This window comes from Specibacter sp. AOP5-B1-6 (assembly GCF_052376555.1).
Lineage (GTDB): Bacteria > Actinomycetota > Actinomycetes > Actinomycetales > Micrococcaceae > Specibacter.
On the sequence record NZ_JBQSVT010000024.1, the window covers coordinates 1 to 57,453 of the forward strand.

49 protein-coding genes and 1 pseudogene (1 of these 50 only partly in view) are annotated in these 57,453 nt (G+C 63.3%); 16 read left to right on the forward strand and 34 right to left on the reverse strand.

Going from position 1 to position 57,453, the window contains the following annotated elements; translation table 11 throughout:
* Both ACT3TS_RS12785 and ftsY read right to left on the reverse strand, forming a co-directional pair.
* A partial coding sequence (locus ACT3TS_RS12785) for a choice-of-anchor G family protein (RefSeq protein ID WP_444531901.1) occupies positions 1-1,938 on the reverse strand: 1,938 nt, incomplete at its 3' end.
* A gap of 436 nt (positions 1,939-2,374) precedes the next feature.
* Positions 2,375-3,568 carry a signal recognition particle-docking protein FtsY gene (gene ftsY / locus ACT3TS_RS12790; RefSeq protein ID WP_444531902.1) on the reverse strand — a complete coding sequence of 398 codons (1,194 nt, stop codon included), beginning with the start codon at positions 3,566-3,568 and terminating at the stop codon, positions 2,375-2,377.
* 72 nt (positions 3,569-3,640) lie between these two features.
* Here ftsY and ACT3TS_RS12795 point away from each other — a divergent pair, with 72 nt between their 5' ends.
* A complete protein-coding gene (locus ACT3TS_RS12795) occupies positions 3,641-4,858 on the forward strand; it encodes an MFS transporter (RefSeq protein WP_444531903.1) in 1,218 nt (405 codons plus the stop codon).
* A gap of 174 nt (positions 4,859-5,032) precedes the next feature.
* On the opposite strand, the gene smc is transcribed toward ACT3TS_RS12795, so the two are convergent.
* Positions 5,033-8,701: a chromosome segregation protein SMC gene (gene smc / locus ACT3TS_RS12800; RefSeq protein WP_444531904.1), complete on the reverse strand. Its 3,669-nt coding sequence runs from the start codon at positions 8,699-8,701 to the stop codon at positions 5,033-5,035.
* Positions 8,702-8,952: 251 nt separating this feature from the next.
* On the opposite strand from smc, the gene ACT3TS_RS12805 reads away from it, so the two are divergent.
* From ACT3TS_RS12805 to ACT3TS_RS12825, 5 genes are all read left to right on the forward strand, one after another.
* A complete protein-coding gene (locus ACT3TS_RS12805) occupies positions 8,953-9,978 on the forward strand; it encodes a 3-oxoacyl-ACP synthase III (RefSeq protein WP_444531905.1) in 1,026 nt (341 codons plus the stop codon).
* Positions 9,972-12,746, forward strand: coding sequence for an alpha/beta fold hydrolase (locus tag ACT3TS_RS12810; RefSeq protein ID WP_444531906.1), 2,775 nt, complete (start codon positions 9,972-9,974; stop codon positions 12,744-12,746). Before ACT3TS_RS12805 ends, ACT3TS_RS12810 begins: the two co-directional genes overlap by 7 nt.
* Before the next feature lie 83 nt (positions 12,747-12,829).
* Positions 12,830-13,801, forward strand: a complete 972-nt coding sequence (locus ACT3TS_RS12815) for an NAD-dependent epimerase/dehydratase family protein (protein ID WP_444531955.1) — start codon at positions 12,830-12,832, stop codon at positions 13,799-13,801.
* A gap of 177 nt (positions 13,802-13,978) precedes the next feature.
* A complete protein-coding gene (locus ACT3TS_RS12820; RefSeq protein ID WP_444531907.1) occupies positions 13,979-14,560 on the forward strand; it encodes a J-domain-containing protein in 582 nt (193 codons plus the stop codon).
* Between the two features lie 61 nt (positions 14,561-14,621).
* Positions 14,622-15,011: a VOC family protein gene (locus ACT3TS_RS12825; protein WP_444531908.1), complete on the forward strand. Its 390-nt coding sequence runs from the start codon at positions 14,622-14,624 to the stop codon at positions 15,009-15,011.
* Between the two features lie 65 nt (positions 15,012-15,076).
* Here ACT3TS_RS12825 and ACT3TS_RS12830 read toward each other — a convergent pair whose 3' ends face one another.
* Positions 15,077-15,676 carry a class I SAM-dependent methyltransferase gene (locus ACT3TS_RS12830; protein WP_444531909.1) on the reverse strand — a complete coding sequence of 200 codons (600 nt, stop codon included), beginning with the start codon at positions 15,674-15,676 and terminating at the stop codon, positions 15,077-15,079.
* Positions 15,677-15,806: 130 nt separating this feature from the next.
* Between ACT3TS_RS12830 and ACT3TS_RS12835 the strand changes: the two genes are divergently transcribed.
* Positions 15,807-16,622, forward strand: a complete 816-nt coding sequence (locus tag ACT3TS_RS12835; RefSeq protein ID WP_444531910.1) for an alpha/beta fold hydrolase — start codon at positions 15,807-15,809, stop codon at positions 16,620-16,622.
* 50 nt (positions 16,623-16,672) lie between these two features.
* On the opposite strand, the gene mutM is transcribed toward ACT3TS_RS12835, so the two are convergent.
* The 4 genes from mutM to ACT3TS_RS12855 are packed head-to-tail and all read right to left on the reverse strand — an operon-like array spanning position 16,673 to position 19,196.
* The gene (gene mutM, locus ACT3TS_RS12840) at positions 16,673-17,617 is read right to left on the reverse strand and encodes a bifunctional DNA-formamidopyrimidine glycosylase/DNA-(apurinic or apyrimidinic site) lyase (protein ID WP_444531911.1); all 945 of its coding nucleotides are present in this window, start codon (positions 17,615-17,617) and stop codon (positions 16,673-16,675) included.
* On the reverse strand, positions 17,617-18,399 hold the full coding sequence (gene rnc, locus ACT3TS_RS12845) for a ribonuclease III (protein WP_444531912.1): 783 nt from the start codon (positions 18,397-18,399) through the stop codon (positions 17,617-17,619). The genes mutM and rnc overlap by 1 nt, the downstream gene beginning before the upstream one ends.
* 54 nt (positions 18,400-18,453) lie before the next feature.
* On the reverse strand, positions 18,454-18,657 hold the full coding sequence (rpmF, locus tag ACT3TS_RS12850; RefSeq protein ID WP_062007003.1) for a 50S ribosomal protein L32: 204 nt from the start codon (positions 18,655-18,657) through the stop codon (positions 18,454-18,456).
* Positions 18,658-18,716: 59 nt separating this feature from the next.
* Positions 18,717-19,196 (reverse strand): YceD family protein, encoded by a 480-nt coding sequence (locus tag ACT3TS_RS12855; RefSeq protein ID WP_444531956.1) that lies wholly within the window; start codon positions 19,194-19,196, stop codon positions 18,717-18,719.
* Positions 19,197-19,637: 441 nt separating this feature from the next.
* On the opposite strand from ACT3TS_RS12855, the gene ACT3TS_RS12860 reads away from it, so the two are divergent.
* Positions 19,638-19,856 (forward strand): hypothetical protein, encoded by a 219-nt coding sequence (locus ACT3TS_RS12860; protein ID WP_444531913.1) that lies wholly within the window; start codon positions 19,638-19,640, stop codon positions 19,854-19,856.
* A gap of 16 nt (positions 19,857-19,872) precedes the next feature.
* Here ACT3TS_RS12860 and coaD read toward each other — a convergent pair whose 3' ends face one another.
* A complete protein-coding gene (gene coaD, locus ACT3TS_RS12865; RefSeq protein ID WP_444531914.1) occupies positions 19,873-20,388 on the reverse strand; it encodes a pantetheine-phosphate adenylyltransferase in 516 nt (171 codons plus the stop codon).
* Between the two features lie 264 nt (positions 20,389-20,652).
* Between coaD and ACT3TS_RS12870 the strand changes: the two genes are divergently transcribed.
* Both ACT3TS_RS12870 and ACT3TS_RS12875 read left to right on the forward strand, forming a co-directional pair.
* Positions 20,653-21,849: an aminotransferase class I/II-fold pyridoxal phosphate-dependent enzyme gene (locus ACT3TS_RS12870; RefSeq protein ID WP_444531915.1), complete on the forward strand. Its 1,197-nt coding sequence runs from the start codon at positions 20,653-20,655 to the stop codon at positions 21,847-21,849.
* Positions 21,849-22,622 carry a spermidine synthase gene (locus ACT3TS_RS12875; RefSeq protein ID WP_444531916.1) on the forward strand — a complete coding sequence of 258 codons (774 nt, stop codon included), beginning with the start codon at positions 21,849-21,851 and terminating at the stop codon, positions 22,620-22,622. The genes ACT3TS_RS12870 and ACT3TS_RS12875 overlap by 1 nt, the downstream gene beginning before the upstream one ends.
* 135 nt (positions 22,623-22,757) lie before the next feature.
* Here the strand turns inward: ACT3TS_RS12875 and rsmD are convergent, their stop codons facing one another.
* From rsmD to ACT3TS_RS12905, 6 genes are all read right to left on the reverse strand, one after another.
* On the reverse strand, positions 22,758-23,336 hold the full coding sequence (gene rsmD, locus ACT3TS_RS12880; protein WP_444531917.1) for a 16S rRNA (guanine(966)-N(2))-methyltransferase RsmD: 579 nt from the start codon (positions 23,334-23,336) through the stop codon (positions 22,758-22,760).
* A 33-nt stretch (positions 23,337-23,369) separates the two neighbouring features.
* Positions 23,370-25,592, reverse strand: a complete 2,223-nt coding sequence (locus tag ACT3TS_RS12885) for an ATP-dependent DNA helicase RecG (RefSeq protein WP_444531918.1) — start codon at positions 25,590-25,592, stop codon at positions 23,370-23,372.
* Entirely contained in the window at positions 25,579-26,517 is a 939-nt protein-coding gene (locus tag ACT3TS_RS12890; protein WP_444531919.1) for a DAK2 domain-containing protein, read from the reverse strand. The genes ACT3TS_RS12885 and ACT3TS_RS12890 overlap by 14 nt, the downstream gene beginning before the upstream one ends.
* Positions 26,518-26,557: 40 nt before the next feature.
* Complete coding sequence (gene thiL / locus ACT3TS_RS12895; RefSeq protein ID WP_444531920.1) at positions 26,558-27,574, reverse strand: thiamine-phosphate kinase; 1,017 nt, start codon at positions 27,572-27,574, stop codon at positions 26,558-26,560.
* A gap of 98 nt (positions 27,575-27,672) precedes the next feature.
* Complete coding sequence (locus tag ACT3TS_RS12900; RefSeq protein WP_444531921.1) at positions 27,673-28,239, reverse strand: PIN domain-containing protein; 567 nt, start codon at positions 28,237-28,239, stop codon at positions 27,673-27,675.
* Between the two features lie 45 nt (positions 28,240-28,284).
* Complete coding sequence (locus tag ACT3TS_RS12905; protein WP_444531922.1) at positions 28,285-28,728, reverse strand: helix-turn-helix domain-containing protein; 444 nt, start codon at positions 28,726-28,728, stop codon at positions 28,285-28,287.
* Between the two features lie 352 nt (positions 28,729-29,080).
* On the opposite strand from ACT3TS_RS12905, the gene ACT3TS_RS12910 reads away from it, so the two are divergent.
* Positions 29,081-29,260 carry a hypothetical protein gene (locus ACT3TS_RS12910; RefSeq protein ID WP_444531923.1) on the forward strand — a complete coding sequence of 60 codons (180 nt, stop codon included), beginning with the start codon at positions 29,081-29,083 and terminating at the stop codon, positions 29,258-29,260.
* 244 nt (positions 29,261-29,504) lie between these two features.
* Positions 29,505-29,882, forward strand: coding sequence for a hypothetical protein (locus ACT3TS_RS12915; RefSeq protein WP_444531924.1), 378 nt, complete (start codon positions 29,505-29,507; stop codon positions 29,880-29,882).
* A 164-nt stretch (positions 29,883-30,046) separates the two neighbouring features.
* Here ACT3TS_RS12915 and ACT3TS_RS12920 read toward each other — a convergent pair whose 3' ends face one another.
* Positions 30,047-31,417: an FAD-binding oxidoreductase gene (locus tag ACT3TS_RS12920; RefSeq protein ID WP_444531925.1), complete on the reverse strand. Its 1,371-nt coding sequence runs from the start codon at positions 31,415-31,417 to the stop codon at positions 30,047-30,049.
* Positions 31,418-31,579: 162 nt separating this feature from the next.
* Between ACT3TS_RS12920 and ACT3TS_RS12925 the strand changes: the two genes are divergently transcribed.
* Positions 31,580-32,368, forward strand: coding sequence for a GNAT family N-acetyltransferase (locus ACT3TS_RS12925; RefSeq protein ID WP_444531926.1), 789 nt, complete (start codon positions 31,580-31,582; stop codon positions 32,366-32,368).
* A 369-nt stretch (positions 32,369-32,737) separates the two neighbouring features.
* On the opposite strand, the pseudogene ACT3TS_RS12930 reads toward ACT3TS_RS12925, so the two are convergent.
* The 4 genes and pseudogenes from ACT3TS_RS12930 to ACT3TS_RS12945 form a co-directional block, all read right to left on the reverse strand.
* Positions 32,738-33,079: pseudogene (locus ACT3TS_RS12930) on the reverse strand (YciI family protein).
* A gap of 261 nt (positions 33,080-33,340) precedes the next feature.
* Positions 33,341-35,020 carry a urocanate hydratase gene (gene hutU, locus ACT3TS_RS12935; protein WP_444531927.1) on the reverse strand — a complete coding sequence of 560 codons (1,680 nt, stop codon included), beginning with the start codon at positions 35,018-35,020 and terminating at the stop codon, positions 33,341-33,343.
* Between the two features lie 293 nt (positions 35,021-35,313).
* A complete protein-coding gene (gene nhaA, locus ACT3TS_RS12940; RefSeq protein ID WP_444531928.1) occupies positions 35,314-36,654 on the reverse strand; it encodes a Na+/H+ antiporter NhaA in 1,341 nt (446 codons plus the stop codon).
* A 180-nt stretch (positions 36,655-36,834) separates the two neighbouring features.
* Positions 36,835-38,094 (reverse strand): acyl-CoA dehydrogenase family protein, encoded by a 1,260-nt coding sequence (locus ACT3TS_RS12945; RefSeq protein WP_444531929.1) that lies wholly within the window; start codon positions 38,092-38,094, stop codon positions 36,835-36,837.
* 310 nt (positions 38,095-38,404) lie between these two features.
* On the opposite strand from ACT3TS_RS12945, the gene ACT3TS_RS12950 reads away from it, so the two are divergent.
* Together ACT3TS_RS12950 and ACT3TS_RS12955 are read left to right on the forward strand one after the other, a co-directional pair.
* On the forward strand, positions 38,405-39,868 hold the full coding sequence (locus tag ACT3TS_RS12950) for a purine-cytosine permease family protein (protein ID WP_444531930.1): 1,464 nt from the start codon (positions 38,405-38,407) through the stop codon (positions 39,866-39,868).
* Positions 39,869-39,917: 49 nt separating this feature from the next.
* Positions 39,918-41,027 (forward strand): histidinol-phosphate transaminase, encoded by a 1,110-nt coding sequence (locus tag ACT3TS_RS12955; protein WP_444531931.1) that lies wholly within the window; start codon positions 39,918-39,920, stop codon positions 41,025-41,027.
* Between the two features lie 375 nt (positions 41,028-41,402).
* Here the strand turns inward: ACT3TS_RS12955 and ACT3TS_RS12960 are convergent, their stop codons facing one another.
* The 12 genes from ACT3TS_RS12960 to ACT3TS_RS13015 all read right to left on the reverse strand — a co-directional run bounded on the left by ACT3TS_RS12960 (position 41,403) and on the right by ACT3TS_RS13015 (position 54,040).
* Positions 41,403-42,284, reverse strand: a complete 882-nt coding sequence (locus tag ACT3TS_RS12960; RefSeq protein ID WP_444531932.1) for a nucleotidyl transferase AbiEii/AbiGii toxin family protein — start codon at positions 42,282-42,284, stop codon at positions 41,403-41,405.
* A complete protein-coding gene (locus ACT3TS_RS12965; RefSeq protein WP_444531933.1) occupies positions 42,281-42,862 on the reverse strand; it encodes a type IV toxin-antitoxin system AbiEi family antitoxin domain-containing protein in 582 nt (193 codons plus the stop codon). Before ACT3TS_RS12965 ends, ACT3TS_RS12960 begins: the two co-directional genes overlap by 4 nt.
* Before the next feature lie 252 nt (positions 42,863-43,114).
* Positions 43,115-43,315, reverse strand: a complete 201-nt coding sequence (locus ACT3TS_RS12970) for a helix-turn-helix transcriptional regulator (protein WP_444531934.1) — start codon at positions 43,313-43,315, stop codon at positions 43,115-43,117.
* Between the two features lie 167 nt (positions 43,316-43,482).
* A complete protein-coding gene (locus ACT3TS_RS12975; protein ID WP_444531935.1) occupies positions 43,483-43,923 on the reverse strand; it encodes an FAD-binding oxidoreductase in 441 nt (146 codons plus the stop codon).
* A gap of 13 nt (positions 43,924-43,936) precedes the next feature.
* Positions 43,937-45,043: a Gfo/Idh/MocA family protein gene (locus tag ACT3TS_RS12980; protein WP_444531936.1), complete on the reverse strand. Its 1,107-nt coding sequence runs from the start codon at positions 45,041-45,043 to the stop codon at positions 43,937-43,939.
* A 49-nt stretch (positions 45,044-45,092) separates the two neighbouring features.
* The gene (locus ACT3TS_RS12985; RefSeq protein WP_444531937.1) at positions 45,093-46,172 is read right to left on the reverse strand and encodes a Gfo/Idh/MocA family protein; all 1,080 of its coding nucleotides are present in this window, start codon (positions 46,170-46,172) and stop codon (positions 45,093-45,095) included.
* Positions 46,169-47,188, reverse strand: a complete 1,020-nt coding sequence (locus ACT3TS_RS12990) for a Gfo/Idh/MocA family protein (RefSeq protein ID WP_444531938.1) — start codon at positions 47,186-47,188, stop codon at positions 46,169-46,171. Before ACT3TS_RS12990 ends, ACT3TS_RS12985 begins: the two co-directional genes overlap by 4 nt.
* Positions 47,189-47,190: 2 nt before the next feature.
* Positions 47,191-48,300 carry a Gfo/Idh/MocA family protein gene (locus ACT3TS_RS12995; RefSeq protein ID WP_444531939.1) on the reverse strand — a complete coding sequence of 370 codons (1,110 nt, stop codon included), beginning with the start codon at positions 48,298-48,300 and terminating at the stop codon, positions 47,191-47,193.
* Positions 48,301-48,347: 47 nt separating this feature from the next.
* Positions 48,348-49,400 carry an oligopeptide/dipeptide ABC transporter ATP-binding protein gene (locus tag ACT3TS_RS13000; protein WP_444531940.1) on the reverse strand — a complete coding sequence of 351 codons (1,053 nt, stop codon included), beginning with the start codon at positions 49,398-49,400 and terminating at the stop codon, positions 48,348-48,350.
* Positions 49,397-51,367, reverse strand: coding sequence for a dipeptide/oligopeptide/nickel ABC transporter permease/ATP-binding protein (locus ACT3TS_RS13005; protein WP_444531941.1), 1,971 nt, complete (start codon positions 51,365-51,367; stop codon positions 49,397-49,399). The genes ACT3TS_RS13000 and ACT3TS_RS13005 overlap by 4 nt, the downstream gene beginning before the upstream one ends.
* A complete protein-coding gene (locus tag ACT3TS_RS13010) occupies positions 51,364-52,320 on the reverse strand; it encodes an ABC transporter permease (protein ID WP_444531942.1) in 957 nt (318 codons plus the stop codon). The genes ACT3TS_RS13005 and ACT3TS_RS13010 overlap by 4 nt, the downstream gene beginning before the upstream one ends.
* Positions 52,321-52,414: 94 nt before the next feature.
* Positions 52,415-54,040 (reverse strand): ABC transporter substrate-binding protein, encoded by a 1,626-nt coding sequence (locus ACT3TS_RS13015; RefSeq protein WP_444531943.1) that lies wholly within the window; start codon positions 54,038-54,040, stop codon positions 52,415-52,417.
* A gap of 261 nt (positions 54,041-54,301) precedes the next feature.
* On the opposite strand from ACT3TS_RS13015, the gene ACT3TS_RS13020 reads away from it, so the two are divergent.
* Positions 54,302-55,060: a FadR/GntR family transcriptional regulator gene (locus tag ACT3TS_RS13020; protein ID WP_444531944.1), complete on the forward strand. Its 759-nt coding sequence runs from the start codon at positions 54,302-54,304 to the stop codon at positions 55,058-55,060.
* 23 nt (positions 55,061-55,083) lie between these two features.
* On the opposite strand, the gene ACT3TS_RS13025 is transcribed toward ACT3TS_RS13020, so the two are convergent.
* Both ACT3TS_RS13025 and ACT3TS_RS13030 read right to left on the reverse strand, forming a co-directional pair.
* On the reverse strand, positions 55,084-56,472 hold the full coding sequence (locus tag ACT3TS_RS13025) for an FAD-binding oxidoreductase (protein WP_444531945.1): 1,389 nt from the start codon (positions 56,470-56,472) through the stop codon (positions 55,084-55,086).
* Positions 56,473-56,640: 168 nt separating this feature from the next.
* Positions 56,641-57,453 carry the 3' portion of an IclR family transcriptional regulator gene (locus ACT3TS_RS13030; RefSeq protein WP_444531946.1) on the reverse strand. The gene runs 27 nt beyond the window's last position, so only the last 813 of its 840 coding nucleotides appear in the window; its start codon lies beyond the right edge, outside the window — the gene reads right to left on this strand; its stop codon occupies positions 56,641-56,643.

A 57,453-nucleotide genomic window follows, 5' to 3' on the forward strand; every position in this document is an offset into this window, starting at 1 on the left:
CTCAGCCGTGTTCACAGCAGTGTTCTCGGCACCATTCTCAGCCGTGTTCACAGCAGTGTTCTCAGTTGTGTTGTCTGCGGTGTTGTCATCATTCGTAACTGCCAACGGGGTTGTCGCCTCGTCGCCACCTGCTGTAGTTGCCTCTACCTGGAAGTCAGTGCCTGCAGCAGTTTCTGCGGGAACCGTCAGCGTCGCGGTGATTTCACCGGCGGCGTTTGACAGCACGGTAACAGGTGCACCAATCGGGTTGCCTGATCCGTCAACAATCTGAACAGTGACGTCCGTGTTGGCCGGGAAGTTCTCGCCGGTAACAACTGTGGTGTCACCGTCCGGAACGGTGCTGGGTGTTGCAATGATTGTCGGTTCGACAACCACCGGAGTGTCCAGAGCCCTCACAGTAGACGTAGCCAAGCTAACCTTGGCTGCATCCAGCGAGGGCAGCAGGGTCAAGGTCAGCGCGCTGACGGTGAATGACTCTGCACCCAAGAGACCCGGAGTGGGCTGCTCGTTGATCGTGATCTGGACCAGGCTTGCAAGGATTCCATCAATGACCGGGGTAAGACCGATTACCAAGGGTGCCACCGCGCCGGAGACCAGCGTGCCAACTCCGTCCAGTACCGGGTTCAAGACAGTACCAACAGCACCCTTGATCAGGGGAAGTGCCACTGTGTTGAGCGCCACCGTCAAGGTAGTCTCAATGAGGCCCGCACCAAGACCGGTCAGGTTCACATCGACAATCGGGTCCGTTGCATCGGTTCCGAGAAGCTGACCAAGTGATGCATCAATTGTCGCCGTACCTCCGACGATACCGGCTTCAACAGTTGCCGTAGTTACAAGGCGAATCGAGTTGATAGCATTCTTGATTTCCTGGGTAACGGTTGCTGTCAGGTCATCAATTGCCAGCCCAAGAGCCGTAGTAACGGCTGCAAGAGTTGCAGCATTGATTACTTCAGTGTTGGGTGCCTGGCCATTCAATCCGTTGACTGAGTCAAAGGCCTTGGCGAGGTCAAGCGAAACAACGCCTGTGCCGAGATTAATATTGACGATGCCGTTGGGATCGGAAGCATTCTTGGTGATGAGGTTCGTTTTGACACCGTTCAGCGCCGTATCAACACCATCCAAGCCAATAACTACGTCACTCAGACCGATTCCAGCCAGATTCAGGCTTCCCAGAATCCCTGTGATCGTTCCAAGCAGTGGGCTGTCTGTACCTGCAACATCGTTGAGCGTGACGCCGAGGCCATCAACAACTTCGCCAACAGCCGTAGTCAAATTACCAACGGCAGGGCTTTCGATGTTGACCTTGGCATCGGCAACCAGGTACTCGGAGCTGACAGCTCCAGCATTCTCGGTTGCCGTCGATGCGAGGGCACCGATCTCGAGGCTGAGTTCACGAACGATAGGGTCCGTCGCCGGGTCAAGTCCAAGCTGCGCAAGCAGACTGGTCAGGTCGACCTTGGCGTTGCCGGTCTTGCCGCCTGCGTTGCCATCAACAGCGATCGCACCGTCTTCGCCCACAGCACCAGCCGCAGCAGCGGCTTCGGTCGCTGTCGGCGCAGATGCGTAGCTGTTCAATACACCCAAGGCACCCAAGTCAAGCAAGCCGCTGTTGGTTCCGTCGTTAAGCAACGGCAACGTCAGCGAGCCCAAGTCCAACCCAAGTGCACCCAAGAGCTCAAGGTTGATCGGTTCGGCGTTGGGGCCAAGGTTGCTTGGGTTGCCAGCAGTACTGGTCGCCACATCAAGCAAGTCCAGCGTGAGCAAGTCGGTCGAGATGACCTGGCCCATAGCCTCGGAGTCATCTTCCGGCGCTGCGCTCGCTCCACCCATGGACATGAACACCATGCTGGCCGCGACACCGCCCGCCAAGATTTTTGAGCCCGTGCGGAGAGATCGGGCACCCCGACCGCTTGCGCGGTTCCTTATTTCGTCTATCACTTTGTTCCTTTCAACGCACTTTTCGAAAAGTAGACGCGCATGAACGCCCCCCGCAAGTGAGGCTACAAAGTCGAACAGCAGTAACAGGAATACCAATAGGGGGCTGCGGCCTAGCCATCGGGGCGGAACGTGTTAGGCGTTCGGTTAACGATAAATACCCATATGGGCAATACTCCTTATAGGGAAGGAAAGAGGCTGCACATATAAGTTTCATATTTGCCGGGATCATTGGGCGTCGCAACCATTCCTCGGATTGGCCACCTGGCTATACATTGGACCATTGCCCAAGATTCCGTGACCTGCGCGTTATCTCCCGCGCAGCCCAGCCCACTAAATCGTTACGATAAAGTTAAACAAAAGTGCCCGCCAAGGCGGGCACTTTACGTCTTTCGGTCACATGGCGACCCGCACGGGGACGCCACGGGAAATTACTGAATTAATTCAGCAGCGCATCCACAAAGCTTTCGGCCTCAAAGGGGGCCAGATCGTCGGCCCCTTCACCGAGGCCAATAAGCTTCACGGGCACACCGAGCGTCTTCTGGATGGCCACCACGATGCCGCCCTTTGCGGTGCCGTCGAGCTTGGTCAGCACGATGCCGGAAATGTTCACAACCTCGGCAAAGACCTTCGCCTGGGTGAGCCCGTTCTGGCCGGTGGTCGCATCCAGGACCAGCAGGACCTCATCAACAGTTGCCTGCTTTTCAATGACACGCTTGACCTTCCCCAGCTCGTCCATCAGGCCGACCTTGTTTTGCAGGCGGCCGGCGGTGTCAATCATGACCACATCAACTTCCTGCTCGATGCCTGCCTTCACCGCCTCAAAGGCGACCGACGCCGGGTCTGCCCCGTCGACGTCGGACTTCACGGTGGGAACACCCACGCGCGCACCCCAGGTGGCCAGCTGCTCGGCGGCCGCGGCACGGAAGGTGTCGGCCGCGCCAAGGAGCACGTCCTTGTCCTCGGCGACGAGCACGCGGGCCAGCTTGCCAACCGTGGTGGTCTTGCCCACGCCGTTGACGCCGACAACCATCAGAATCGCCGGGCGGCCGTCGTGGCGTTCAATGTTCAGGCTGCGGTCCATGGTGGGATCGACCAGCTTGACCAGCTCTTCGCGCAGCATCGCCTGGACATGCTCGGGGCTGCGGACACCCAAAACCTTCACGCGATCGCGCAGCGTGTCGACCAATTCCATGGTGGAATCGGTGCCAATGTCGGCCAGCAGCAGCGTCTCTTCAACCTCTTCCCACACATCTTCATCGATGGTGTCGCGGGACAGCAGCGCCAGCAGCCCCTTGCCCAGCGCGTTGTTGGACTTCGCCAGGCGCGCGCGCAGGCGCACCAGCCGGCCTTCAACGGGCAGCGGCTTCTCGAGCGTCGGGGCCGCAGGAGCTTCCGGTACAACTTCGGCGGTTTCCACGTCCGACGGCGGGACCTGGGTTTCCGGGCGATCCTCCACCAGGGTGCCGCCGCCTTGGGCATCGGTGGCATCCAGCGGGGCCGGGTCATTGGCGTCGCGCGGACCAACGTAGTTTTGCTTGTTGCGCCCGGCCTTCAGGAAGACGGGAATGAGACCGCCGATGATGGCGAGCCCTACGACAATGGACACAATGATGAGGAGAGTATCGTTCACTCCCCCAGTCTCTCACGGGGGCTGCCAGCGACTGCCTTCCTCCCGCGTGTGGCAAACTCTTAGCTGATGCCAATGACCAGTCCCCAGTCCCGTAAAGTTTCCGAGCCGGATGCTGTGAAGCTACCCCGCGAGATCAAGGTCCTGGTCGCCGCGGCGTTCCTCATCGCCATCGGTTTTGGCATTGTGGCCCCGGTCCTGCCGCAATTCGCCCAGAGTTTCGACGTCAGTGTGGCAGCGGCCGCCGTGGTGGTCAGCGCCTTCGCGTTCACCCGGCTGGTCTTCGCCCCGCTGAGCGGCTGGCTCGTGGAGCGCATGGGTGAACGACGCACCTACATACTGGGAATCCTCATTGTTGGCGCCTCCTCTGCCGCCTGCGCCTTTGCCGGCAACTATTGGCAGCTGCTGCTGTTCAGGGGCTTGGGCGGAATTGGCTCCACCATGTTTACCGTCGCCGCGATGGGCCTGCTCATCCGGATGGCTCCGCCGAAAGCTCGCGGCCGCGTCTCCAGCTTGTATTCCGGCTCGTTCCTGCTCGGCAACATCGCCGGCCCCGCGGTGGGCGGGCTGCTCGCAGGTTTGGGCATGCAGCTGCCGTTCCTTGTTTACGCCGCGGCACTGCTGCTGGTGGCGATTCTTGTGGCCACCTTCCTACCTGCGGCGATCCCCGTTCCTGTGCATGAGCGTGGCCAAGCCGCCCTGAAAAAGAACATCCTGCCGCTGCGCGAGGCGCTCGGCCTGCCCGCCTACAGGGCCGTACTGACGTCGGGCTTCGCCAACGGCTGGTCCGCCTTCGGCATCCGCATGGCCCTGGTTCCGCTCTTTGCCACCGCCGCTCTGGGCGCCGGACCCGAGGTCGCGGGCATCTCCCTCGCCGTGTTCGCGATTGGCACCGGGGTGGCGCTCACCTTCTCCGGCAAGCTAGCCGACACTTGGGGCCGCAAGCCCATGATCCTGTCCGGGCTGGCCGTGAACGGCGTTGCCATGGGCGTTCTGGGCTTCACCGGAAACGAGTTCTGGTTCTTCCTGGTCTCAGCGATCGCCGGCCTGGGCAGCGGGCTCATGGGCCCGGCCCAGCAGGCCACGGTGGCCGACGTGATTGGCAACGACCGCTCGGGCGGCAAGGTGCTGGCCACCTTCCAGATGAGTTCGGACCTGGGCGCGATCATCGGTCCCATCGCCGCCGGCTTTCTGGTGGACGAGTTCTCCTACGGCGTGGCATTCCTCATGGCCACGGCCGTTGCCGCGGTCAGTTTCCTGTTCTGGCTGCCCGCAAAGGACCCGCACCCTTAAAAAGCTGTGTGGCAGCTGTTGGCCAGTCGGCGTGGGAAGACGCATGCGCGCCACACCGGGTGCGGCCGACAACGTGGTAGTTACGTTCTAGACAACACCCAGCCATATGTGATCGAGCGTTCCCGAAAAACCACCCACAAGTGATCGAGCGTTCGTCAGAGGGGAGGGCCGGAGTCAGGCTGGCGATTCGGCGCGGTCCATGCGCTGGCTGATGACCGTGGAGACGCCGTCGCCGCGCATCGACACCCCGTACAGGGCGTCGGCGACGTCCATGGTGCGCTTTTGGTGCGTGATGATGATGAGCTGGCTGGATTCGCGCAGCTCCTCAAAGAGCGTGATGAGGCGGCCAAGGTTCGTGTCGTCCAGGGCGGCCTCGACCTCGTCCATCACATAGAACGGCGACGGGCGGGCCTTGAAAATCGCCACCAGCAGGGCCACCGCCGTCAGCGATCGTTCCCCGCCCGACAACAGTGACAGCCGCTTGATCCTCTTGCCGGCGGGCCGGGCCTCCACCTCGATGCCCGTGGTCAGCATGTCGGACGGGTCGGTCAGGACCAGCCGGCCCTCGCCGCCGGGGAACAGCCGGCCAAAGACCTGCTCAAACTGCACGGCCGTGTCGGCGTAGGCGGCCGTGAAGACCTCCTCGACGCGCTGGTCCACTTCCTTGATGATGTCCATCAGGTCCCTGCGGCTGGACTTGAGGTCCTCCAGCTGCGAAGACAGGAACTGGTGGCGTTCCTCCAGCGCCGCAAATTCCTCCAGCGCCAGCGGGTTCACCTTGCCCAGGGCCGCCAGGTCGCGCTCGGCACGCTTGAGCCGCTTTTCCTGCTCCTCCCGCACAAACGGGGTGCCCTCACGGATTTCGTCGCCGGAATCGTCCACTTCAACGCGCAGCGCCGCCCACTTGTCGGTAACCTCGCCCGGGCCCAGCGGCACCAGCGTCTCTGGCCCGTACTCGCGCAGCAGGTGGTCGACGCTCAGGCCCAACTCCTCAATGGACTTGTTCTCCAGCGTTTCAATGCGCAGGCGCTGTGCCGCCCGGGCCATTTCGTCCTTGTGCACGGTGTCCGTGAGCTTCGCCAGTTCCTTCTCAGCCTCCACGGTCGCGGCGCGGACGGCCATCAGCTCAACCTCGCGGGCGGCCCGCTGCTCCTCGGCTTCGTCCCGGACACGCTCGGCCAGCGCAATCGACTCGTCCACAAACACCAAAATGTGCTCGGCCGCCTTGGCCACGGCGGCAGCCTTCTTCGCCTGGAACAGCCGGCGGTTGGCCCGTTGCGCAGCCTGCTCCCGGGCCGTCCGCTCGGTGGCCGCGGCCCGTTCCAGTGCTGCGGCCCGGTTGCGCGCCGTGTTCAGCGCCTCCTCGGTGCTCCGCAGCGAAAGCCTCGTCTCCATTTCCACGGCGCGCGCGGCAGCGGCTGCGGCTGCCAGGGTGTCGCGTTCCTCCATGGAAGGCTCGACGTCGGCGGGAGCCTCCTGCGCCTGGGCCAGCCGGGCGGCAATCTCCTCGAGCGACTGCTGTTCGGTGGCAAGATTTGCCGTGGCCGCGTTCAACGACTGGGCATGCCGCTCCGACTCCCCCGCCGCCGACCGCAAGGTGGCCCCCAGCGCCCCAAGCCGCTCGGCAACCGCCGCCAGCCGCGCATCGGACTCGTGCAGGGCCGCCAGGGCACCGGCTTCCGCCTCTGCCAGCCCGGCGCGCTGCGACTGCAATCCGGCCAGCGCAAACCGCGCCTGCTCCCCGCGCGCCGTGGCAGCATGAAGCGCCGCCTCGGTTTCGTCGACGGCGGCCTGCAGTTCCAGCAGCGACGGCGCCGTGGCGGAGCCGCCCTTCAGGTAAAACGCCGTCACGACATCCCCCTGGGCCGTCACGGCCGTCAACCCGGCATCGCGGTCAAGGACCTGTTTGGCGGCAGCCAGATCCGGCACGAGCACCACGGCGGCCAGCAACGCATCCAGCGCCGCGTCAAGCTCCGCGGGGCCGCTGACCTGTGCACGTCCGACGGCGGCACCCGCCACCGCGTCGGCCGCGCCTGCCGCTGCCGCCAGCTTCGCGGCCACCTCCCGGTTGGGGTGCCGTTCGTCGCCGGGCTGATCCATGCCGCCAACGGACTCCCCCGCACCGGCACCGGCACCGGCCACGACCAGGGTGACGCGTCCGCCGTCGTGCTTCTTGACAAGTTCAAGGGCATCCAGCGCGGCCGCAGCATCGCTGACAGCCACGCCCTCGGCCGCCGCGTCAAGTGCTGCCGCGATGGCTGTTTCATGGCTGGGAACCACCCGGATCAGCTGCGCCATGGACGCCATGACGCCGGCCGGGCGGGCCTCGAGCAGGTGTGCGCTGGCGTCCTTGCGCAGCAGGCCCACGGCGAGTGCGTCGCGGCGGGCTGTGAGGGAATCGCGTTCACGCTCGGCGGCGAGCTGGTCCTCGGTGACGGCCTGGATTTGTCCGTCAAGCCCGGCCAGGGCCTCGGCGGCCACCTCGTAGTCCGCGTCGAGGCGTTCCTCGCCGGATTCCACCCCGGCAACCTGCGACTCCAGCGCGGCAAACTCCTCGGCCGCGGCGCTGTGCCTGTCGGCGCCGGCGGCCTTGCTCTGGTGCAGTCGGCCGATTTCAGCCTCGGCCGACTCAACCCGGGACCGGGCGGAGGCAACCTTGCCGGCCAGCTTGGCCAGCCCCTCGCGCCGGTCGGCGGTGGCGCGCAACTGCGCCCGGACGCGCTGTTCCTCGGCACGGACGGCGGATTCGGCGTCTTCCTTGATCTCCATGGCCGTCTCCAGGCCGTAGCGCCGCTCCTCCAACGCCATGTCCAGTTCAGCCTCTTCGGCACGCAGGCGGGCGGCCTGCCCGGCGAGCTTGTCGGGGTCGCGGCTGGGGTCCGGGGCGGCGTCGGCGGCACCCAGGTGTCGCTGGCGTTCGGCGGCCAGCGCGCCCAGCGCCTTCAGCTGGTCACGCGTTGCGCACAGCTGATACCAATCATCACGGGCCGCGTTCAGCACGGGCGTGGCCGCGGCGGCTGCCTGTTCGAGCCCGGCCTGCCGCTCCCTGCCGCCCTGCAGCTGCTGCTCCACCAGTTCGCGCCGGTTCTTCAACGCCAGCTCGGCCGCTTCGTCACGTTCGACGGCGGTGCCCAACGTCACAATGTCATCGGCCAGCAGGCGTGCCCTGGCGTCGCGGACGTCAAACTGCACGCTCTGGGCGCGCCTGGCCACGGCAGCCTGCTTGCCCAACGGGGTGAGCTGGCGGCGGATCTCGCCCGTCAAGTCCGTCAGCCGGGCCAGGTTGGCGGACATGGCGTCCAGTTTGCGCAGCGTCTTTTCCTTGCGGCGGCGGTGTTTGAGAATGCCGGCGGCTTCTTCGATGAAGCCGCGGCGGTCCTCGGCCGTGGCGTGCAGGACCTTGTCCAGCTGCCCCTGGCCGACTATGACATGCATCTCCCTGCCCAGGCCCGAATCGGACAGGAGCTCTTGAATGTCCAGCAGCCGGCAGGCGGTCCCGTTGATGGCGTATTCGGAGCCGCCGGCCCTGAAGAGGGTGCGGGAGATGGTGACTTCGGCGTAGTCGATCGGCAGGGCGCCGTCGGCATTGTCAATGGTCAGGGCAACGTGGGCCCGGCCCAGCGGCGGGCGCCCCGAGGTGCCGGCGAAGATGACGTCCTCCATCTTGCCGCCGCGCAGTGTCTTGGCGCCTTGTTCGCCCATGACCCAGGCCAGGGCGTCCACCACGTTGGACTTGCCCGAGCCGTTGGGCCCAACCACAGCCGTGACACCGGGTTCAAAGTCAAAGGTGGTGGCCGAGGCGAAGGACTTGAATCCGCGCACGGAAAGACTTTTTAGATGCAAACTGTATTCTTCTCCTGCGCCGGACTGTTTCTCACCTGCCAATCTACCGTGAATCTCCCCGGCCCACGCGGGAGCGGCGCGCGTGTATGCAAAGTGGCGCATGTGCACGAACACCCCTCCAAGGTGCATAGTTAAGGGTGGGTCTTGATCTGTACGGGGGGCCAGTCAAGGCAGTCCCGGACGATTTAAGGCACAGTCACTGGATTTCCGGTGCCGTCTGACACCGAACACCACAAGAAAAAGGCTGGATTTTGATCGGCAACGCAACGTTTCGTCACCACAACACCGCCTTGCTCGCTGTTTCAAGCATTGAGGCTCCCGTTGTCGTCAAGTCCAGCGACTTTGACACCCGGCTGGCCCCGAGCCTGAAACGGCTGCGCCTCTCCAAGCGGCTGTTGGAACGTGTCGCAGGTGTGGAGGAACGCCGCTGGTGGGCGCCCGGAACGGACTTCGACGACGCCGCCATCGAAGCGGGCGCCAAGGCCCTGGCCGAGGCCGGGATTGAAGCCGGCCAGATCGGGCTGTTGATCAACACCTCCGTCACCCGGCGCAACCTTGAACCCTCCGTGGCCGTGAAAATCCACCACGGGCTGGGACTGCCGTCCTCGGCGATGAACTTTGACGTGGCCAACGCCTGCCTTGGCTTTGTCAACGGCATGACCCTGGCCGCCAACATGATTGATTCGGGCCAGATCCAGTACGCCTTGATTGTTGCCGGCGAAGACGCCCAGGCAACCCAGGAGACTACGTTCCGGCGGCTCAACGCCGAGACCTCCACCCGTGAGGACTACCTGAAGGAATTTGCCACGCTGACGTTGGGCTCGGGAGCGGCAGCAGCCGTGATCGGCCGGGCGGACCTGCACCCCGGCGGCCACCGCATTGTGGGCGGCGTTTCACGGGCCGGCACCCAGCACCACGAACTGTGCGTTGGCGGGCCCGACGGCATGTTCACGGATACCAAGGGTTTGCTGGACAACGGCCTGGAACTTGTCACGGATGCGTGGGACGAAGCCCACACCGACGGCTGGAACTGGCGCTCGATGGACCGCTACGTCACCCACCAGGTCTCGAACTCGTACACCAATGCCATCATCAAGGCCGTGGACCTGGTCCGGGGCAAGGTCCCGATCACGTTCCCGAAGTGGGGCAACGTGGGCCCGGCATCGCTGCCCATGACACTGGCCCAGGAATCCCAGAGCCTCAACGCCGGCGACCGCGTGCTGTGCATGGGCGTCGGCTCCGGGCTGAACACCGCCATGATGGAAATTGCGTGGTAGCAGTGGCTTCGCTGGACCTTGACTCTCCGGCGGGCGGCAAGTCCGAGCCGTGGCCCGGCGTTCAGGGCAGTTGGCGGCGGAACCTTTCTGTGCCGTCCACCTCAGCCGTTGATCCGGCCGGCACGTCCCGGCAGTGGCATTATTTGGACAATGAGGCCGACGTGCTGGCCACCGGAATGGAGCCCGTCGGAACCTTGCTGTGCGTGCACGGCAACCCCACGTGGTCCTATCTTTGGCGGACCCTGCTCTCCGGGGCCACCTCCCCCGCAACCCTCGCCGCCGGCGGCCCGTGGCGCGTCATCGCCGTGGACCAGCTCGACATGGGTTTCTCCGAACGCACCGGCACCTTCCGCCGCCTCGAGGACCGCATCAACGACCTCGGCGACCTCACCGCCGCCATCGGCCTCACCGGGCCGGTCGTAAGCGTCGGCCACGACTGGGGCGGCCTCATCTCGCTGGGCTGGGCCACCCGCCACCGCGAACAGCTGGCCGCCGTGGTCCTGACCAACACCGCAGTGCACCCGGCCGGATTCTCCCTGCCCCCTGCCTTGAAGCTTGCCCTGCACCCCGCCGTCCACAAATGGGGCACGACGACGTCGTCCGCCTTCCTGCGCGTGACGCACGGTTTGGCGCAGCCTGCCCTGGCCGACGACGTCCGGACAGCCTTCATGGCCCCGTACCAAACTGCGTCCCGCAGGGCCGGCGTGGGCAATTTCGTCGCCGACATTCCCGCCGCCGAGGGCCACCCCTCGAGGGCTGCGCTGGACACCGTATCCTCCGACATCCGCACCCTTGGCGTGCCCGCGTTCATGATGTGGGGCCCCAAGGACCCGGTGTTCTCCGACCGCTACCTGCGTGACCTGCTGACCCGCCTGCCACAGGCCGACGTGCACCGTTTCGAAGGCGCAAGCCACCTGGTCCAGGAAGACCGCGACATCGCCACACCCACCTTTGCGTGGCTGGCCAAAAACGTCCTGGGTGCCGGCGCCATTGCTGGCATTGAGACTGGTGCTGGGAGCGAGACTTCGGCCCAGTACGTTCCGATGCTTGCGGAAGTGGACGCACGCCGATCTGACAACACCACCGCCATCGTCGACATGCTGCCGGCCGGCACTGCCGACCATGCCGCTCCCGCTGCCCCGAGGGGCCCGCGCGTGGACGTGGGCCGTGGCGAGCTTGCGGGCTTCGGCGCCACCCGCCACCTGACGTGGTCACAGCTGGCCCGGGACGTGGACGACCTCGCCGCCGGACTCCGCGAGCTCGGCGTGCAGGCCGGGGACAGGGTCAGCCTGCTCGTCCCTCCCGGCATCAACCTGACAACCTTGATCTACGCGTGCCTGCGCCTCGGCGCCGTCATCGTGGTGGCCGACGCGGGGCTGGGCACCAAGGGCATGAGCCGCGCCATCAAGGGTGCCGGCCCCGACTACTTGATTGGCATTGAGCGGGCGCTGGCCGGTGCCCGGTTGTACAACTGGCCCGGCGTCAAGATCGCCGCCGAGGACTTCACGCCGGCCACCGCCGGCGCCAAGAAGGCATTGTTTGGTGTTGCCGCCACGGTGCCGCAGCTCATGGCCAATGGCCGGGTGGTGCGGCTCGCCGGAAACGCGCAGGCCTTTGCCCCCGTCGCGGCCGACGCTGACGCTGCCGTGCTGTTCACCTCCGGTTCCACCGGCCCGGCCAAGGGCGTCGTGTACACAAACCGGCGGCTGGCAGCCATGCGCGACACGCTCAAGGCAACGTACCGCCTCGAGGCCGGCACCGCCCTGGTGGCCGGCTTCGCGCCGTTCGCCCTGCTGGGTCCGGCCCTGGGCGCCACCACTGTCACCCCCGACATGGACGTCACGGCGCCGCGCACCCTCACGGCCCAGGCCCTGGCCAATGCGGCCGCCGCCATCGACGCCACCGTGGTCTTCGCCTCACCGGCCGCCCTCGTGAACGTCGTGGCGACCGCAGCGGAACTCCTGCCAGCGCAGCAAAAGGCATTGGCCGACGTCGGACTTGTCTTGTCAGCGGGGGCTCCCCTGGCCCAGCACCTGCTCACCAAGGTCCAGCAGCTGGCACCCAATGCGGCCCTGCACACTCCGTACGGCATGACCGAGGCGCTGCCCGTCACCGACATTGACCTGCCGGGCATTCGTGCCGCCGGCGTGGGCAATGGCGTGTGCGTGGGCACTGCGGTCAGCGGCGCGTCGGTGGCGATTGCGCCGGTGTCGGCCGATGGCGTTGTGGTGCCCGAGCCGACCACCGAGGCCGGCGTGACGGGTGAGATTTTGGTGCGCGCCCCGCATGTGAAGGCCCGCTACGACCGTTTGTGGATCACCCAGGAGCTCAGCACCTTAATCCCCGGCTGGCACCGCAGCGGCGATGTGGGGCACCTGGATGCCGCGGGGCGACTCTGGGTGGAGGGCCGGATGGAACACATCCTGACCACCGCCGGCGGCGTGAAGACTCCGGTTGCCGCCGAGCAGGCTGCGGAACTGGTGCCCGCTGTCTTCCGGGCCGCCATTGTTGGTGTTGGTCCGGCCGGCACGCAGGCCGCTGTTGCGATTGTGGAGACGGTGCCGCCCGTGAAACGGGCAGGCCTGGCTTCAGCCGGGCTGGCAGCTTCGGTCCGGGCCGCCGCATTGTCGGTTGATGTGCCGCTGGCTGCCGTGCTCGTCATTGACTCCATGCCCACCGATGTGCGGCACAATTCCAAGATCGACCGTGCCAAGCTGTCCCGCTGGGCAGCCCGAATGCTGGCAGGCGAGAAGGCGGGCAAGCCGTGAGCGCCGCTTCCTCCGGGGCTGGTTCTTCCAGGACGACTTCTTCCAAAACTGCCACCAACCCAGGTGCCGGCCAGCGCCGCGTCCTGGTGACGGGCACGAGCGGACTGCTCGGACGGGCCGTGGCCCAGTTGCTTCAAGACCGCGGCTTTTTGGTGCGCACGTTGCAGCGCCGCCCGGTTGAGTCCCCGTGGGAATCGCTGCAGGGATCTGTTGTTGATCCTGATGTGGCGGCCCGAGCGGTGGCCGGCGTGGACGCCGTCGTGCATTTAGCTGCAAAAGTTTCCTTCACCGGGGACTGGAGCGACTTTGTTTCCACGAACATCGTGGGCACCCGCCAGCTCATGTCAGCGGCCCAGAACGCGGGTGTGCGTGACTTTGTGTTTGTGTCCTCACCGTCCGTGGCCCATTTTGGTTCCTCCATTGTGGGTGCCTCCGCAGGCACGGCCAATCCCAACCTGGCCCGGGGAAACTACGCCCGCTCCAAGGCCGCTGCCGAAGAAATCGCCCTGGCCGAGGACTCCCCCGAATTCCGCGTGACCGCCATCCGGCCCCACGTTGTCTGGGGCCCCGGCGACACCCAGCTGGTGGAACGCGTGGTGGAGCGTGCCCGCGCCGGCCGGCTGCCGCTGCTTGACGGCGGCCGCGCGCTCATCGACACCACTTATGTAGACAATGCGGCCGAGGCGATCGTGCGCGGCCTGGAACGCATGGACCACGCCCACGGCCAGGCATTGGTTGTCACCAATGGTGAGCCGCGTCCTGTTGGCGAACTGATTGCCGGGATCTGCTCCGCTGCAGGTGTGCGTTCGCCCGGTTATTCGGTGCCGGGCTGGCTTGCCCGCGGAGCCGGTTCCGTCATTGAGAGGGCCTGGACGGCCGCCGGATCCCGCGGCTGGGTGCACGACGAACCGCCCATGACCCGGTTCCTGGCCGAACAGCTCTCCACCGCCCACTGGTTTGACCAGCGGCACACGCAGGCCGTGCTCGACTGGGTGCCCACGGTGTCACTGGATGAGGGTCTGGCGCTCTTGGCGGAACATTACCGGACCAAGTAGGCGAGTCCGCCCGGTGGCGCTGCGATCCGTGACTCCAACGTGCGCTGGTGCGAGAATTGATGTGTGCTTCAATCATCCGAGCTGACCAAGCAAGGGTTTGTGGGCACGCACACAGCCGAACGGTTCCTGTCACCTCTGCGGGCCCGACGGCAGCCAGGCACAGTTGGAGGTTGTGCGATGAAAGAGGATGCCCGGATGGCAGCGACCCGCCGTCGGCTCGAAAGGGCGCTGCGGGTTGACCGTGGCGATCCCGAAGATGAAGCTCAACGGGGGCCATCGGCCGGCGGCCGGGCCAGCCTGGAACGGGCGGCCATGGTTGAGACGGCGATCCAGCAGGCGATCCGCCGCGGCGATTTTGACGACCTTCCCGGAGCCGGCAAGCCACTGCCGGGGCTGGGCGGCACATACGACCCTGACTGGTGGATCAAGCACAAGATCGAGACCGAGCATTTGCACGGGCTCGGCCCACCGGCAATCATGCTCCGTGTCGAGAACGCCGAACTGGAGAGCCGTCTTGACGGGCTCCCACGCGAGGCCGAAGTGCGCGAGGCGCTCGAAGACTTCAACAAACGCGTGATCGAAGCCCGCAGGCAGCTGCTGGGCGGGCCGCCTGTCGTTACACCGACGCGCGACATCGAAGCGGAGGTGCTCGCATGGCGGGAGCGGCGGCAGGCCCCCGCTCCCGAGCAAGGTGGCTTGGGGCAGCCGGATCGGCCACGGCACCTCCGCCGCGGCAGCCGCCGCCGTCGTCGAGCCTGATGCTGCATCGACACCCACAAACAAACTGAACTACCTTCTTGGCCCTGCTAGCGTTGCAACCATGACGACGCATAAAATCACCTTGGGTGCAATCAACCTGGAGGCGCGGAACCCGGCCAAGCTTGCAGAATTTTGGGCGGCCGTGACCGGCGCCTCGCCCGCACCCGGTGGAGACAGCGTTTACCTGCCGCCGGCTGGGGCCGGGGGCTTCGGCATGTTCTTCCAACCCATGACCGAGCCCCGCTCCGAACGCCAAACGATCCACCTGGACCTGACCGTCCCATGGGGAGCACGACAAGCCGAGGTAGACCGTCTCGTCAGCCTCGGTGCCACCTACCAATGGGACGTCCTGGACGAAGTCCCCCACGTGCAGTGGACCACTCTGGCCGATCTGGAAGGCAACCTGTTTTGCGTTGCCGAACATCCGCCGGCAAACGAGCAGACAGCATGACCACTCCCGTCGAACGGTGAGCGCAGGATCTGCTTAGCCCAACGTCCTGGCCATCGAGGGAACCCCTACCGAACGATCGCGCAAATTGCTGCGTGGGGCCGGTTGCCTGGATCTTGGCGCGTTTCGGCTTCGAGGACTTCGAACCCGGCATCATGCAGCAGGCTGCTCATCTGATCGACGGACCAGTAGTACGCCGTGGTCACCGCATGATCGAACGGTTCTGCGGATTCGCCATTGAAAAACCCGACGAGCAGGTGCCCTTGAGGTGAAAGAACACGCGCAAATTCAGAGAGAACCGGCGGCAGCTCTGCCGGGCGCAGATGAATCAGTGAATACCAGGCGAGCACTCCATCCAGGCTTCCATCCGCTTCGTCGAGGGCGCGGAGCGAGGAGACCTGGAATGATGCATCAGGGAAGCGAAGACGGGCGCTCTCAATGAAGTCAGGCACGAGGTCGATGCCTGAGATGTCGGCACCCCGCTTGTGAAGAAAGTCCGTCCAGTGTCCAGGACCACATCCGGCGTCGATGATGCGGCCGGTAATATGCCGGGCCCACTGCCCCATGAGCTTCAGATCAAGCTCATGCATGTCATCGATTGCCCCAAGAATGGCCGTGTACTCGGAAGCTCGCTCGGCGTAAGCCCATCGAACTTGAGAGTCAGTCATGCAAGTAAGTCTACGGACTCGCCAGCACGACATATTGCGCGAAGCCCTGCTCCGCCGGGCCCCAAACCGGTCCGCGACAGGCACAGCAGCAACCAAAACGCATGATTCCCGTGGCTGCTAGATTCGCTGTATGCGTATTCTCGACGGTTCCCTGGCCCGTGAAGGCTGCGTTCTCCGCTATGACGACCACGACAGCTCCGGCAGGAGGGGACCGTCAGTGCTCTTTCTCCACGGAGCCGGCGCCGATCACGTGATGTTCGAGCCTCAAGCACAGGCACTCTCGGAGAGTGGATTTCGCACCGTGCTGGTGGATCTTCGCGGCCATGGTGCGTCACGGCCCAACACGTCGACCATGAGCGCCGAACTTCTCATCAAGGACGTGGAAGCGCTTATCGCCCACTTGGGGTTGGACCATCCCGGTCTGATTGGGCATTCTCTGGGCGGGAATCTGGCGCAACGTCTGGTCCGGCGCGAACCCCGAAAATACTCCGCACTGGCCGTGCTCGACTCAACGTGGAACACCGGTCCGCTGACAAGGCTCGAGCAGCTCGGCTTGAAAGTTGCCGCGCCCCTCTTGCGGCTCATCCCCCGTCACAGGCTGCCGTTGCTCATGGCCGACGCTTCGGCAGCAACGGACCGGGCGCGGAAAGATCTTGTACGCGCCTTCTCCCAGCAGAGCAAGACTGAATTCCTGGCCGTCTGGCAGGCGACAACGCAGTTCCTCATGCCTGATCAGCACTACCGCACGGCGATTCCCTTGATGCTGCTACGCGGAGGGCAGGATCGCACGGGAAACATCGCCTCGGCGATGCCCCGGTGGGCGGCAGCGGAGGGGGTTGATGAATTGCTCATCCCCGGCGCAGGGCACGTCGTCACCCAGGATGCCCCAACCACCGTGTCTGCCGCCCTTTGTGATTTCATGCTGGCTCACGTCAACGCCGATTGACCATTGGTGAGCTGTGCGCTGGCGAAGGTTGCCGGGCACGCACGGCGAGGCTATATTCGGGCGTTGCGCGGCTTCGGCTGGCAGACCGGGCAGCTGTAGGAAGAACGATTCATGAAGGTGTCGCGACGGATCCGTGTTGCCAGGCCCAGCCCCGCACAGCGGTGGCACGGTTCGCCTTCACGTCCGTAGGCGTTCAGGGAGCGGGCGAAGTATCCTGACGCGCCGTTGACGTTGACGTACAGCGAGTCAAAGCTGGTCCCGCCAGCATCCAACGCCCTGGCCATGACGTCGCGAGCCGCATGGATGATGCGTTCGGTGTCTGGGCGACGGAGTGTTTCGGTGGGTCTGGCATAGTGCATCTTGGCAGCCCACAGCGCCTCATCGGCGTAGATATTTCCGATGCCGGAGACAAACCCCTGGTCCAGAAGCGCCCGTTTCAGGCCGGTTTTGCGCGCACGGAGCTTTTGGTGCAGCGCCTCGATGTTGAAAAACGGGTCCAGCGGGTCGCGGCCAATGTGGGCGGCCTCCGCAGGAATAAGCGGCCAGGGTGAGCCGCTGCCGCCGGCCATTCCGTCCGCAGTGGGCACCAGCGACGTGACGAACAGTCCCCCAAAGATGCGCTGGTCCACGAAGCGCAGCTCCTCCGGTGCGTCGTCCCGCGGAGAAAAGGTAAGCCGGACCTTGAGGTGTTTCTCATGCGGCTGATCGGGTGATTCCACCAGCAGCTGCCCGCTCATGCCGAGATGCGCCACCAAGGCGGTGTGCGGAGCAGACGCCAAGGAAGGTTCGTCGGACAATGGCAACCACAGGAACTTGCCGCGGCGCACCACGTCCAGGATGGTGGTGCCGATCAAATTGCCGCGGAAATCATCCACACCCAGCGCATGGCGGCGGATGGAACGGGGATCCGGCACGGAGACCCCGGTGATGCGGCGCCCTGCAATCCACTGTTCAAGTCCGCGGCGAACAACTTCAACCTCGGGAAGCTCGGGCATTATTTCCCAGCAGGAGCCGAACCGGCGGCGGCGGACGAACCTACGGATTCATCGCCGGAAGCAGGCTCACCGAACTGCTTCTGCAGCTCAATCCATCCTTCGGCGGCAGCGGTGCGCTCGGCTTCCTTTTTGGAGGGGCCGGCGCCGGTGCCGTAGTGCTTGCCGCCAATGATCAGTCGGGCGGTGAAGGAACGGTCGTGGTCGGGGCCGACTCCGGTGATGTCATAGCTGATGGCGCCGAGGTGCTTGGCGGCGGAGATTTCCTGGATGTTAGTTTTCCAGTCGGTGCCTGCTCCGAGAACGGCGGCGTCGGCCAGCAGCGGGCCCACGAGACGCATGACGAGCTGACGGGCAACTTCGATCCCGTGTGTGAGGTAGGTGGCGCCGATGAGGGCTTCCATCGTGTCGGCGAGGATGGAAGACTTGTTGCGGCCCTTGGTGAGGCGTTCGCCCTGGCCCAGGTAGATGAATTCACCAACGCCCAGGGAGCGGCCAATGGAGGCGAGGGCCCGCGTGGAGACGACGGCGGAGCGGCGCTTGGCCAGATCGCCCTCGGGCAGCAACGGGTTGTCGCGGTACAAGGCGTCGGTGACGGAGAAACCCAGGATGGAGTCGCCCAGGAACTCGAGGCGCTCGTTGGTGGGGAGCCCGCCGTTTTCGTACGCGTAGGACCTGTGTGTCAGGGCAAGACGAAGCGTCCCGGCATCAATACTGACACCGAGACGCTTCAACAGCAGTTTGTGTCCGTCCGTGAGTTCCGGTGATGGAAGATCTGCGGACATGACGCTCCTGCTAAATATTATTAACTCGAACGACCGGATGGCCGCACGGACGTCTTAGACGTCGGCAACCTTGCGGCCCTTGTATTCCAAGAACAGTGCGGTGCCGGCTGAGTCGGTAACAACCCGGGCCTGGTGCGGAAGGCTGTAAACAACCTCTCCGTTTTCGATGGTCTTCACCAGAGCAGGCGCGGTGGCCTTCCACTGGGAACGGCGTGCGCGCGTATTGGCACGGGACATCTTCCGCTTCGGAACAGCCACGGCAAACTCTTTTCTCTCGATAACTCACAGGCATGTGCCCACAAGTAAAAACTTATTTGCTAGTTTTCTTCGCCGGTTAAGCCCTGTAGGGCAGCCCACCGAGAATCCAGGATCTCGTGATGGTGCCCCGGCTCTTCCACAAGGTGTATTCCGCATTCGGAACACAGACCCTCGCAGTCTTCCCGGCACACCGGCTGGAACGGCAGGGCGGTTACCACTGCGTCCCGCAACACCGGTTCAAGATCGATAGAATCGTGCTCGACCCAACGTTGCTGATCTTCTTCCTGTTCAAGGAATTCCGCGGACGGCTCCTCGTAGAAGAAAAGTTCTTGCACATCGACTTCAAGGTCATCCTCGAACGTCTCCAAGCAGCGGGAACACTCACCTGTCACATCGACAAGTACGTTGCCCGACACCAGAATTCCTTCATGGACGGCCTCAAAACGGAGTTCCAGATCCAAAATGGACCCAGGCGTCGCGCCAATGAGCGGAGTGCCAAAATCTTCCGGCACAGGTATACGTTCCTCGAACTTCCACATGCTGCCCGGGCTGCGCCCAAGCTCCCTCACACTGACGTTGAGGGGCGTGCCATGGTTGGACTTGTTGCCCAACGTGGTTTCGCTAATGAGAACTCCTGTAAAAACATATGACCGACGCACCATCTTAGCCCGAAAGCTGCCGGGCATCAAAATGAGCGGTACCAGACCAAATTGGCCTTGTTCAGTCTACGACAGACACCACCCTCACGGCGAACCCATTTCCCTGTGCCGTGCGTGATGTAACTCTCAACTGCCCGCAATCCTTGCTCGGGGCCTCGTGGCGCGCCTTCCCGGCTGACGGATCTCTGGGATGCACGACGCCGGACAGCCGGCTTGCGCTGCCCGGTCCGGCACGCGTTTGGGACACCTTCGATGCGGGTCCGGCACGGTACAGGGCGACTATGGCGACACTTGCCCCCTACGGGGTGAGAGGCTGGAGACATGGCCATCCTCGAATTACTTGGAATTACTAAACAGCCCGCCGGATCTCGTCGCGGCATCAGCGGCATCGATATCGGTCTCATCATCTTCGCGGTGGGGTGCGTGTCCGTTTTTAGCGGTTCCTGGCTTATATCGACAGCAATCATCGGGGTTGGGGTGGTCGTCTTCATTGTCGGCGCCGTGAGGGCCAAAAGGCGTGCCGGGAACGATCCCGCTTAGGAAGAGTACGAAGGCGCTACCGCTTTGGCGGGACCACTGTCACGGGCCTGGTGTCGAGGCCGACATCGCCCTGAAGACGGCGCAGCACGGCGCGCGGCACGTAGTCCGACACATCCCCGCCCAGGGTGTGGACTTCCTTGATCAACGTCGAAGACAAATGCAGGTAGCGGCTGTCGCCCGGCAGAAACACCGTCTCCACACCGGAAAGCTGGCGGTTCATGGTGGCCATGGGCAGCTCATAGTCAAAGTCCGACGAGGAGCGCAGCCCCTTCACAATGGCGGAGACCCCGCGGGAATGGCAGTACTCGGACAGCAGCCCCTCCCCCATCGGCTCCACGATAATCCCCGACAGCGCAGAGAAGGTGTTCTTGGCCATCTCGAGCCGTTCATTGAGCGTAAACCGGTATTTCTTGGCGTAGTTCGTGGAGATGGCCACGATGACCTCGTCAAAAAGTCCGGAGGCTCGCGCAATCACCTCAATGTGACCCTTGTGAATGGGGTCAAAGGATCCGGGGCACACTGCACGTCGCATACACACGAATCTAGCCGACTTCGGCACACGGGCGCCATTGTTTCGGACCATGTCCCGCAGTTGCCGTCGGCTACTGACCAGTATTGGCAATCTCCAGTATTGGCATTCTCGGTCGGCTGGCGCAGGGCCCCGTCCTGCGCGCCGGCCCCTTCGCTATGGCCCGGACTGCGAGGCCGGTAACGTATTGAAGGCAGACGACGGCCGGACCCACCCGAACCACGGCCACAGCCACAGCCACAGCAGAGAACCAATAGAGGAGCACTCATGAGCACGCCCTGGCACCGCACAGCGCAAGGCGCCAATCTGTTGGGCCCGGACGGCTCGCTCGGCGTGACGATCTTTGAAGAGATCACCACCCTTGCCAACAAGCACAAGGCCATCAACCTGGGCCAGGGCTTCCCCGACGAAGACGGCCCCGCCGAACTCAGCCGCCTCGCCCAGGAAGCCATCGCCAACGGCAACAACCAGTACGCGCCCGGCAAGGGCATTTTGGATCTACGCCGCGCGGTTGCCGAACACCAGGACCGTTTTTACGGGATCACCCTTGACCCGGAAACTGAAGTCATCATCAGCACCGGTGCCACCGAAGCCATCGCGTCAGCCGTCCTGGCCATGACGGGTCCCGGCGACGAGGTCCTCACCTTCGAGCCCTTTTACGACTCCTACGGCGCCATGATCGGTCTCAGCGGCGCCACCCACACGACCGCCGCCCTCCTCGCCCCGGACTTCATGCCCGACCTGGCCACGCTGGAAAACAGTTTCAGTCCGCGCACCAAGATGGTCATCCTCAACAACCCGCACAACCCCACGGGCGCCATGTTCCCGGAGGCCGTGCTTGCCGAGGTGGTGCGCCTTGCCATCAAGTACGACGCCGTCATCCTCACCGATGAGGTGTATGAGCACCTGACGTTTGGTCCCCGGCACATACCCGTGGCAACGCTTCCGGGTGCTGCCGGGCGCACGCTCACCATCTCCTCAGCCGGCAAGACCTTCTCCTTCACGGGCTGGAAGATCGGCTGGCTGTCCGGCCCCGCGGAACTTGTCGCCGCGGCCCGCACGGTCAAGCAATTCCTGAGCTACTCCTCCGGCACGCCGTTTCAAAGCGCCATCGCCGCCGGCCTGCGCATGGACGATTCCTTCTTCACCGGAGCTGCGGCCACCCTGCAGCGCAAACGCGACATCCTCAGCGAAGGCCTGCGCGCGGCTGGCTTGGACGTCCTGCCGTCCCAGGGCACCTACTTCGTGAACGCGGACACCTCGACGCTGGGCATCACCGACGCCACGGCCCTGGCCCGCAGGCTGCCGGAATTGATTGGCGTGGCAGCCATCCCCGTGCCGGTGTTTTGCCACCCCGAAGGCGCCTACCGCACCCGTTCGCTGCTGCGGTTTGCCTTCTGCAAAAAGGAACAACTGCTGGAGCAGGCAGCCGGCCGCCTCGCCACCTTGAAGGACAAGCTCTAGTGGCGAACACCAGCCGCTTCCTGCGCACCAACGGCGTGCATGCCGTGATCGGGCCCGACCCGTGGCATGCCAACGCCTTTGTGCTGAGCATTGACAACGCCGAACAGTCGCACGTAAATCTGGCCGAGCCGCACGAGGTTTTCTACGAATACCTGCGCCGGATCGCCAACGCCATCGACCTGGTCAAGCCCGCCGGCGAGCCCGTCACGGCGCTGCACCTCGGCGCCGGTGCCTTGACCCTTGCCCGCTACATCCAGGCAACGCGGCCCGGATCGCGCCAGCATGCGGTGGAACTTGAACGCGAACTCCTGGACTATGTGCTTGACCAGCTGCCCCTGCCAGCCGGGACAGACCTGACAACGCATGTGGGCGACGCCCGCGAAGCGCTGTGCGAGCTGCCCGCGGATGTGAAGTTCGACGTCGTCATTCTGGACATCTTCAGCGGCCCCGAAGCGCCGGCCCACCTCGCCTGCAGGGAGTTCTACCAAGAGGCTGCGGCGTTGCTCACCCCGGCGGGAATTCTGGCGGTCAACGTCGGCGACGAACCCGGCTTCACGCTCGTGACGAGCCAAACCAAGACTCTCCAGGAAGCCATGACCAGTGTGGCGGCGTATGGCACAACCATGCTGTTCAGCCGCCGCTACCCCGGGAACATCATCCTGCTCGGCAAAAACAGTCCGTGGCCCGACGGCTGGACGGAGTCGTTGGTGGCTGCAGGCCCGCACCCGGCGACCGTCATGACCGGCGTCGAGCTGGACGAGCTGACCGGCTGATCCCTCGACACAAACGCTCCATCACATCCGGGGTAATTTCGGCGGACCCTCCTGCAGCAATGGGGCGTGGCCCGGGGAACGCGGGCATGGGCGAACCGTCCATGCCCGGATCCCTTATGGATCCACCCGTGGCTTTTATTCAGCCGCGGGCTCGGCGAACCAGAGCCTCGTCTCGCCATACTTCTTCTCGGCGAAGCGGTCCAGGGATGCCGGCCAGCTTGGCTCGGGTGTCCGGGCCGAGCGTTCCACGACGACCACGGCAAAGGCGCTCAACCGGGGGCCCAGCAGCTCAAGCACCAGCGACAGTTCTGTTTCCGTCAACGGGTAGGGCGGATCCATGAAGACCAGGTCCCACTGGTCCACGCCGGCCTCGGCCACGCGGACAAGGAACGATTCGACCTTCGAGCGCTGCACCGTCACAGTCTTGGAACCAAGCACCTTGTTCACAAGCTCGGCGTTGCGCTGGCACACCCCGGCAGCCTTGTCGTTGAACTCAACCAGCTCAACCGACTTGGCGCCGCGGCTGGCACTTTCAACACCCAGTGAGCCCGAACCCGCATACAGGTCAAGGACCCGCGTCCCGGCGAGCATGTTCATGGATTCGAGGCGGGAAAACAACGCTTCCTTGACCCTGTCGGTGGTGGGACGGGTGCCCTCCCCCGGCACGGACACCAGCGGACTCCCGCCCGCCACGCCGGCAACGATCCGGCTCATGCGCGGTCCCCAGCGTCGCGGGCCCCATCTGTCCTAGCCACGTTCAAGGAATGCCCCATTCTTCTCGTTCAAGTACATCTCGATTTCCAGCTTCAGGGCCGGATGAAATTCCAGCCCGGGGTCTTTCTCCACAATTTCGGTGGCATCCTTGCGGGCCCGTTCAATCAATTCCTCGTCCCGCAACACGCTGAGCATGCGCAGTCCGCTGCTTCCGCCCGATTGTTTTGCGCCAAGGATGTCGCCTTCGCGGCGCATTTCCAAATCTTGTTTCGCCAGCACAAATCCGTCGTTGGTTTCGGCCACGGCATCCAGCCGTTTGCGGCTTGGGTGGTCCTTCTCCAGATTGGTCACCAACAGGCACGTGCCGTCCAGCCCGCCACGCCCCACCCGGCCGCGCAGCTGGTGCAGCTGCGAGATGCCAAACCTGTCGGCGTCCAGAATCACCATGAGCGTGGCGTTGTGCACATCAACACCCACCTCAATCACCGTCGTGGCAACGAGCACGTCGATCTCGCCGCGGGCAAACGCGGCCATGGTGCCTTGTTTGTCCGCCGAATCCATGCGCCCGTGCAGGACCTCGATGCGCAAACCGGCCAGTGCCGGAACCTCACGCAAATACAGTACGACGTCGAGCACCCCGGCCATGGGGCGGCTGTCACCTTCTGCGGGGGGAACGTCCTCGGAATCGGGGGCTTCGCCGATCTTCGGACACACCACGTAAACCTGGTGGCCCTTGTCGATCTCTTCCCTCGTGCGGGCCCACACCCGCGGCTCCCAGCCGGGATGCTCGGCAAGGGGCGAGACGTGGGTGACGATGGGGGCCCGGCCGGCGGGCAGTTCGGTCAGTTCGGAGACCTCAAGGTCGCCAAACACCGTCATGGCCACCGTGCGCGGGATCGGAGTGGCCGTCATGACCAGCACGTGCGGAGGCTTGAGCGCCTTCGCCCGAAGGGCGTCCCGCTGCTCGACGCCAAAGCGGTGTTGCTCATCCACCACGATCAAGCCGAGATCGGCGAACTGCACGTTGTCGGAGAGCAGGGCGTGGGTGCCAATCACGATGCCGGCTTCCCCGGATGCCGCAGCGAGCAGTGCCTTCTTCTTGGCGGCGGCAGGCATGGAACCGGTCAGCAGCGTCACCTGTGTGGCGTGTTGTCCGCCGAGCAGCGTGCCGGAACCGAGAGAGCCCAGCAATGCCGAAATCGAGTGCAGGTGCTGGGCGGCGAGAACCTCGGTGGGGGCCAGGAACGCGGCCTGCCCTCCGGCGTCGACCACTTGCAGCATGGCGCGCAGGGCGATGACAGTCTTGCCGGAGCCGACTTCGCCCTGCAGCAGCCGGTGCATGGGGTGCCCGGCGGCAACCTCGGCGGCAATCAGCTGGCCAATGTCACGCTGGCCGGCCGTCAGCGTGTAGGGCAGTTGTGCGTCGAAGGCGTCCAGCAGGGCGCCACTGACGGGGGCACGGCTGGTCGCGTTCTGGCTCGCAGCCTCGAAGCGCTTTTGTGCCAGGGTGGTCTGCAGCGCCAGTGCCTCCTGAAAGCGGAATCGCTTGTGGGCCCGGGGCCAGGCGTCCATGCTCGAGGGCAGGTGAACTTCCTGGTACGCGTCGGCCAGCGGCATGAGCTTTTCCCGCGCGGCGATGGCCTTCGGCACGGGGTCGGGAACCCTTTCCAGATCGAGTATCGGCAGCAGCGTCGCGATGACCTTTTCGGATTTCCAGCTCGGGAATTTTGCTGTGGTCGGGTAGACCGGCACCGGCCTGCCGGCGTGAAAATCCACCTCGTGGTCGGCCAGTTCATTATCCGGCAGAAGGACATATCCGGGGTTGGTCAGCACTTTGTTGTAGTTGTAGTAGGAGACCTTGCCGGAGAACATGGCAAGGACGCCCGGCTGGAGTTCCTTTTTTGCGGTGTAGCCGTTGAAGAAACTAATCACCAGCTCGGACGGCCGCCCCGAGTTGTCGGTAATGATGACGTCCGTGATGGTTCCCTTGCGGCTCTGCATCTGCCGCATCCTTGAATCAACAATGCGGGCAACGATCGTGACGTATTCGTCAACTTCCAACTGGTCAAGGTCGGTCAGGTCCCCGCGGGGAATGTAGCGTCGCGGAAAATGGTGGAGCATTTCCCCCACCGTGGTGATGTCCAAGCCCTTGGCAACCTGTTTGGCTGTGGCAGCGCCTATCAGCCGGGACAGCTCAATTCCCAGATCGGAATGTGGCATGGCCGGGCCCGAGCCGCTGGGGCTAGAGGAGGTCATGGACATCTTCGGGGGCATTGGCCGTTAACGCCGAGATGCTCACATTGCTTGGATCACCCACAGCCCTGATGGCGTCAAGCGCCACAGCGGCCGAGGGAACGTGCACATGCAGCCTCCACGGGTAGGCACCCATGTCGTCGGCTTCCTCCGAGACGGCACTCATGATGACGGAGTCGCCGAGGTCACCCAATTCCATGCGGAGCCCGGCAGCGGCCAGCGGGGACAGGACGATGGTGCACATGACTTCAACGCCTTCCTGCTCGGGCATTGACAGGGCAATGTTGGGGTCCTGGACCTTGTAGCCGGACAATCCGTCGAGCAGGTCCTCCTGCAGCGGTTCCCCGAGTATTACCGAACGCAGGCAGTCGAGAATCAACAACAGGCCCACGCCGCCGGCGTCAACGACGCGGGCATCCCGGAGCACGCCCAGCTGGGACTCGGTGAGCACGACGGCGTCGCGGGCGGCCGACACGGCCCCGTCAATTGTTTCCGCCAATGCCTGGTTGGATTCGTCACCGTTTTGCGTGGATTCGATTGAGGTCGCACCGGTGGCCGCGGCTTCCAATACGGACAGGAGCGTGCCGGGCATTGGTTCGCTCAATGCGCTCCAGGCCCGCAGCTGTGCCCGGTGCAATGCTCCCGCGAGCAGGGGTCCGCTCAGGCGCTGCGCCCCGGCGAGCGGTTCGGCCATGGCGGCGAGTGAGACGGCGAAGAGTGTGCCCGAGTTCCCCCTGGCCTGCTCCATGGCCGCCCGCCCGGCAGCTGCCATGGTCACGCCCACGTCGGAGGGCTCCAAATCGGCCAGCGCCTGTGCCGCCGCACGGACGGTCATGTACAGGTTGGTGCCGGTGTCTGCGTCGGCCACCGGGTAAATGTTTATGGCGTTGAGGCGGTCACTGTGATTGGCCAAAGTTTGTTCCGCCATGGACAACCAACGGCGAACTACGGGCGCCGTTGCGGTGATCTTAGACTGCAAAATGGTCCCATCCGAGAGCGCCGGAATCGGCGCTTTTAAAATTCTGTCCGTCAACGGTCACCACCGGTTCGGCCGCGTCCTTTGACAATACCGAGCCTATCCTAACGAAGCCTTCGGGGAGAGTCACGCCCGCCGGGAATGTGGACAACAGTCCGTGGTCCTCGCCGCCCGTGAGCACCCATGTCAATGAATCGGCACCAAGCACGACGGCGCATTCCTCCAGTCCGCGGGCCAGCCCCCGCAACACCGCCCCGTCCAAATCCAGGCTGGCGCCGCTTGCCTTGGCGATCCTGGTGGCGTCCCGCAGCAGACCGTCGGAGATGTCCATCATGGCGGTAGCACCGGCACGCGCCGCGAGCGGCCCGGCTGCCAGAGGAGGTTCCGGACGGGCAAAAAGATTTGCTGCCGCGGCCAATGCGGGAGTGAAACTGTCCGGCGCATGGTCGCTCTCGTGCAGTGCCCAGCCGGCGGCGGAGAAGCCAACATTGCCGCACACCGCAATCTGGTCCCCCACACCGGCGCCGCTGCGCAGCACAGCTTCCCGGCCGTCAAGGGAACCTGTGACGGCCACCGTCACCACCAGCTCGCTGCCGCCGGAGAGGTCTCCCCCGGCGACGGAACACTGGGGCGCACCGAGCGCAACGATCGCCGCGCTCAAACCGTCGGCGAACTGCTCAACCCAGCTGACCGGCGTCGTACTTGGGAGGGTGAGGCTGACAACCATCGAGGTGGCAACGGCGCCCATGGCGTTGATGTCGCTGAGATTTTGCGCGGCGGCCTTCCATCCGACGTCAAAGCCGGTGGAGGTGCTGCCGTTGGGCCAGCGCAGGCGGAAATCCTTGTCCTGGACCTGGGTGTCGATGGAGATGACGGTGCGCCCGTCCGGGACGGCGATGATGGCGGCGTCGTCGCCCGGGCCCAGCAGCATGGAGGTGCCGGCGTGCAGGCGCGGGAAGATCCGGGCCAGAAGCTCGGATTCGGAGAGTTGGGCGACGGTGAGGATCATGGTTTAACCGTAGCTGGTGGGTGTGACATTGGAGGTGCCGTCCATGTGGGCGGGGACATTACCCCTGTGCGCGAATCGCGGCCACGCCAAAGATTGGTTTATTGCCCAGTCAAGGCCCTATTACGGATATGCCCCAGAACGACTTCAGCAAACTTCGAACAAGACGCAGCACGCAGGGCATCTGGAAGCTGCTTTCCACCCCGCGCAGCCCAATAGGGCATTTGGAAGTCAACTACTTGCTTGACGGCGTCCTCGGCTGAGCTTTGGATCTCCATGAAAAAATCGTCACAACGATAGACCTCGTAGTTGCTTTCTTCTGACTCGAATCCGGTATCTTCGGTGAGTAGGACATGGGCACGGCACGCCTCTGCCGCATGGTGAACATGCCAGTCACCTTCATCAGCAATCCCTTCGACCGGGCCGCCTTGAAATTCGCCAAGTATCTCATCAAAATGTTCTTGGCACTTTTTCATGAGGTCGGAAATCAAACTACCTGGGGCTTGAGGATGTGCATCTCGCAGTCTGGCGCCCGTTTCGTTAATGACATCCCATGTGGTGTGCAGCTGAAAAACGCCACCCTTGGTTTCAATGCGCAGCATGAACAGCCAGTCACGAAGAGTTCGGCTGAAAAGGACATTTGCATCGACAAAAACACGTTGGGCCATGGTACAAGTTTGCACCATGGCCCAAAGTTTTCATGAATGGCTCGGTCAGGCGAAAGAATCCAGCTGATCTTCGAGCTCGAGCAACTCGTTCATTGCCACTCGGCGGGCAGCTTCGCGCTTTGCTTTGAGCTCCATCACAGCCTCACGCTTGAAGCGCGTATGCGTGCCGACTTTGAATGATTCGATATCGCCGGCTCTTGCCAGCCCCAACAGAGTCGGCCGGGAAACCCCCAGGACATCCGCAGCAGTGTTGCTGGTGAGCTCATCCGGCATAGTGCCAACGGTGACGCTTCCGTTGGCGGCAAGTGAGCGAAAAGCCTTGTCAATGATCTTTGAGAGCTCCGGGGGAAGCTGGCGGACAGTGCCGTCGCTCATGACAGCAGCAAAACCCGCCAGTCCCGCGGGCGCCGAAGCAACCTCATGTCGAACCGTGGTGAGATCTTCAGTGGTCACGAGAACTTCTGCTCGGTTGAGCGTGGGCGCAGTCATCGCTTCCTCCTTAATTTTCTTGTAGAACTGTCTACTACATTAGCGCACTTTCACTTATAAGTGAAAGCCAAAGTTTTTATGGCAGTGAAGGCACGCTGACAAGGCCAGGACTGCAGATCGGCATATCTCGTACCGCCAACGAGCGCCACCTACAGTGTTTGCCACGAGACTCATGGATCCCGAGCAGTCATGGCCTTGGACACGTCCTAAGCAAGCGCACAGCCGCCAACACAATCAGTGACTGACGAGTTGCTGTGTACGCTGTTGGGAGACTCCAACCAATGGCAGAGACATCACGGCCCATATGGCTGTGGCACCTTGGTGCGGCGCCCAAACTTAGGAGATCGAAACAATGAAAAAGACGCTACTAGTCTTCACCTGCATCTTCGCCCTCGTCACAATGACGATGGGCGTTGTGGCACTTCAAGGCAATCAAGCAATCACCAGTTTTTCCATCGTGAGTCTGCTCATCACGCTGGCATTGCTGACGTCGCTCTTGGTTGTGAGCCAAAAGGAAGCGGCCAACAAATAGCGTAGTTTTACCTCCTGCGGGTCCGGACAACACCGGGCCCGCAACACTTGACCTGTGCTGCTGAGAAGTGGCCAAAGGCATCAACGCCTTTGGCCACTTCTGTCTTTGTTTAACGGACCAAACGCATGCACCTGCATGCGGCGCACATTACGTCGAAGCTGTGGAGGTATTGCGGTTGGGCCAGCGCAGCCGGTCGTCCATGGTCCGGGTGTGACACAGCCCGTCGTGGTGCTACTGTCCGGGAATGACCAGTTCAACGCGCCGCTACACAATGAACCACGACTGGGTGTGGGGACCTGACAACCCGCGGCTGGAGAAAGTGGCGAGGCTCTCCGTGCAGATTCACGGTGCCAGCCCTGCACCACTCGGGGAACCCCTGCAACGTTGGCTGGACACCCTCACCTGTGACGCCGGCGGCGGCTGGTTCAGGGGCGGCTGGGCGGTCGACGTCGTCTCCCACCAGGGCGGGTCCGCCGAGCTTGTCCTCAGTTCAGGCGGGCAGGACGTCGCCGATTCCCTCCAGGACGCCGCCGACTCCTTCCATGAGCAGGTGCTTGGTCCCCTCGAGCTGGATCCCCTGATGCCCGGCACGGTGACGTGGACCGAACTGCCCCTGCGCTGAGACTAGACGTGCTGAATCATCACGCACCGAGACCGGATGCACAGGCGGACGCACAGGCGGACTCTCCGGCCTGGGTCGCACGACGCCGGACACCCGAGTCCCGCACCCCGCCCACCCTTGCCGCGGGCCCCCTTGACTCGCCACCCAGGAGGGCACCGCCGTCGTCAGATGGCCTTGCCCGGATTCAGGATTCCTTGAGGATCAAAGACCTTGCGGATGGCGTGCTGGAGTTCGAGCGAGACGTCGCCGAGTTCTTCCTGGAGCCAGTCGCGCTTGAGCAGACCGACGCCGTGTTCGCCCGTGAGCGTCCCGCCCAGGCGCTGTGCCAGATGGAACATTTCACCGAGAGCCACCTTGGCCGGGCCCTCGGTGATGGACTCCTCCGGCTCCACGACAATCATGGGGTGGAGGTTTCCGTCGGCGGCGTGGGCCACGCTGAAGATCCGTGTTCCTGTTCGCCGGGAGATGTCCTCCAGACCGGCGAAGACGTCGGCGAGCCGGTTCCGGGGCACGCCGATGTCGCCAATGGACACGCGGCCGAGCCGCTCAAGCGAAGGGATCGCGTCCCGGCGGGCTGAGATGAGTGCCGCCGCTGTTTCAGCATCGGCCGCCTTCTCTATGTGGGTGGCGAACGGTTCAATCGTCTGGATGAGGACGTCCTGTTCAAGGAATGCGCCGTACCCGTCGGTCTGTGCCAGAAGGAACGCTCCGCCTTTCGAGCGGTGGTTGGTCCCCTTGGCGGAGTCAACGGCCTCCAGCGTGGGCCCGTCCATGAGCTCCAGCACGGAGGGCTGCAGCCGGGCGGCGACAATCGCCGAGGCGGCCAGTGCGGCGGCCGCAACGTCAGGAAAGTAGGCGGCAACGGTGGCCGTTTGGATGGGCGCTGGGCGCAGCCGCAGCGTGGCCTCGACAACGATTCCAAGGGTTCCCTCGGAACCGATCATCAAGGCATTCAAGTCGTAACCGGTCACGCCCTTGATTGTTCCCCTACCCGTGACCACCAGCCTTCCGTCGGGCAGGACCACCCGCAGCGAGAGAACGGATTCTCGGGTCACACCGTACTTGGCACACCACATCCCGCCGGCGTTGGTGGCCACATTGCCGCCGATGGAGCAGATCGCCGTGCTGGCCGGGTCAGGGGCGTAAAACAAGCCGTGGGTGGCAGCAGCCGCGTTCACCTCAGCATTGAGAACGCCGGGCTGAACCACAGCCAGCTGCTCCACAGGATCGATGTGCAGGATCTTGTTCATCCCGGACAATTCGAGCACAACTTCCCCGGCTCGGGCGGAGGAGCCAGCCGCAAGGCCCGTTCCTGCACCGCGCGGAACTACGGGGACGTTGTATCTGGACGCAAGTTTCATGGCGTTGACGACATCGTCGATGCTCGTCGCGTAGACCACACCGTCGGGCAGGCTCGGAGGGACATACCCCGAGCGGTCGATGCTCACCCGCACACGCTCGCCGAACTCAGTGGACGCATGGGCGCTTGCCCCAAGAAGTGCTGCAGAGGGTGGGAGATCTGTTTCTGCGTTCATGGAAACCTCTTTGTTTTCATGCCGATTGTGTGGTTCTGCCCCAGCTTAGGCTGTGAACGCTACGTAGTGGCGCAGCCTCCGTCAAGGAATGTTTGTTGATTGGATATTCCCTCGGGTGGCTGGTTATATCAATTGCTGCCGCGCCCTGACAGAATAAATGCAATGAATAATCAAGAGCGCTACCTCCGGGCCTACGACGAACAACTCCGCACCGATGCTGAAACTCCCAGCGCCATCAACGTGGGCATCGAGGGCCCCCTGCGGCTCGTCACCTTCGCGGGAGGCCGGGGCTTCATCACCTACCAGGATCTTGCCGGCTCGGATGCCCAGGAGATCGCAGCACTCGTCGCCAAAGCGCTGACGTACTTCACGGCAAACCCTGAAATCACCAGCGTGGAGTGGAAGTCCCGCGGCCACGACAACGCTCCGGGGCTGCACGAGGCACTGCTGGCGCACGGCTTCGAAGCCGACGAACCCGAATCCATCATGATCGGCCCGCTCGAGGCCCTGGCCCGGGACATGCCCATGCCCAACGGCGTGACGTTGCGGAAGGTGACGTCCGACGCCGATGTGCGGGCCATGAGCGCCATGGCCGACGAAGCGTTCGGCGAGTCCGTCGATACCCGGGCCGCCAATGCCCTGACCGCCCGGTTGGCACGCAAGGACGGCATGGAGCTTTGGGTGGCTGAAACCGCCGGGCGGATCGTGAGCGCAGGCAGGCTCGAACCGGTTCCCGGCACGGACTTCGTGGGCATTTGGGGCGGCGCCACACTGGAAACGCACCGCCACCGCGGCATCTACCGGGCCCTGACGGCCGCCCGCGCCCGTTCCGCACTCGCCGCAGGCAAGAAGCTGGTGCACAGCGACTCCACGGAAGATTCCCGCCCCATTCTGGAACGCTCCGGCCTGGTTAAGGTCTCGACCACCACCCCCTACAACTGGAAGCGCTAAAGCAGCGACGGCGGACACTCGCACGAGCGTCCCGCTCACCGGCGACGCCACCCGGAAAGGTTGCCCCTTTCAGCGATGACGCCCATTCAGTCGTTTACTTTAAAAGGCACACCGAAGATGACCCGAACCAAATCGTGCCGGGGAGAGAGTTCCTGCGATCTTGTCCACCAAAAGTACGCGCCACAAGGTAGGCAATAGTCTCGGCTGTAACGGCCGCACCTCTGAAAAGGTTTTCAGGCGGAGGCTATTGGGAAGCCATGCGCCGATCCGGCCGCAGGTGATCGCACCGCACTACAGATCTTGGATCTCCGCCATCACGAGGCTAACTCTGAAGCACGACGGCGGGCCGTCGCCTCCCGGGTCTGGCCGTTAGCTGGCTGGGTCGTACTGAAACTCCCGGAGTTCTTGCGCGCAGCGGCAGGCGACGGCGGTCTTCGCCGCCCACTCGAGCGCTGCCTCCCTCTATGGCAACTCAAGAATCAGGTAGCCGCCGTTGGGCACCTTGTGACCCGGGTACGTGCCGTCGGAGACGGTGCCGTCACGGGCCACGAGCACCGGGTCAACGTCCTCATTGATCCCACCGCCAAAGACGTACACGCCCGCGGCCTTGGCCTCTTCGATGACTGCATGTGCGGCCTCGACCACCGCCTCGAATTCTTCCTCCGGGACCACCATGGCTTCACAGGGGAACGAGATCAGGTACTTGCTCATTCGAGGACTCCGCTGCTCCGGCGGCGCCCTTCGTCAGCTCTTCACTGCGGCAGCGCATCGCGTCTCGCCCCGATTATGACTCCGGGGCCTGACACGGGTCAACGTTGAATATCGCGCCCGATCCACGCAACCACCGCTATCGCCTTATCGGTCAGAGCCGGTGACATGCAGGCGCCAAATGAGAAAAGACGCCGACCCGATCATGCGCACTGGAAGTACCCAGCGCATGAACGGATCGGCGTCATAACGGCGAAAATAGTCTTACTGCTCCTGCATCGGCACCCGGACGCCACGCTCGGCGGCAACCTCCAGCGCACGGTCGTAACCGGCGTCGGCGTGGCGGATGACGCCCATGCCGGGGTCGTTCGTCAGCAGCCGGGCCAGCTTCTCGCCCGCCAGCGGGGTGCCGTCGGCCACGGAAACCTGGCCGGCATGGATGGAGCGGCCAATGCCGACACCGCCGCCGTGGTGGATGGAAACCCAGGTGGCGCCCGAGGCCGTGTTGAGCATGGCGTTCAGCAGCGGCCAGTCGGCGATGGCGTCCGAGCCGTCCTTCATGGATTCGGTTTCGCGGTACGGCGACGCCACCGAGCCGGAGTCCAGGTGGTCGCGGCCAATCACGATGGGCGCTGACACGCGCCCCGAGGCAACGAGCTCGTTGAACAGCACTCCGGCCTTGGCGCGTTCGCCGTAGCCAAGCCAGCAGATGCGAGCCGGCAGGCCCTCGAATTCAACATGCTCGGCCGCGGCGTCGAGCCAGCGGTGCAGGTGCGTATTCTCGGGGAACAGCTCCTTCAGCGCCTCGTCGGTGACGCGGATGTCCTCGGGGTCTCCGGAGAGCGCGACCCAGCGGAACGGGCCCATGCCCTCGCAGAACAATGGGCGGATGTAGGCGGGAACGAAGCCCGGGAACTCGAACGCACGGGAGTAACCGCCCTTGCGTGCCTCGTCGCGGATGGAGTTGCCGTAGTCGAAGACCTCGGAGCCGGCGTCCTGGAATTCAACCATGGCTTGCACGTGGCGGGCCATCGCATTCTGCGACTTCTTCGTGAAGCCCTCGGGATCGGACTCGGACTCGGCCGCCCATTCGGACACCGAGTATTCGGTGGGCAGGTAGGACAGCGGGTCGTGGGCGCTTGTCTGGTCGGTAACAATGTCAACAACGAATTCGCCAGCCTGGTGGCGGCGGAGGATCTCCGGGAAGATCTCGGCAGCGTTGCCCACAACACCCACAGACAGCGGCGTCTTGGCAGCCTTGGCCGACAGCACTCGCTCAAGGGCGGCGTCCAGGGACGGGGCCAGCTCGTCAAGGTAGCGCTTGCCAACACGTCGCAGGAGACGCTCCTCGGAAACGTCGACGATCAAGCAGGCGCCACCGTTGAGGGTGACGGCCAGCGGCTGCGCGCCGCCCATGCCGCCGCAGCCGCCGGTCAGGGTCAGCGTGCCGGCCAGCGTGCCGCCGAAACGTTTCTCGCCGATGGCTGCGAAGGTCTCAAAGGTGCCCTGCAGAATGCCCTGGGTGCCGATGTAAATCCAGGAGCCGGCCGTCATCTGGCCGTACATCATCAGGCCCTCGGCCTCGAGCTTGCGGAACTCGGGCCACGTCGCCCAGTCCCCCACCAGGTTCGAGTTCGCCAGCAGCACCCGCGGGGCCCAGACGTTGGTGCGGAACACACCGACGGGCTTGCCCGACTGCACCAGGAGGGTTTCGTCGTCGTCCAGCGTCTTCAGCGTGGCAACGATCGCGTCGTAGGCCTCCCAGGAGCGGGCTGCACGGCCGGTTCCGCCGTAGACCACCAGGTCTTCCGGGCGCTCGGCCACCTCGGGGTCAAGGTTGTTCATGAGCATGCGCAGCGGCGCCTCGGTCTGCCATGACTTGGCCGAAAGGTCGGTGCCGCGTGCTGCACGGATGGAGCGGGAGGGGTCATGCATCGTTGCCATGATGTTTTCCTTAGCTGTTGGTTCTGAGCTGTTGGCCGGAATGCTCCGGCAAAACTTCCTATGCTCTTATCCAACCCCCGCACGGCCCGCAATCCTAGGGGCCCAACTCGGCGCCCGTCTGTGATCCAAGACAATCGGCTGTTGCCGGAGAAGTACGACGGCGGGACCGCGCCATCCGCGACCGGCCCACCCGGGCGCGGGCAGACCCGGCAATAAACTGAGTCCTTCGTGGCTTTGCTTAAATGCACTGAGCCCTTCCCATCCGGGAAGGGCTCAGTGCATGGGGATCAATTTCAGTTGCTGTCCTGCTGGTAAACATCGGGGATGCCATCTTCATCGGAGTCAACCGACTCTTCGAGCTGGACTGTCTTGTAGTGGCGGTTTCGAGAAGACAACACCACGGTGGCCAGCAGCGCAGCCAGGACTGACGCGGTAAGAATGCCAATTTTGGCGTGGTCATCATGGGGACTGCCCTGCCCAAAGCTCAACTCAGCCACCAAAAGTGAGACCGTGAAGCCGATCCCGGCCAGCAGGGCGACGCCGAACAGATCGATCCACTTTATTGAACTGTCCAGGGATGCCTTGGTGGTTTTGTTCAGCAGCCACGTGGTGCCCATAATCCCCACGGGTTTGCCCAATACCAACGCAATGACAATGCCTATGGCTACCGGGTCTGTGACAGCTGAGACCAGTCCGTCCCAGCCGCCAATGGCCACACCTGCGGAGAAGAACGCGAAGAGCGGCACCGCGACACCCGCTGAAATGGGCCGGAAGCGGTGCTCGAAAATTTCCGACAGACCCGGGCCGTTGCCGGGTCCGCCGCTGGCTTGGGAGCGGATCACCGGGATGGCAAATCCAAGCAGGACACCGGCTACCGTTGCATGGATCCCGGAGGCGTGAACCAGGGCCCAGGTGGCAATGCCCAAGGGAAGCAGAATCGCCCATGCCGCCCAGGCCCGGGTTCCGAAGAAGCGTCGGTATTTTTGCGCCATAAAGGTGTAGAGGGCCAGCGGAATGAGGGCAATCAAAAGCGGACCGAGATGGATCTCGTCGGTGTAGAAAACGGCGATGATGCTAATCGCCAACAGGTCATCGACAACTGCCAAGGTCAGCAGGAAGATCCTCAGGGCGCTGGGCAGATGCGATCCAATAATAGCCAAAACTGCCACAGCAAAGGCGATGTCAGTTGCCGTGGGGATGGCCCAGCCCCGCAGCGTCTCCGGGCTGGTCAAGTTGACGACGGCATAAATTAACGCCGGAATCACCACGCCGCCGACAGCGGCTGACACCGGAACAATTGATTTACTGAATTGACGTAGGTCACCGGCTACGAACTCACGTTTAAGTTCCAGACCGACCAGGAAGAAGAAGACCGCCAGCAGGCCGTCCGCCGCCCACGTGCCCAGGCTAAGCTCAAGATGCCAGGGCTCGTAGCCGATCTTGAAATCGCGCAAGGCGAAGTAGCTCTCGGATACGGGCGAGTTGGCCCAAATGATGGCGATGACGGCTGCTCCGACCAGCAGCATGCCGCCCACGGTTTCTTTCCGCAGGATCGTTCCGATCCGCAGCGCTTCGGAATAACTGCCCCGTCCAAAGACGGTGCGAGGCGTTGGCGTGGAGGGTTCTTGCTTCATACAGGATTCCTTTTGAGGGCTCGACGAAATTATGTCGACCAGACTTCCCGACTCACCGTCACCAACCTTACCCTTATCGCGCGCCCGACAACCACCTACACCCCTTCACCAAAGCCACCTTCGCCGATGCCACGCCTCATTTCAGTCTTGGAACGGCAGATGGATCCGGTCTCTGGCGGCTTAAACAAACGCGGCAATGCCTGTGATGGCCCTCCCGGCCACGAGCGTGTTGATCTCGTAGGTGCCTTCGTAGGTATAGATGGCCTCGGCGTCGCAGAAAATCTTGGCCATCTCGTAGTCCACCGAGACGCCGTTGCCGCCCAGGATGCCCCGGCCCAGCGCCACAGTTTCGCGCATGCACTTGGTCACGAAGGCCTTGGCCATGGCCGAATGCTCATTGCGCGTGGTCCCCTCGTCCTCCATCTGCGCCAGCCTGACCATCATCCCCATGGACGCCTGCGCGTTGGAGAGCATCGTGACGAGCTGTTCCTGAATCAGCTGGAAGCTGGCGATCGGCTTCCCAAACTGGTGCCGCTCCACCGCATACTTGCGGGCCACGTCGAAGGCGGCCAGCTGGATGCCCACCGCCTGCCAGCCCACCGTGGCCCGCGTGGTCTTGAGCACCTTGTTCGTGTCGCGGAAACTGTTGGCGTTCGCCAGCTTGTTAAAGGAAGGCACGACGACGTCCCGCAGGACAATGTCGGCATTCTGGACCGCGCGCAGGGCAATGCGATTTTCAATCAAGGTTGCCGTGAAGCCCGCGGTCTCGGTGTCCACGAGGAAGCCCTTGACCTGGTCGTCGGCCACGTCCTTGGCCCACACGATCACGTAGTCGGAGAACGTGGAGTTGCCGATCCAGCGCTTCTCCCCGTTGAGGATCCAGGAATCACCGTCACGAACGGCGGTGGTCCGGGTTCCGCCGGCAACGTCGGAGCCTGCCAGCGGCTCGGTGATGGCAAAAACACCTGTCTTCTTCAGCGCATAAATGTCGGGCAGCCAGGCAGCTTTTTGCTCCTCGGAGCCCAGCAGTTCAATGGACCCGGTGAACAAGCCGTCGTGGCCGCTGAAGAAGGTGCCGAAGGAGGCGTCGACCCGGTGGATGGCGGCCGTGACCATGCCGGCAAACAAGTGGGAGCGGCCCTGGCGGCGCACGGGGCTGATCATGTCCAGTTCGGCGACCTTGGGGATCAGGTGGACGGGGAATTCGCTGCGGTTCCAGAAGTCGCGGGAAATGGGGCGTACGTTGGCCTCCATCCAGTCGCGGATCTCATTCAGCCGGGCCAGCTCGTCGGTGGGCAGCAGGCTTTCAAAGAAGAAGAAGTCAGCGTCGGGGTACGGCAGGTGGCTGCCGTCGGTCGAAGCAGCGGCAGCGGTGGCAGCTGGGGCCGCAGTGGCATCGGCCGTGTCGGCAGCGCCGGCAGCAATGGGTGTGGCGGTCATGGGAAATCTCCTCCAAGGGGATGGTCGGGATGGCGATTGGCCAAGGAAAGCGGCGGCGGCCGAGAAAGAAGGTGGACGGAACACAGTCGGCGAGCGCCGCCGTCGAATCTGCGCCACGGAAGAATCGCGGCCTGCTTCGAACATAGCCCGAACCCGGAGCGGAGCATGCCCTAGATCACACAAAGCACCCGCTCGTCTCGGATCACAGACGAGATTGGTGAACGGGGCCACCCCTCCCCCGGCCATCCGTGCTCAGATGGACTGAGAAAAGCAACCGGGGGACACACGCAAATTCCAATGGAGGAATGACATGTCACGAATTCAAACGGTGCGAAAGAGCGGGCCGGCCATTGAACGCCGGTCGATCGATTTCGTGCCGCAACGCGAGCGCCACGGCAAGCCCTTTGGCCAGTTCACCCTGTGGTTTGGGGCGAACATGCAGATCACGGCCATCGTCACGGGCTCCCTGGCGGTGATCTTCGGCTCCGACGCGTTCTGGGCGATCATCGGCTTGTTCATCGGCAACCTGCTCGGCGGGACCGTCATGGCCCTGCACGCGGCTCAGGGCCCCAAGCTCGGCATGCCGCAGATGATCTCCAGCCGCGCACAGTTTGGCGTGTTCGGCGCCGTCATCCCCCTGGTGCTGGTGATCATCATGTACCTGGGCTTCGCCGCCACCGGCGCCGTGCTGGCCGGCCAGGCAGTGGAGCAGATCATTCCCACCGGCCACCCGGCAGTGGGCGTCATCATCTTCGGCGCCCTGACGGTGCTCGTGGCCACCCTCGGTTACAAGTACATTCATCTTCTGGGCCGGATCTCCACGATTGTGGGCATCATTGGCTTCACCTACCTGGCCATCCGGCTTTTCCTAATGCACGACGTCGGCGCCGTCATGGGAGCGGGCGAGTTCGCCTTCCCCACGTTCCTGCTCTCCATCTCCCTCAGCGCCGGCTGGCAACTGACCTATGGCCCCTACGTGGCCGACTACTCCCGCTACCTGCCCGCCAACACCCCGGCCCGCCGGACCTTCTTCTCCTGCTTCTCCGGGGCCGTGCTGGGCTCCCAGTGGTCCATGACCCTTGGTGCGTTGTTTGCCGCCATCCCGATGGCCGCCGGCCATGAATTCCTCGACGAACAGGTGGGCTTCGTGGGCAATCTCGCCGGCGGCGGCGCGATCGCCGTGCTGATGTACATCGTGATCGTCGTCGGCAAGCTGACAGTGAACACACTGAACGCCTATGGCGGATACATGACGATCCTGACCTCCGTCAGCGCCTTCACCCGCCAGCTGCGCTTCGCCCCATGGGTCCGCTTCGCCTACGTGATCGGCTTCATCAGCGTCTCCGTCATCATCGCGATCGTGGCCTCCGACGACTTCATCTCCAACTTCAAGAACTTCGTGCTCCTGCTGCTGATGGTGTTCATCCCGTGGAGCTCAATCAACCTGGTTGACTTCTACTTCTCCTCCAAGGAAAAGGTCGACGTCCCCGCCCTCTACGACCCCAAGGGACGCTACGGCGCCTGGAACGTCCCGGCCCTGCTCACCTACGTGCTCGGCGTTCTCATCCAGATCCCGTTCCTGGCCCAGCACATGTACACCGGCCCCATCACTCCCCTGTTGGGTGGCGCGGACATCTCCTGGCTCGTGGGCCTGGTCGTTACCGCCCTTGTCTACTACCCGGTGGCCAAGCGCTTCAACCATCCGCCGGCGGAAATGATCTACCCGGCCGACGACGAGGTCACCCCAGAACCCGCCGCTGCCACCACCGCCTGACCCACCACAGCCCGACCCCGTACAAGAAACACCGAAAGAGGAATGATTCATGACCACGCACCTGGCCGTGGCGGAACAGCCCGCCGTCCTGCCACAGCCCCGGGACCTGGTGGCCTCGCTGCCCGTGTACTCCAAAGCCGGCGGAACAGTCCCGCCCAGCTGGCGTGCGTCATCGAACGAGTCCTTCCGCTCACCGTCACCGGCAGTAATGGCCGCCATCACCGGGGCGGCCGCGCACTGCCAGCGGTACCCCACACTGCAGGGCGATCCCCTCGTTGCCGCGCTCAGCGACAGCTTGGGGGTCGGCGCGGAGCAGCTTGTTGCCGGTGCCGGGTCCCTTGCGGTGCTCCAGCAGTTGCTGACGGCGTTTGCCGGGCCGGGCACGGAGGTGGTTTTTGCCTGGCGCAGCTACGAGGCGTACCCCATCCTGGTCCGGCTCACGGGGGCGCGCGACGTCCAGGTTCCGCTGGCCGCCGGCCACCGCCACGACCTGCCCGCCATGGTCGCCGCCATCACCGATGCCACGGCCGCCGTGATCCTGTGCAGTCCCAACAATCCCACCGGGACGGTCCTGGGGGCTGCGGAGCTCGAGGACATCCTGGCGCGCATCCCCTCCCATGTGGTGGTGGTCCTTGACCAGGCCTACGTGGAATTCACGGACGACGCCGATGCCTCCTCCCGGCACAGCCTCGCCTTGCTGGCCGCCCACCCAAACCTCGTGCTCCTGCGCACCTTTTCCAAGGCGTACAGTTTGGCGGGCTTGCGGGCCGGGTATCTGGTGGCGCATGCCGAGCTGGCAGCCCATGTCCGGGCGGTGTCGCCGCCCTTCGGCTTGAACGCGGTTGCCGAAGCGGCCGCCGTGGCTGCGCTTGCCGACGGGCAGGCTCTCGCAGCAAATGTGTCCACTGTGCGCGAGGGCCGCGCCTCGCTGCATGCCGCCCTGGCTTCCCGCGGAATGAACGTTCCGGCAAGCGGCGGCAACTTCCTGTGGCTGCCCGTGGGAGACGGCGCAGCGTCGCTTGAGGCGGCCTGCCTGGGCGAAAGCGTCAGTGTTCGCAGCTTTGCCGGCGAGGGTGTGCGCGTCACGGTGGGTTCACGGGATGCGGAGGCTGCGGTGCTGCGGGCCGTGGATGCGTGGCTGGTCGGAGGTGCCGCCTGACCTGTCTGCAGGTGGCCTTCGGCCACACCGACAAGCAGGCCAAAGCCCTCGTCGGAAATGATGTCGTGACGGTATCGGTTGATCCACAGCAGCCTTCAGCGGCAGCGACGGATAGACTTCAGCGCCCATCACAACGTCCCCTCAGAAAGAACAGATCGTCGCGCCCACCTGATACGCTCGGCGCAGGTCTGGCATCCCAGCCGCACCAATCAATGATGACTCCGGCCAAGCCACCAGGGACGCGGTCACGACTTCTCTCCATAGCTGCGAGCTGCGCAGCCTTCGCTTAGAAGGGCGCCACCGCCCAGCTCCGGAGCTGACCCGGGAGCTCCAGAACTTCACCGCCCCACCCTCGGAGCAAGTGGGCAAGAATTCCTATTGGCCGGTCCCCCAGGAGTAGGAATCCGGATTCCATGTGGAGCCATCGGTCTGATTGCCAACCAAAACTGGATCGATGAAGGCCACAATCTCGGCCAGCTGCCCACCAAGGGTTGGCAGACAAAGCCTTTCCAACTGGCCCTTTCTGCGCCAAGCAACCCATTTGCCCTGGGCGGCATCGTCGTAGTCCGCAAGGTAGGGTCTTATGGATTCCAGTTCGACTCCACGGAAGTCCCCAACAGCTATGGCGGCGATCCGAAGTTCCCCTGATGTGAACGCATGCGCCCGGGCGATCGAACGAATATCCATGTAGTCCCGCCATCGGGTGCTGGTGGACCCTCGCTGCAGAATCGTGACGACTTTTTCAGCGATGACCGTCTCCAGAGGATTGCCAGTGAGATGAACGTCGTCTCCGAGAATCCCTGGCAAAGTGACTGGCTTTGGAGCCGGCCAGATGGGATCCCCGGTACTGACATCCAGCTTGATCATCAGACGAGCACGGTGAAGCAAGGCGGGCAGATGCACCCGCAGGCCCCTGTACTCCTCCTCATCACGAATCTCCTCGATCCGTACGTCGTCAAGGATGAAGACAAGTCCATCGTCGGCCTCAACATCACAGATGGTTTGGAGCACCTCTCTCATGCGGGCCTCGTCCAAGGTGAACGCCAGAACCTGCATGTCAATGTCCCGCGTGGGCCGCCTCATGCTGAAAGCTGCCAGGAGTACGCCACCCTTGAGGGAAAAGTCGTTGACAAATCGAGTCTGTGCAAGCCGACTCAAAACACGCTCCAGGCCATAGAGTGTGATCATTTCATCTCCAGGGCGCCGCCGTTCCCGGCCAAGCCTGATGAGTTGTTGGTAGATCTTCTCCGCACTCATGCAAGCAACTCCAGTGCACTTCTAATCGGTCCGGTGGCGCGAGGCAGTTGTTTGGCTATAGTCATCAACTGCGCCGGGCGTGATCCGCGCCGCCTCAGCCAGTTCTTCAAGGCTTCAACGCCAATTTCAGCCCCTTCGGTCCCGCGCAGCCTGAAGACATCCACAATCGATCGCTCGGCTGAGTAAATACCGATAGGCAGCTTTTCGCCCGGGATCTCTATGGTCGTGCGCTCCATATCGAAGGTGGGGGAATTGAAGTAGTGCCAGCTGACCGGCGCGAGCGTAGTAGGACCTCTACGTCCACGGGGGAGGGCAATGTCAATCTTGCCGGGAATCATGTCGATAAGGTCGTGCCGAGCCAAGGCGCTCGAGAGACAAATGGTACCTCTCGGCGCCTTGTAGGCGATTTCCAGCAGGTCCAGGTCCGTAGCTGGCGAGTCGATATCCCGGTACAGTCCCGGTCCGATCTGTTCTATCTTCCCGGCATCACGCAGTCGGTATAGGGTTCGTGATGAAAGCCCGCTTTTCTGGGCTTCCGCGACTGTGAACGGGCCCACCTTGAGTTTTTCGTAACGCACTAGGAACCCCTTCCGTTGCTTACATTCTACTACACATAAAGTTATCTGTTGCAGAATATAAGCAAATGGGGCCGGCAATCGGATGGGCTCCGCTAAGAACCGAACGGTACGCAGGGGTCCAATTCAAGGGGTCCTTCTGGTAGTACGAAAAACTGATGCCACCTGTTTCTGTGCGGGACAGCTCGCCAGCCAAAACGCCATTCTTGTAGACATCTGCCTGGCGGATGCGCTTGAGCTGCTGCAGCTCCGGTGTCATCGTGTCACCGACAGCCGTAGCCCAAGAACTTGGGCCGCGGCAGCCACGGCGCGCAGTGACGGATTCCCGGTTCCTGTCTCAATGGCCCGAATGGTCCGTTCTGACGTTTCAGCGAGGTTGGCCAAGTCCTCCTGCGTGAGGCCTGCTTCCTTTCGGACAGCGCGAATGCCGGCGGCTACGGTTAATACACTGTCCACGAATTCCTCCAAGCGGCAGTATTCTGCCGATTCACAAAGTCACTGACCCAATAGTGCACCAAAAGTTTCATTTCGGCAATATCCTGCCGAAATGCCGCAGATGACGTCCTCACGCACCCTACCTAACCCATAACCGGCAATAACCTGCCGGGTCGGCCCCTCAAAACCTACCCGGCCAGCACCTTGCCCGGGTTCAGTATGCCCCGGGGATCCAGCGCGTTCTTGATGGCGGCCATGACGGGAATGGCGGAGGCATGCTCCTTCACCAGCGACGCCGTCTTGCCCAGGCCGATGCCGTGCTCCCCCGTTGACGTCCCGCCCATCGACAACGCCCGCGCCACGAGCCTGTCATTGATCTCCCCGGCCGCAGCCAACGCCCCGGCATCCCCCGGCGGCAACACAAAGGCCAGGTGGAAATTTCCGTCGCCAACATGCCCCACGATCGGCGCCAGCACCCCGTGGCTGTCGGTGTCGGCCTTCGTCAGGGCGATGCATTCGGCCAGTTTGGAAATCGGCACGCAAACATCGGCGGAGCAAGTGCTGGAACCGGGCACCAGTGCAGCGCACGCCGGCACCACGCCGCTCCCTGCACCTGTCCGCCCACACATGCTTCCTGCATTGTTATCCAGTGATTTCGGATACGCGCACTTTCCTGCCCTCGCGCAGGGACAGGGAGAGCGCGTCGGCGGTGGCTATCGACGCCGCCGCCGCGCTCCCGTCGGTCAGCTTGGCAAACTCGGCCACCGGCGCTTCGCCGCGCATGAGCCCGTGGAAGTATGTCACTTCGTCTTCAATCATGCCGCGCAGCCAGAGCGAGGGCTCCATCGAGGGATTGCCGAAGAGCACCCCGCTGTCGGCCGCACCTTGGGTGTAAAAGCGGTTGCGGTCAGCGTCTTCTTCTGCGGAACGGTGAAGAAGGAACGTGTCGGTGCCTTGGCGGGTTCGCACGGTGACGCCGGTGTCCTGCATGTCGATGCGGATGGCGCCTTTTGTTCCCTCGATCAGGACATAGTGCTCCGGCCAGCGGAACGCCGAGCCGTATTCCAGGGCGGCAAAGGTATTGTTGCCAAATTCCAAGGTCATCAACAGCAGATCGTCCTCGTCACCGAAGCCCGGTCCTTGGTGTGCCACATTGCCTCCGGCCATGGTGGCCTCCACAGCCGGGCCCATGATGAACTGGACGAAATCAAGTTCATGGATGTGGTGATACAGGTGCCCTCCGGAGAGTTCGCGGCGCTTTTTCCAAGTCACTTCAGGCTGGGGTTCCTCCCAGTTGTTGCGGACCGCGCGGCAAAACACAACATCCCCGATGGTGTCATCTGCAATCATGGATTTCACCCGGCGCACCCCGCTCATGAAGTTCATCGCATGCCCCGCCATGAAAAGCACACCCGCCTGGCGGGTTGCCTCGATCATGCGCAAACAGTCGTCATATTTGAGGGCGATGGGCTTTTCGCAAAAGACAGCCTTCCCGTGCCGGGCGGCGATCAACACGGCTTCGGCGTGCGCCCAATTCGGGGAAGCGACCACCACAGCATCCACGTCATCCCTGGAGCACAGCTCCTCGATTGAGCCGCAAACCGTGGCACCGAGGATGTCCGCTGCCCGGGTGGCGTGCTCAGGGTCAAAGACAGCGCTAATGCGAGACTCCGGGAGTTTGGCCAGCGCCCGGCCAAGAGCCAGACCAAAGTAGCCGGCGCCGACCAATCCGTAGCGGGTTTCAGTCATGGTGTACCTTTCACATCAATGTAGAGCAGCATGGGGATATGGAAATGCGCTAGTGCGCGGCGGAAACCCTGACAGGTTGTCCTTGTTTCACTGAGGCATAGGCTGCTTCAATGACGGCAAAGCTCGCAGCAGCGTCCTTGAAGCCGTAGCTCGGGGTGCGTCCTGACAACAGGTCCTGCACATATTGCGTCAGCATGATGCGCAGAATGGCCACCGAGCTGGGACCTCCAACGGGCAATGCCGAGATGCCGCCAGAGGTGTCGTACCGGCTCACTTGGGGCTTGTCGTCGTCGGAGCTGGCATTGCCGTGCGAGCCGAGGATCCTGATGGTCGAAGAGACCGGCCCCAGCCCCGGGGCTGCCGGCACCCGCCCCACAGTGACGGTGGCCGTGACGGCATTCTCCAAGAGCAGAGAGACGATGGCGCAATCCTCCACACCGTTGTCACCGTGCAGCTGACTAAACAAAGTGGACGCCTCGCAGTGAACCTCCACCACCTCCAGTCCCGTCAGGAAACGGATGTAGTCCACGGGGTACAGCAGGAAATTCAGCAGTTCACCTCCCCCAGACAACGCCGGATCGACTACCAGTTCAGGTCGTTCCACCGACGTAGCAAAATGTGCGCCGCTGGCAAACCATTCGACATCCACGTGTATGGGAAGCCCCATGGTGCCGGCATCGACCCAGCGCCGCAGACGTTGCACAGCAGGAGATTCCAGCCGGTTAATCACGCTGAGGGTGCCAACTGCCACCGCCTCAGCCTGGCCCAGCTGGTCAATGTCAGCCCGGTTGGCGCCAATGGGCTTGTCAACCAGAACATGCAGTCCCGCAGCCAAGGCCCGGGCGGCCAGCGCCGCGTGGCGTGTGGGTTCACTGCACACGATGACGGCGTCCACAGCGTTCGCGTCAAGCAGGGGCTCAAGGGAATCGAAGTAGGTGATCCCCACGGCCGCAGCAGCCTTGGCACTGTCCTCCCGCATCCATGCGGGCGATGCGCCGTCTTCGGCTACACCCACCAGTTCGACATCGGCAAGCTCAGCCAGGATTTCGGCATACGGCACCGCGTGGCGGATCCCGGAGAGGAATCCGATCCGGAGTTTTGGTTTGCGGGCGGCGGATTCTGCGTTCACAGCATGGCCCCTTTCGCATGGATGGAAGGAAGAGAGAGTTCAATGGCCCGCCCGGTATCCAAGGATTGCTGGGCAACCAGCCCGGTGGCCAGGGTGGCCCGGACTTCTGCGGTCTTCACAATCGGTTCAGCGCGGCCTTGAATCAAGTCGACCCAGTGGCTCAGCTGGGCCGTCATGGCACCTTCGACGGAACTGGGTGCCGGCCTGGCGCCGTCGCTGGTCAGTCCCGGGTCGTCCTCGGTTGTGTGCGCCAAGGTGCCCTCCGAGCCGGCCAGCACTATGCGGCGCAACATGTCCGCCTGCTTGCGTAGCGAATAAGAGATCTCCAGCAGGGCCAGTGACCCGTCGTCGAATTTCACGGTCAATTGGAAGCTGTCATGCACAGGCATCTGCGCCGCATAGCTGGGAAAGGATCGGGCGAAAACCCGGACCGGGGTGCGTTGCAGCAGCCAGATGGCCAGGTCGATGCAATGGCTGCCGTTGTGGACCGGATGCCCTCCGGACTTGGCAGCGTCCAATTGCCATCCGCGCCACCCTCCGGGCCAGACATAGCCGGTGTACCAGCTGACGTGAGTGAGCCGGGGAGTCCCAATGTCACCTGCTTGCAAGGAAGCTGCGATGGTGGCGATGGAGGGTTGAAAGCGTACGGTCTGACCAACCATCAGGCTCAGGTCGCGCCCCTCCGTGGCGGCGATCATCGCATCCAGGTCGGGCAGGTTCAGGGCTGCAGGCTTTTCCACGTGAACATGTTTCCCTGCCTGCCCAGCGGCGATCGTAAAGCGTGCGTGGTCTGGTGTGGCGTTGGTGATGTCCACGGCCGTGATGGCAGGGTCCTTGAGAATCTTCTCAATGTCAGTGGTGGCGATGGCCCCTGGGTACAACGCAGCCAAGGACGCTGCCCGTTCCAGATTGGATCCGTACACGTAGGCCACTTCCACAGTCGGGATGGAGCGCAGCGCCGCGAGGTGGTCGCGGGCGATGTTGCCACTGCCAATGATGGCTACCTTGCTGCTCACGGCTAGGCACCGACCAACACGTCAGTGGAAGCCGCAGATCCAACGTTGGCCTGTGCCCGGAGGGTTTGGGCCTGCACCATGGCTTCGACCCCTGCGATGACGGCGGTGGCCGGGGAGTCGATCAACACACTGTCCTGCCCGCGCATGGCGGCAATGACTTCCTCCAACTCGCACACCACAGCCGCCTGCATCCAATACGGGCCGGTGGCGCCGGCGGCGTTGTAGGCCTGCTTCTTTTCGGCGGAGGCACGCAGCGAATCGTTGGCACGACCGGAATCAAAGATGCCCCATTGTTCGGTCGCCACTGCGTCGACATAGCGGGTGACCCAACCAGTCCTAAAGTCGGCTTCGAGGGCAGCCTCGGTGCCGGAGACCCGGAACTTCCAGTCCGGGACATGTGCGGAAGTGGAGAGTTCGTGATAGCCCACGGCCCCAGAGGCAAACTTTAGCGTGGTCTTGTGCACACTGTCCTCGATGCGTGCACCCGCTGGGCGGGGCGCGCCGGCGAGGGTGCGGATCTCAACAGGCTCACCAAAGACCCACGTCAGCAGGTCAAGTTCGTGAATTTCATGGAGCAATTCACCTCCGCTGCGGGTATGGTCGAGCTTCCACCAGTCTTCCGAACCTTCCGGGACGTGAACCAGCCGCGAACGGCTGCCGTACCCTTCCAACAACGTGCCAAGCTTTCCTGAGCGCGCCTCAAGAAAGAGGCGCTTGATGCCGGGCATGGTGCGCTCCACGTGCCCCACCAGAAGGTGGCCGTCGCTGAGGGCGGCGGCGGCCGTGACGGCCACCGCATCTTCGGCTGTGATGGCCAGCGGCTTTTCCACAAAGACGCTCTTGCCAGCTTGCAGGAACGCAATGGAGGCACTCGCGTGGGTGTGATTGGGTGTGGCAATCATGACCAGGTCAATGTCCTCGGCGCTGGCCAGCTCTGCGGGGTCGATGACGGCGCGGGCTCCTGCGCGGGCGGCCAATTCCTGCGCCGAGTCACCGTCCAGATCACAGATGGCGACGACGTCGAAGGCGTCGTTTTCCTTGCACGCCATGGCCAATGTGTTGCCGAAGAATCCGGAGCCAAGCACAGCAACACGGATGGGGGTGAAACTCATGGTAAACCTCTTTGGAAGAGTCGGGAAGTGAGAAGAAGGGGTGGTAACTAGTTGGACAGGGGCGCCCCGGAGGCACCCTCACTATCCATCGGGTGGAAGCACCGCAATGTGTGTAAGGGATCCTGGCTCAGGACACGCAGGGGCGGCATCTCTTCGGCGCACTCGGCGGTCGCCTTCCAGCACCTGGTGCGGAAGGGGCAGCCCGACGGCGGGCGCACGGCAGAGGGAACGGGCCCGTCCAGGCTGATCGGATTGATTTCGTCCAGAATGCTGGGCGTAGCTGAAAGCAGCGCTGTCGTGTACGGGTGGGCCACTCCCCCAGGTGTCAGCGCCGAGGGTACCTGTTCCACAATCCTTCCGAGGTACATGGTGGCGATGCGGTCGCTCATACGCCGCACCGTCTGAATATCATGTGAAATAAAGATCATGGCCAGATTCATCTCCTTCTGCAATTGCAGGAGGAGATTGAGAATCTGTGCCCGGACAGACACATCCAGGGCCGAGGTGGGTTCATCTGCCACCAGCAACGATGGTCCCAGGGCCAGTGCCCGGCCGATGGCCACGCGCTGACGCTGGCCACCGGACAGCTGGGTTGGCAGGGCGTCGGCGGCACTTTCCGGCAGGCCCACCAATTCCATGAGTTCACGCACACGGCGGACTCGCGAGCCGCCGTCGCCAATGCCATGGACGTCCAGGGGATCCCGCAGGATCCTCCGAATGGGCATGCGCCGGTTTAGCGCGGTGGAAGGGTCCTGAAAAATCATGCCAACATTGCGGCCGAATTCTGTACGGCGGTTCGCTGCAGACATCTCCCACAAAGACGATCCGTTGAAAAAGATCTCTCCTTCGGACGGCTTCTGCAGCCCAACAATGGTCTTGGCCATGGTCGATTTGCCGCAGCCGGACTCACCAACGATGCCAACAGTCTCGCCTGCGGAAACACTGAGATTCGCCCCTGTCAGGGCGTAGACGGTTTCCTTGCCCAACAGACTTTGACCTTTAATGGCGTGCCTGACATGGACATTCTTCAGTTCCAGAACAGGACGTTGTCCCTTCATCGGGGTGTCCATTAAGACTGCGCCGGTTTGTGCCGCGCTCATACCAGGGCCTCCATTTTCGGTGAATCAGATAATTCGATTGCTGGATGGTGGCAGGCCACCAAGTGGTCTTCCGGTGTCTGGCTGACAGGAGGTTCAACGGTTCTGCACACAGCTGTTGCCATGGGGCAGCGATCGGCGAATCGGCACCCGCTGGGGAAGTGTGCCGGGGAGGGAACTACGCCCTTGATTTGCGTCAGGTTTTCTTCACCTGCTTCCAGCGATAGCACCGCAGAGAGCAGCCCGCGGGTGTAATGGTGGGCCGGTTGACCAACGACCGCATCGATGGGCCCGGCTTCGGCCACCTGTCCGCCATACATGACCACCACTTTGTCGGCGATGCCGGACACCAGTGCCAGGTCGTGAGAGACCAGCACCAGGGCAAAACCGAGTTCGTCCTTCAGCCGAAGGAGCAACTTCATGACCTGGGCCTGAACGGTGACATCCAATGCCGTGGTGGGTTCATCGGCAACAATCAGTTTTGGTTCGCGTGACAGGGCCATGGCGATGAGGACGCGTTGGCGTTGGCCACCTGAAAGTTCGTGCGGGAAGGCCTTCAGCGTCCGGTGCGGGTCGAGATTGACCAGTTCCAGCAGTTCTTCACAGCTTCGCTTGCCGCCGCGGCGAACAAACTGGTTGAGCTGGGCTCGGATGGTCATGGCAGGGTTAAGCGAGGAGAGGGCGTCCTGGTAAATCATCGAGATTCCGTGGCCCATTTGGGCCCGCCGCTTCGAGGCCGACATCGTCAGCAGATTCTGGCCTTGGAAAAGAATGGATCCACCAATGACGGCACCGCGTGGTTCAAGGCCCATAATGGCCAGCGACGTCAGGGACTTGCCGCAACCGGATTCGCCGATCAGGCCCAGCACTTCTCCGGGGCGAACGTCGAAACTGATGCCGTTTACAACATTGACACCGTTGTGCCGCTCCGGAAAGGAAATGGTCAGATCCTGCACTTGCAGAACAGGCTGTAGTGCCGAAAAGTCCTTCAACCGGGCCTTGATGCGCGCGGCAGCCAGTTCCAGGCCGGGCAGTTCAACAGTGACCGGGGCGGCTCGAACTTCTTCCACCTCGGACTGCTCGGACTGCAGCGCCGTCGTTGCCGCCTTTGCGGCCTTCGCTGTCGGAGCTGCGAGCGCATCGGAGATGCCTTCTGAGAGAACGTTCAGCGACACGACGGTCACGAAGATCAGCAGGCCGGGGAACGTAGTGGCCCACCAGCCGCCGAGCATGAGCAATTCCTTGCCTTCGGCGATGACGCTGCCCCACGAGGCGTAGGGCTGCTGGACGCCGGCGCCGATGAAGGACAGCGACGCTTCAAAGACGATGGCATCGGCCACCAAGACGGTACAGAACACCAGGATCGGAGCCGCGCAATTGACTGCAACATGGCGGGTGATGATGAAGAATCTTTTGGCGCCAATGATTTTTTCAGCTGCCACGTAGTCCTCGCCGTACTGGTCAAGGACGTTGGCGCGGACAATCCGGGCCACCATGGGCGTGTACAGGAACCCGATGGCAGCAACCAGCACGGGAAGGTCGCGGCCGAAGACCGCCACCAAGACGGCGGCAAGCGCAATGCCGGGGAATGCCATGACAATGTCCAGGACACGCATGATGACCTCGTCCACTGCCTTGCGGCTGGTGGCGGCGATGGAGCCTATTACTGCTCCGGCCACCAAGGCCAGAAGTGTTGCCCCCAACCCGATGGCCAGGGACCATCGGGCCCCCACTGCCAACCGTGCCATCAGGTCGCGTCCCTGGCCATCGAGGCCCAACGGGTGTTCCCAACTGGGTGCCTTGTTACTGGCGATGGTCTGCAGGTTGGGATCGGCGGTAATGAGCATTGGGCCGAAAATTGCACCCATAATGACCAGCGCAAGCAAGACGACGGCGATCCAGCCGGAGACCGTCAACCTGCCAAGTTTCATGCCCGGCCGCGAGAGACGTTTTGTCAGTTGTTTCCTCATGCTGTGTGGCTCCTCAGCTTGGGGTTGGCGATCATGGACAAAATGTCGACGATCAAGTTGATGATCACGAAGCCCATGGCGATGGTAAGGACGGCGCCTTGGACGATGGCCGGCTCGTTGTTCTTCACGCCTTCGATCATGATCTGACCCATGCCCGGCAAGTTGAACATCTGTTCAATAACGACGGCGCCTCCCATCAGATACCCCACCCGAAGACCCAGGACGTTGAGTGGATTGATCAGGGCGTTGCGCAGGACGTTGCGTCCTACAACGACGACAGGGTGCAATCCGCCGCCGCGGGCGGTGCGCACGTAGTCCCGATCGAGTTCCTCCACCATTGAGGTGCGGATGATGCGGGTCATCTGGGCGGCGATGGGAAACGCCAGCGCCAGTGCCGGAAGCGTCATGCTCTGCAGCCATCCGGACACGGAGTCCCCGGGATTGATGTAGCGGCCTGAAGGAAAGATTGGGTTCTCGATGGCCAACCACTGCACCAGCAGCAGCGCGATCCAGAAGGAGGGGGCTGCGACGCCGAGCAGGGTGATGAAACGAATGAGCTGATCCACCCATCTGTCCCTGTAGATGGCAGAGACCGTGCCCAGGACAAAGGCCACCGTCAAAGCAATGAACAGACCGAGGAAGGTCAGCTGGAGTGTCAGCGGCAAGGCCGTGGCAATCATGTCCACTACGTTCTCGCCGGTGGCCAGGCTCTTTCCCAGCTGTCCTTGCACGACCATGCCCACGAAGATGAAGTATTTGACCAGGAACGGTTTGTTGAGTCCGTTTTCCTCGCGGAATTGGTCCAGCTGGTCGGCGGAGACTGGAGCATCGGCAAAAACCGCCACAGCCGGGTCGGTTTTTGAAAACTGCATGACGGTGAAGACGAACAGAATAATGCCCAGAACTAGCGGCACCAGCGAGATGACACGTTGTCCGAGCAGTCGTAAAGCCATTACCACTACGGGCTCCTTACAAAAAGAAAAGAATGGGGTCGCATGCCGGGGCCTGTCCTACGAGGCCCCGGCGGATGGACGGTGGCGCGAGCAATTACGCCGTTCGAGAGGTTTTGAGTAGGTTCACGCCTGGGATGTCCAACGCCTGCACTTCTGCAAGTTTTTTCGGGTCCCAAGCGGTGAACAGTTGCATGTGCATGATCGGGTAGATCACGGCTTCGTCGGCAATGGTGTCCAGGGCGGCATTGGTCAGAGCCTTGTGCTCTTCCGGACTTTCAGCTTCGATGGCAGCGTCGAGCTGAGCTTCCAGGGACTTGAATTCAGCTGATTGGTCCCATTTGTTCCAGGGGAGGAAAGTGTTGGAGTTGGAGTAGAACCAGCGGATGTTGAGGTCGGCGTCTGCACCGAACTGATTTGGGTTTCCGGAGAAGGTCAGTGCATCGACGGGATCGCCAGCAGCCACCTTGGAGTTGAAGGCGGCGGCTTCCTGGATGTCCAAGGTGGTGGATACGCCCACCGCTTCCCAACCCTCCTTGATGGTATTGACGGCCACCTTGGACCAGGAGATGTTTGTCGAGAGCAGGGTCACAGACAGCCCGCTCACGCCGGCCTCCGCCAACAATTCCTTGGCCTTTTCCGGGTTGTAGTCGTATTGGGTGGCGGCCTTGTTGTATTCGGGGCTGCTGGTGTGCAGGTACGACGTGGCGGGTGTGCCTTTCCCCGCGATGGACACGTCAATGAGCTTTTTGGCGTCGATGGCCATGCGCAAGGCCTGACGGACCCGCTTGTCATTGAACGGAGCCTTGCTCGTATTGAACGCCAATCCGAGCAAATTCATGCTGTCGACGCCCTCAACACTGAGCCCCTTGCCCTTGAGCTGGTCAATGTTGTCCTGTGGAATGTTGTCCGAGATCTGCACGCCGGAGACACCGGAAGTCAGCAGGCCAACCCGGGCAGACGCGTCAACGGAAACGTTCCACTGCATCGAGGCGAAGCTGGGTTTCAGCGGGCCGTTATAACCCTCATGCTTTTCAAATGAAGTGAAGGACGTGTCTTGGTGGGCTTTGACCTTGAAGGGTCCGGAGCCGACAGCGTTCTTGCCCTGCTTGAAGAAGTCCGCGTCATGCGTCTCGAACACGTGCTTGGGCAGGATCTTCACGATCGAGAAGCGTTGGACGGCAGCGCTGAAAGGGAACTTCATGGCGATCTTGACGGTGGATTCGTCCACCTTCGTGACTCCGTCAAGCCAGGACGTAAAGAAAGCATTTGTGAGGACCTTGTTGTCAGCGTCCAGCACACGAGCGAAGGAATATACGACGTCGTCTGCCGTCACCGGCTTGCCGTCGTGAAAGGTAGCCCCGGAGCGAAGCTTGACAGTCCACTCTGCCAACTTCGGATCAGCCGGCAATTCTGCTGCGAGTGCAGCGTACGGAGCCCGGGTGACGGCTTCCGCGTCCCACAAGCCTTCGTAGATGTGGTTGTGGGCAGCCATGGCGAAAGCAGAACCGGTGTTCAGCGGATCCCAGCTGCTGTTGTTGTTATAGCCAATGGCCACGTCAATGTGGTCAAGGGCGGCCGGACCGCCTGCGACGGAGCCACTGGATTTGGGACCGCCACAGGCAGCCAATCCAGCCGTAAGTGCTGCGGCTGCGCCCACAACGCCGGTGTATTTCAAGAAGGCACGGCGGTCAAGTCCACGGAGTTCGTTGTTGTCGCGCATACTTTTCCTTCGGATAGAGGAACAGGTTGTCTGAGGTGACTCTCGTCGATAGCTCAACGATGTAGGACCTATCTTTGATGATTAATGTGATTTGTGTCAAACCGATATTTGAAAAGCCCGGATTCCAGCGACCGAATCAACGAATACTGGACATCGTACGTCCGAGGACTTGAATCTAGATGTCAGACAGTGGCGGGTTGGTTGTAAGGTAAGAAGCGCTTCACCATGTGGTGATTGCGTTCGTTCTTAGAAAAGACACACATGAGCACTCATCCAGATGCTGGTGGCTGGGCCGCCTCTACAGGAGATCGCGAGTCACTGACCGACCGCCTCAAGCGGTACATCCTTGACAAACGCATGCTTTCCGGCGATCCCCTGCCCAGCGAGACTGACCTGGCGGAGATCCTCAGCGCCAGCCGCTCAAGCGTCCGAGAAGCTCTCCGCACTTTGGCAGCATTGGATATTATCGAGATCCGCCACGGGCATGGGACTTTTGTGGGCCAAATGTCCTTTGCGGGCACCATTGAAAGCCTGATCTTCAAAGGCCTGCTCAGCAGCCAAGGAGATCTTGAGGTCATTGACGATCTGATCGACCTTAGGGAAGCCTTTGACATCGCCTTGACCGACCATGTCATGGCCGGATTGGCGCAAAAAGCTGACCCTGCCATCGAGGAAACGCTGGCCGACATGGACCTGCATGCAGCAGCCAACAACGCGGCCGGGGTGGAGGCAGCAGAGAAGCGTTTCCATGAGCAGCTTCTTGGGCATGCAGGCAACAAGCTCGCCACCCAGTTGGGCACGGCCCTTTGGCAAGTTCACAACACGGTCGCCAACACCATCCGCACGCCCAGCCAGGCTGAGCTCTTGGAAACGGCCAAGATCCACCGGACGATGTATGTCATGGCACTTCACTCCCGCGGACGCCGCTACCAAGCCGCCATCCTTGACCGATACGAACCTCTTCGAGGTCAGGTTAAGAAGGTCACCGGCAGCATCAGGCAAGCCAGCGGAGAGCACTGACGCGCCAGGACCCGGCCCCGCCCCTACCCGGCCAGCACCTTGCCCGGGTTCAGGATGCCCCGGGGATCCAACGCGTTCTTGATGGCGGCCATGACGGGAATGGCGGAGGCATGTTCCTTCACCAGCGACGCCGTCTTGCCCAGGCCGATGCCGTGCTCCCCCGTCGATGTCCCGCCCATCGACAACGCCCGCGCCACCAGCCTGTCGTTGATCTCCCCGGCCGCAGCCAGCGCCCCGACGTCCCCCGGCGGCAGCACAAAGGCCAGGTGGAAGTTGCCGTCGCCAACATGCCCGACGATAGGCGCCAGCACCCCATGGCTGTCGGTGTCGGCCTTCGTCAGGGTGATGCATTCGGCCAGTCTTGAAATCGGCACGCACACATCCGTGGACCAGGTGCTGGAGCCGGGCACCAGGGCCGCGTACGACGGCAGCACGTCGTGCCGGGCCCGCCAGATCCGGTCCATGTGGCCAGGTTCGTCCGCGTAGTCCCAGCCGGTCCCGCCGTGCCGCTCCACCAGTCCGCGCACCGTGGCGGCCTGGTCGGCGATGTTCGCCGCGGAACCCTCGAACTCAAAGATCAGGGTTGGCATGACGGGAAGCCGCAGCCCGCTGTAGCGGTTGACGGCGTCGACCGTGACGTCGTCGAGCAGTTCCACCCGGGACATGGGCACCCCGGATTCAAGCGCTGCCAACACCACGGCCGTGCAGTTCTCCAGTGCGGGGAAGGAACAAATGGCCACGCCGGCCGCCTCGGGGATGCCGTAAACGCGCAGAGTGACCTCCGTCAGGATGCCGAGCGTCCCCTCGGCACCCACAAACAAATGCGTCAGGTCGTAGCCGGCCGCCGACTTCCGCGAGCGCCCCCCGGTCTTGATGACGGTTCCGTCCGCCAGGACCACCGTCAGGCCCAGAACGTTTTCCTTCATGGTCCCGAACCGGACGGCAGTCGTGCCGCTGGCACCCGTGGACGCCATACCGCCAACGCTGGCATCCACGCCCGGGCCCACAGGGAACCTGAGTCCGTGCCCGGCCAGCGCTGCATTGAGGGAGCTCTTCATGACGCCGGCCTGAACCGTGGCGTCAAGGTCGCCGACGCCAATGCACAGGATCTTATCCATCCCGGACAGGTCCAGGCAGATGGAGCCGGCCGTGCTGTTGGCCCCGCCCTCCAGCCCGGTGCCTGCGGCGATCGGCACGGCCGGCACCCCGTGGCGCGAGCAGATGGACAGGGCGGCGGACACGTCGTCGGTGCTGGTGCAATGGACGACGGCGAGGGGCAGCTCCCAGGGCAGGTGCGAGCTGTCGTGCGCCCTGGCCGAGCGGACGGCGTCGTCGGTGGACACTTTGGCCCCGAGCGCGGCCGTCAGGGCCTCGAGGACTGCGGGGACGGGGTCGGCCGGGAGGGCTGTCATGTCGGGCTTCCTTCGGGTGGCGCGGGCGGTGCTGCAGCGCAGTGCCGCGGCTTTACCGCCACGATACGCACCGGGAACGCGCTTGTCCGGCCATCGACCCGAGACGGCCACGATTCTCAGATACGAGATGCTTTGACCGCGGCAGCGGGCACCGGAGGCGCAGCAGCGTCAGCCGCTGGGACGCAGCCGGCGGGAAATCTCGGTGGCGCACCGAGTCACTTCGGGCAGCCACTGGGTGGCCAGCTCCTCCAGATGGACGGTGCGTTCCTGGACGACGCCATCGGCGGCATTGCGCGCGGCAGCGGCCGGGCTCAGCGCCGGCCGGTTGGCCACTGTCAGCGTCACGCTGGCCACGGCCAGCCCGCTCCGGTCCAGTACCGGCACGGCCAGGCTGGAGAAGCCGTCAGTGACCTCATCCTGCTCCCAGGAGAAGCCCCGCTCCCGAATTCGTTCCAGCAGCTCATTCAGCGCGGGCACCGAATGCACGCCCGTCTCGTACCTCGTCGGGAACGCCTCCGGGCCCGGGTACAGGGCGGCCAGCTGCTCCGGCGTCATGGAGGCCAGCATGGCACGGCCACTGGCTGTCAGGTGGGCGGGCAGCCTGACGCCGGGATTCGTGACGAGCGCGCTTTGCCGCCTGGCGCGCTCCTCAATGATGTAAATGACCTCGCGCCCGTGCATCACGGCAAGGTGCGCCGTGCGCTTGGTGCGCTCAACCAACTGCGCAATGGGGAAACGGGCCAGCCGATGCAGCGGCGCCTGGCGGCTGTAGCCCGTGCCCAGCTCATGCGCCGTGACACCGAGGGCATACTTGCGCTCTTCGGGCAGGTGCACCACAAAGCCGTCGTCAACCAGCGCCGCCAGCAGGTGGTAGGTGGTGGAGCGGGGCAGGTCCACGTCCCGGGCAATGGCGGCAGCCCCCACCGGCCCCGCCTGGGCAGCAACGTAGCGGAGCACTGACAGTACATTCTTGGCGGCCGG

What these genes read in the sequence shown, in the direction of transcription:
- ACT3TS_RS12795 (WP_444531903.1), top strand. Translation starts at nt 3,641, where the DNA reads ATGACCAGTCCCCAGTCCCGTAAAGTTTCCGAGCCGGATGCTGTGAAG.
- ACT3TS_RS12820 (WP_444531907.1), top strand. Translation starts at nt 13,979, where the DNA reads ATGAAAGAGGATGCCCGGATGGCAGCGACCCGCCGTCGGCTCGAAAGG.
- ACT3TS_RS12825 (WP_444531908.1), top strand. Translation starts at nt 14,622, where the DNA reads ATGACGACGCATAAAATCACCTTGGGTGCAATCAACCTGGAGGCGCGG.
- ACT3TS_RS12830 (WP_444531909.1), bottom strand. Translation starts at nt 15,676, where the DNA reads ATGACTGACTCTCAAGTTCGATGGGCTTACGCCGAGCGAGCTTCCGAG.
- ACT3TS_RS12835 (WP_444531910.1), top strand. Translation starts at nt 15,807, where the DNA reads ATGCGTATTCTCGACGGTTCCCTGGCCCGTGAAGGCTGCGTTCTCCGC.
- mutM (WP_444531911.1), bottom strand. Translation starts at nt 17,617, where the DNA reads ATGCCCGAGCTTCCCGAGGTTGAAGTTGTTCGCCGCGGACTTGAACAG.
- rnc (WP_444531912.1), bottom strand. Translation starts at nt 18,399, where the DNA reads ATGTCCGCAGATCTTCCATCACCGGAACTCACGGACGGACACAAACTG.
- ACT3TS_RS12855 (WP_444531956.1), bottom strand. Translation starts at nt 19,196, where the DNA reads ATGTGGAAGTTCGAGGAACGTATACCTGTGCCGGAAGATTTTGGCACT.
- ACT3TS_RS12860 (WP_444531913.1), top strand. Translation starts at nt 19,638, where the DNA reads ATGGCCATCCTCGAATTACTTGGAATTACTAAACAGCCCGCCGGATCT.
- coaD (WP_444531914.1), bottom strand. Translation starts at nt 20,388, where the DNA reads ATGCGACGTGCAGTGTGCCCCGGATCCTTTGACCCCATTCACAAGGGT.
- ACT3TS_RS12870 (WP_444531915.1), top strand. Translation starts at nt 20,653, where the DNA reads ATGAGCACGCCCTGGCACCGCACAGCGCAAGGCGCCAATCTGTTGGGC.
- rsmD (WP_444531917.1), bottom strand. Translation starts at nt 23,336, where the DNA reads ATGAGCCGGATCGTTGCCGGCGTGGCGGGCGGGAGTCCGCTGGTGTCC.
- ACT3TS_RS12885 (WP_444531918.1), bottom strand. Translation starts at nt 25,592, where the DNA reads ATGACCTCCTCTAGCCCCAGCGGCTCGGGCCCGGCCATGCCACATTCC.
- ACT3TS_RS12890 (WP_444531919.1), bottom strand. Translation starts at nt 26,517, where the DNA reads ATGGCGGAACAAACTTTGGCCAATCACAGTGACCGCCTCAACGCCATA.
- thiL (WP_444531920.1), bottom strand. Translation starts at nt 27,574, where the DNA reads ATGATCCTCACCGTCGCCCAACTCTCCGAATCCGAGCTTCTGGCCCGG.
- ACT3TS_RS12900 (WP_444531921.1), bottom strand. Translation starts at nt 28,239, where the DNA reads ATGGCCCAACGTGTTTTTGTCGATGCAAATGTCCTTTTCAGCCGAACT.
- ACT3TS_RS12905 (WP_444531922.1), bottom strand. Translation starts at nt 28,728, where the DNA reads ATGACTGCGCCCACGCTCAACCGAGCAGAAGTTCTCGTGACCACTGAA.
- ACT3TS_RS12910 (WP_444531923.1), top strand. Translation starts at nt 29,081, where the DNA reads ATGAAAAAGACGCTACTAGTCTTCACCTGCATCTTCGCCCTCGTCACA.
- ACT3TS_RS12915 (WP_444531924.1), top strand. Translation starts at nt 29,505, where the DNA reads ATGACCAGTTCAACGCGCCGCTACACAATGAACCACGACTGGGTGTGG.
- ACT3TS_RS12920 (WP_444531925.1), bottom strand. Translation starts at nt 31,417, where the DNA reads ATGAACGCAGAAACAGATCTCCCACCCTCTGCAGCACTTCTTGGGGCA.
- ACT3TS_RS12925 (WP_444531926.1), top strand. Translation starts at nt 31,580, where the DNA reads ATGAATAATCAAGAGCGCTACCTCCGGGCCTACGACGAACAACTCCGC.
- hutU (WP_444531927.1), bottom strand. Translation starts at nt 35,020, where the DNA reads ATGGCAACGATGCATGACCCCTCCCGCTCCATCCGTGCAGCACGCGGC.
- nhaA (WP_444531928.1), bottom strand. Translation starts at nt 36,654, where the DNA reads ATGAAGCAAGAACCCTCCACGCCAACGCCTCGCACCGTCTTTGGACGG.
- ACT3TS_RS12945 (WP_444531929.1), bottom strand. Translation starts at nt 38,094, where the DNA reads ATGACCGCCACACCCATTGCTGCCGGCGCTGCCGACACGGCCGATGCC.
- ACT3TS_RS12950 (WP_444531930.1), top strand. Translation starts at nt 38,405, where the DNA reads ATGTCACGAATTCAAACGGTGCGAAAGAGCGGGCCGGCCATTGAACGC.
- ACT3TS_RS12955 (WP_444531931.1), top strand. Translation starts at nt 39,918, where the DNA reads ATGACCACGCACCTGGCCGTGGCGGAACAGCCCGCCGTCCTGCCACAG.
- ACT3TS_RS12960 (WP_444531932.1), bottom strand. Translation starts at nt 42,284, where the DNA reads ATGAGTGCGGAGAAGATCTACCAACAACTCATCAGGCTTGGCCGGGAA.
- ACT3TS_RS12975 (WP_444531935.1), bottom strand. Translation starts at nt 43,923, where the DNA reads ATGTGTGGGCGGACAGGTGCAGGGAGCGGCGTGGTGCCGGCGTGCGCT.
- ACT3TS_RS12980 (WP_444531936.1), bottom strand. Translation starts at nt 45,043, where the DNA reads ATGACTGAAACCCGCTACGGATTGGTCGGCGCCGGCTACTTTGGTCTG.
- ACT3TS_RS12995 (WP_444531939.1), bottom strand. Translation starts at nt 48,300, where the DNA reads ATGAGTTTCACCCCCATCCGTGTTGCTGTGCTTGGCTCCGGATTCTTC.
- ACT3TS_RS13000 (WP_444531940.1), bottom strand. Translation starts at nt 49,400, where the DNA reads ATGAGCGCGGCACAAACCGGCGCAGTCTTAATGGACACCCCGATGAAG.
- ACT3TS_RS13005 (WP_444531941.1), bottom strand. Translation starts at nt 51,367, where the DNA reads ATGAGGAAACAACTGACAAAACGTCTCTCGCGGCCGGGCATGAAACTT.
- ACT3TS_RS13010 (WP_444531942.1), bottom strand. Translation starts at nt 52,320, where the DNA reads ATGGCTTTACGACTGCTCGGACAACGTGTCATCTCGCTGGTGCCGCTA.
- ACT3TS_RS13015 (WP_444531943.1), bottom strand. Translation starts at nt 54,040, where the DNA reads ATGCGCGACAACAACGAACTCCGTGGACTTGACCGCCGTGCCTTCTTG.
- ACT3TS_RS13020 (WP_444531944.1), top strand. Translation starts at nt 54,302, where the DNA reads ATGAGCACTCATCCAGATGCTGGTGGCTGGGCCGCCTCTACAGGAGAT.
- ACT3TS_RS13025 (WP_444531945.1), bottom strand. Translation starts at nt 56,472, where the DNA reads ATGACAGCCCTCCCGGCCGACCCCGTCCCCGCAGTCCTCGAGGCCCTG.